The 57,671-nt window shown below is 35.2% G+C and carries 55 protein-coding genes and 1 pseudogene (2 of these 56 cut by a window edge); 14 read left to right on the forward strand and 42 right to left on the reverse strand.

What is annotated here, in order from left to right:
• Positions 1 to 132 carry the 3' end of a spore coat protein gene (locus QQZ16_RS13630; RefSeq protein WP_031536346.1) on the forward strand. It extends 207 nt beyond the left edge of the window, so only the last 132 of its 339 coding nucleotides appear in the window; its start codon lies beyond the left edge, outside the window; the stop codon is at positions 130 to 132.
• 77 nt (positions 133 to 209) lie between these two features.
• On the opposite strand, the gene QQZ16_RS13635 is transcribed toward QQZ16_RS13630, so the two are convergent.
• From QQZ16_RS13635 to QQZ16_RS23255, 4 genes and pseudogenes are all read right to left on the reverse strand, one after another.
• On the reverse strand, positions 210 to 458 hold the full coding sequence (locus QQZ16_RS13635; protein ID WP_284561410.1) for a DUF2573 family protein: 249 nt from the start codon (positions 456 to 458) through the stop codon (positions 210 to 212).
• A gap of 213 nt (positions 459 to 671) precedes the next feature.
• A complete protein-coding gene (gene rodA / locus QQZ16_RS13640; RefSeq protein WP_031536348.1) occupies positions 672 to 1,817 on the reverse strand; it encodes a rod shape-determining protein RodA in 1,146 nt (381 codons plus the stop codon).
• A 371-nt stretch (positions 1,818 to 2,188) separates the two neighbouring features.
• Positions 2,189 to 3,139, reverse strand: coding sequence for a methyl-accepting chemotaxis protein (locus QQZ16_RS13645; RefSeq protein ID WP_414630331.1), 951 nt, complete (start codon positions 3,137 to 3,139; stop codon positions 2,189 to 2,191).
• A gap of 9 nt (positions 3,140 to 3,148) precedes the next feature.
• Positions 3,149 to 3,472, reverse strand: a pseudogene (locus tag QQZ16_RS23255) (HAMP domain-containing protein); the annotation flags it as partial.
• A 578-nt stretch (positions 3,473 to 4,050) separates the two neighbouring features.
• On the opposite strand from QQZ16_RS23255, the gene QQZ16_RS13650 reads away from it, so the two are divergent.
• On the forward strand, positions 4,051 to 4,242 hold the full coding sequence (locus QQZ16_RS13650; protein ID WP_284561411.1) for a hypothetical protein: 192 nt from the start codon (positions 4,051 to 4,053) through the stop codon (positions 4,240 to 4,242).
• Between the two features lie 160 nt (positions 4,243 to 4,402).
• Here the strand turns inward: QQZ16_RS13650 and QQZ16_RS13655 are convergent, their stop codons facing one another.
• From QQZ16_RS13655 to QQZ16_RS13675, 5 genes are all read right to left on the reverse strand, one after another.
• Positions 4,403 to 5,137 (reverse strand): amino acid ABC transporter ATP-binding protein, encoded by a 735-nt coding sequence (locus tag QQZ16_RS13655; RefSeq protein WP_284561412.1) that lies wholly within the window; start codon positions 5,135 to 5,137, stop codon positions 4,403 to 4,405.
• 51 nt (positions 5,138 to 5,188) lie between these two features.
• The gene (locus tag QQZ16_RS13660) at positions 5,189 to 5,890 is read right to left on the reverse strand and encodes an amino acid ABC transporter permease (protein ID WP_031536351.1); all 702 of its coding nucleotides are present in this window, start codon (positions 5,888 to 5,890) and stop codon (positions 5,189 to 5,191) included.
• Complete coding sequence (locus QQZ16_RS13665) at positions 5,877 to 6,695, reverse strand: amino acid ABC transporter substrate-binding protein (protein WP_284561413.1); 819 nt, start codon at positions 6,693 to 6,695, stop codon at positions 5,877 to 5,879. The genes QQZ16_RS13660 and QQZ16_RS13665 overlap by 14 nt, the downstream gene beginning before the upstream one ends.
• 278 nt (positions 6,696 to 6,973) lie before the next feature.
• On the reverse strand, positions 6,974 to 7,519 hold the full coding sequence (locus QQZ16_RS13670) for a hypothetical protein (RefSeq protein WP_031536353.1): 546 nt from the start codon (positions 7,517 to 7,519) through the stop codon (positions 6,974 to 6,976).
• 439 nt (positions 7,520 to 7,958) lie between these two features.
• Entirely contained in the window at positions 7,959 to 8,891 is a 933-nt protein-coding gene (locus tag QQZ16_RS13675) for a carbohydrate kinase family protein (protein ID WP_031536354.1), read from the reverse strand.
• A gap of 258 nt (positions 8,892 to 9,149) precedes the next feature.
• On the opposite strand from QQZ16_RS13675, the gene QQZ16_RS13680 reads away from it, so the two are divergent.
• On the forward strand, positions 9,150 to 9,986 hold the full coding sequence (locus QQZ16_RS13680) for an undecaprenyl-diphosphate phosphatase (RefSeq protein ID WP_235248190.1): 837 nt from the start codon (positions 9,150 to 9,152) through the stop codon (positions 9,984 to 9,986).
• A gap of 38 nt (positions 9,987 to 10,024) precedes the next feature.
• Here QQZ16_RS13680 and QQZ16_RS13685 read toward each other — a convergent pair whose 3' ends face one another.
• Positions 10,025 to 11,071, reverse strand: a complete 1,047-nt coding sequence (locus QQZ16_RS13685; protein WP_235248191.1) for an AI-2E family transporter — start codon at positions 11,069 to 11,071, stop codon at positions 10,025 to 10,027.
• Positions 11,072 to 11,390: 319 nt separating this feature from the next.
• Here QQZ16_RS13685 and QQZ16_RS13690 point away from each other — a divergent pair, with 319 nt between their 5' ends.
• On the forward strand, positions 11,391 to 12,779 hold the full coding sequence (locus QQZ16_RS13690) for an amino acid permease (RefSeq protein WP_284561414.1): 1,389 nt from the start codon (positions 11,391 to 11,393) through the stop codon (positions 12,777 to 12,779).
• Between the two features lie 55 nt (positions 12,780 to 12,834).
• On the opposite strand, the gene QQZ16_RS13695 is transcribed toward QQZ16_RS13690, so the two are convergent.
• Both QQZ16_RS13695 and QQZ16_RS13700 read right to left on the reverse strand, forming a co-directional pair.
• Positions 12,835 to 15,960, reverse strand: coding sequence for an MMPL family transporter (locus QQZ16_RS13695; protein WP_284561415.1), 3,126 nt, complete (start codon positions 15,958 to 15,960; stop codon positions 12,835 to 12,837).
• A gap of 17 nt (positions 15,961 to 15,977) precedes the next feature.
• A complete protein-coding gene (locus tag QQZ16_RS13700; RefSeq protein WP_284561416.1) occupies positions 15,978 to 16,433 on the reverse strand; it encodes a MarR family winged helix-turn-helix transcriptional regulator in 456 nt (151 codons plus the stop codon).
• A 296-nt stretch (positions 16,434 to 16,729) separates the two neighbouring features.
• Between QQZ16_RS13700 and QQZ16_RS13705 the strand changes: the two genes are divergently transcribed.
• Positions 16,730 to 17,110 (forward strand): hotdog fold thioesterase, encoded by a 381-nt coding sequence (locus QQZ16_RS13705; RefSeq protein ID WP_284561417.1) that lies wholly within the window; start codon positions 16,730 to 16,732, stop codon positions 17,108 to 17,110.
• Positions 17,111 to 17,334: 224 nt separating this feature from the next.
• Here the strand turns inward: QQZ16_RS13705 and QQZ16_RS13710 are convergent, their stop codons facing one another.
• The 3 genes from QQZ16_RS13710 to QQZ16_RS13720 form a co-directional block, all read right to left on the reverse strand.
• On the reverse strand, positions 17,335 to 18,999 hold the full coding sequence (locus QQZ16_RS13710; protein ID WP_235248203.1) for a glycoside hydrolase family 13 protein: 1,665 nt from the start codon (positions 18,997 to 18,999) through the stop codon (positions 17,335 to 17,337).
• 57 nt (positions 19,000 to 19,056) lie between these two features.
• Complete coding sequence (locus tag QQZ16_RS13715) at positions 19,057 to 20,082, reverse strand: LacI family DNA-binding transcriptional regulator (RefSeq protein WP_235248218.1); 1,026 nt, start codon at positions 20,080 to 20,082, stop codon at positions 19,057 to 19,059.
• 299 nt (positions 20,083 to 20,381) lie between these two features.
• Complete coding sequence (locus QQZ16_RS13720; protein ID WP_235248221.1) at positions 20,382 to 20,756, reverse strand: winged helix-turn-helix transcriptional regulator; 375 nt, start codon at positions 20,754 to 20,756, stop codon at positions 20,382 to 20,384.
• 178 nt (positions 20,757 to 20,934) lie between these two features.
• On the opposite strand from QQZ16_RS13720, the gene hxlA reads away from it, so the two are divergent.
• Entirely contained in the window at positions 20,935 to 21,567 is a 633-nt protein-coding gene (gene hxlA / locus QQZ16_RS13725; protein ID WP_235248229.1) for a 3-hexulose-6-phosphate synthase, read from the forward strand.
• 4 nt (positions 21,568 to 21,571) lie between these two features.
• A complete protein-coding gene (gene hxlB, locus QQZ16_RS13730) occupies positions 21,572 to 22,129 on the forward strand; it encodes a 6-phospho-3-hexuloisomerase (protein WP_284561418.1) in 558 nt (185 codons plus the stop codon).
• Between the two features lie 72 nt (positions 22,130 to 22,201).
• Here hxlB and QQZ16_RS13735 read toward each other — a convergent pair whose 3' ends face one another.
• The 4 genes from QQZ16_RS13735 to QQZ16_RS13750 all read right to left on the reverse strand — a co-directional run bounded on the left by QQZ16_RS13735 (position 22,202) and on the right by QQZ16_RS13750 (position 31,107).
• Complete coding sequence (locus QQZ16_RS13735) at positions 22,202 to 23,116, reverse strand: hypothetical protein (RefSeq protein ID WP_235248237.1); 915 nt, start codon at positions 23,114 to 23,116, stop codon at positions 22,202 to 22,204.
• A gap of 227 nt (positions 23,117 to 23,343) precedes the next feature.
• Positions 23,344 to 23,922 (reverse strand): class D sortase, encoded by a 579-nt coding sequence (locus QQZ16_RS13740; protein WP_235248240.1) that lies wholly within the window; start codon positions 23,920 to 23,922, stop codon positions 23,344 to 23,346.
• Positions 23,923 to 23,928: 6 nt separating this feature from the next.
• The gene (locus QQZ16_RS13745) at positions 23,929 to 29,187 is read right to left on the reverse strand and encodes a 5'-nucleotidase C-terminal domain-containing protein (protein WP_235248242.1); all 5,259 of its coding nucleotides are present in this window, start codon (positions 29,185 to 29,187) and stop codon (positions 23,929 to 23,931) included.
• Positions 29,188 to 29,478: 291 nt separating this feature from the next.
• Positions 29,479 to 31,107, reverse strand: a complete 1,629-nt coding sequence (locus QQZ16_RS13750) for a Na/Pi cotransporter family protein (RefSeq protein ID WP_235248244.1) — start codon at positions 31,105 to 31,107, stop codon at positions 29,479 to 29,481.
• Positions 31,108 to 31,446: 339 nt separating this feature from the next.
• Between QQZ16_RS13750 and QQZ16_RS13755 the strand changes: the two genes are divergently transcribed.
• A complete protein-coding gene (locus QQZ16_RS13755; protein WP_031538907.1) occupies positions 31,447 to 32,154 on the forward strand; it encodes a YoaK family protein in 708 nt (235 codons plus the stop codon).
• A 40-nt stretch (positions 32,155 to 32,194) separates the two neighbouring features.
• Here the strand turns inward: QQZ16_RS13755 and abc-f are convergent, their stop codons facing one another.
• The gene (gene abc-f, locus QQZ16_RS13760) at positions 32,195 to 34,084 is read right to left on the reverse strand and encodes a ribosomal protection-like ABC-F family protein (protein ID WP_235248291.1); all 1,890 of its coding nucleotides are present in this window, start codon (positions 34,082 to 34,084) and stop codon (positions 32,195 to 32,197) included.
• Positions 34,085 to 34,406: 322 nt separating this feature from the next.
• Positions 34,407 to 34,544, reverse strand: coding sequence for an RAxF-45 family protein (locus QQZ16_RS13765; protein ID WP_192840959.1), 138 nt, complete (start codon positions 34,542 to 34,544; stop codon positions 34,407 to 34,409).
• A gap of 362 nt (positions 34,545 to 34,906) precedes the next feature.
• Between QQZ16_RS13765 and QQZ16_RS13770 the strand changes: the two genes are divergently transcribed.
• A complete protein-coding gene (locus QQZ16_RS13770) occupies positions 34,907 to 35,728 on the forward strand; it encodes an STAS domain-containing protein (protein WP_235248300.1) in 822 nt (273 codons plus the stop codon).
• A 103-nt stretch (positions 35,729 to 35,831) separates the two neighbouring features.
• Here QQZ16_RS13770 and cdaS read toward each other — a convergent pair whose 3' ends face one another.
• The gene (cdaS, locus tag QQZ16_RS13775; RefSeq protein ID WP_284561419.1) at positions 35,832 to 36,455 is read right to left on the reverse strand and encodes a sporulation-specific diadenylate cyclase CdaS; all 624 of its coding nucleotides are present in this window, start codon (positions 36,453 to 36,455) and stop codon (positions 35,832 to 35,834) included.
• 160 nt (positions 36,456 to 36,615) lie between these two features.
• Here cdaS and QQZ16_RS13780 point away from each other — a divergent pair, with 160 nt between their 5' ends.
• Positions 36,616 to 37,158 (forward strand): hypothetical protein, encoded by a 543-nt coding sequence (locus tag QQZ16_RS13780; protein WP_284561420.1) that lies wholly within the window; start codon positions 36,616 to 36,618, stop codon positions 37,156 to 37,158.
• Between the two features lie 19 nt (positions 37,159 to 37,177).
• Here QQZ16_RS13780 and QQZ16_RS13785 read toward each other — a convergent pair whose 3' ends face one another.
• From QQZ16_RS13785 to QQZ16_RS13800, 4 genes are all read right to left on the reverse strand, one after another.
• Positions 37,178 to 38,269, reverse strand: coding sequence for a nitric oxide synthase oxygenase (locus QQZ16_RS13785; protein ID WP_284561421.1), 1,092 nt, complete (start codon positions 38,267 to 38,269; stop codon positions 37,178 to 37,180).
• A gap of 22 nt (positions 38,270 to 38,291) precedes the next feature.
• Positions 38,292 to 39,665, reverse strand: a complete 1,374-nt coding sequence (locus QQZ16_RS13790; protein ID WP_031538915.1) for an aldehyde dehydrogenase — start codon at positions 39,663 to 39,665, stop codon at positions 38,292 to 38,294.
• 270 nt (positions 39,666 to 39,935) lie between these two features.
• Positions 39,936 to 40,709, reverse strand: a complete 774-nt coding sequence (gene aroD / locus QQZ16_RS13795) for a type I 3-dehydroquinate dehydratase (protein ID WP_284561422.1) — start codon at positions 40,707 to 40,709, stop codon at positions 39,936 to 39,938.
• 36 nt (positions 40,710 to 40,745) lie between these two features.
• On the reverse strand, positions 40,746 to 41,276 hold the full coding sequence (locus tag QQZ16_RS13800; RefSeq protein WP_031538917.1) for a shikimate kinase: 531 nt from the start codon (positions 41,274 to 41,276) through the stop codon (positions 40,746 to 40,748).
• 381 nt (positions 41,277 to 41,657) lie between these two features.
• Here QQZ16_RS13800 and katA point away from each other — a divergent pair, with 381 nt between their 5' ends.
• Positions 41,658 to 43,112 (forward strand): catalase KatA, encoded by a 1,455-nt coding sequence (gene katA, locus QQZ16_RS13805; RefSeq protein WP_031538918.1) that lies wholly within the window; start codon positions 41,658 to 41,660, stop codon positions 43,110 to 43,112.
• A 139-nt stretch (positions 43,113 to 43,251) separates the two neighbouring features.
• Here katA and QQZ16_RS13810 read toward each other — a convergent pair whose 3' ends face one another.
• From QQZ16_RS13810 to QQZ16_RS13830, 5 genes are all read right to left on the reverse strand, one after another.
• The gene (locus QQZ16_RS13810; protein ID WP_284561423.1) at positions 43,252 to 44,604 is read right to left on the reverse strand and encodes an IS1182 family transposase; all 1,353 of its coding nucleotides are present in this window, start codon (positions 44,602 to 44,604) and stop codon (positions 43,252 to 43,254) included.
• A gap of 323 nt (positions 44,605 to 44,927) precedes the next feature.
• Positions 44,928 to 45,059: a hypothetical protein gene (locus QQZ16_RS13815; RefSeq protein ID WP_284561424.1), complete on the reverse strand. Its 132-nt coding sequence runs from the start codon at positions 45,057 to 45,059 to the stop codon at positions 44,928 to 44,930.
• A complete protein-coding gene (locus QQZ16_RS13820; protein ID WP_251629482.1) occupies positions 45,031 to 45,225 on the reverse strand; it encodes a hypothetical protein in 195 nt (64 codons plus the stop codon). Before QQZ16_RS13820 ends, QQZ16_RS13815 begins: the two co-directional genes overlap by 29 nt.
• Complete coding sequence (locus tag QQZ16_RS13825; RefSeq protein ID WP_284561425.1) at positions 45,197 to 45,328, reverse strand: hypothetical protein; 132 nt, start codon at positions 45,326 to 45,328, stop codon at positions 45,197 to 45,199. Before QQZ16_RS13825 ends, QQZ16_RS13820 begins: the two co-directional genes overlap by 29 nt.
• Positions 45,300 to 45,482 (reverse strand): hypothetical protein, encoded by a 183-nt coding sequence (locus tag QQZ16_RS13830; protein WP_284561426.1) that lies wholly within the window; start codon positions 45,480 to 45,482, stop codon positions 45,300 to 45,302. The genes QQZ16_RS13825 and QQZ16_RS13830 overlap by 29 nt, the downstream gene beginning before the upstream one ends.
• A 122-nt stretch (positions 45,483 to 45,604) precedes the next feature.
• Between QQZ16_RS13830 and QQZ16_RS13835 the strand changes: the two genes are divergently transcribed.
• Positions 45,605 to 46,465 (forward strand): aldo/keto reductase, encoded by an 861-nt coding sequence (locus QQZ16_RS13835; RefSeq protein WP_031538920.1) that lies wholly within the window; start codon positions 45,605 to 45,607, stop codon positions 46,463 to 46,465.
• 65 nt (positions 46,466 to 46,530) lie between these two features.
• Here QQZ16_RS13835 and QQZ16_RS13840 read toward each other — a convergent pair whose 3' ends face one another.
• From QQZ16_RS13840 to QQZ16_RS13855, 4 genes are all read right to left on the reverse strand, one after another.
• Complete coding sequence (locus QQZ16_RS13840) at positions 46,531 to 46,656, reverse strand: hypothetical protein (RefSeq protein ID WP_268817797.1); 126 nt, start codon at positions 46,654 to 46,656, stop codon at positions 46,531 to 46,533.
• A gap of 222 nt (positions 46,657 to 46,878) precedes the next feature.
• Positions 46,879 to 49,311 carry a heavy metal translocating P-type ATPase gene (locus tag QQZ16_RS13845; RefSeq protein ID WP_235248321.1) on the reverse strand — a complete coding sequence of 811 codons (2,433 nt, stop codon included), beginning with the start codon at positions 49,309 to 49,311 and terminating at the stop codon, positions 46,879 to 46,881.
• An 84-nt stretch (positions 49,312 to 49,395) separates the two neighbouring features.
• Positions 49,396 to 49,602, reverse strand: a complete 207-nt coding sequence (gene copZ / locus QQZ16_RS13850) for a copper chaperone CopZ (protein WP_235248330.1) — start codon at positions 49,600 to 49,602, stop codon at positions 49,396 to 49,398.
• Between the two features lie 13 nt (positions 49,603 to 49,615).
• Positions 49,616 to 49,942: a metal-sensitive transcriptional regulator gene (locus tag QQZ16_RS13855; RefSeq protein ID WP_031538923.1), complete on the reverse strand. Its 327-nt coding sequence runs from the start codon at positions 49,940 to 49,942 to the stop codon at positions 49,616 to 49,618.
• 148 nt (positions 49,943 to 50,090) lie between these two features.
• Between QQZ16_RS13855 and QQZ16_RS13860 the strand changes: the two genes are divergently transcribed.
• The gene (locus QQZ16_RS13860; RefSeq protein ID WP_031538924.1) at positions 50,091 to 50,738 is read left to right on the forward strand and encodes a GntR family transcriptional regulator; all 648 of its coding nucleotides are present in this window, start codon (positions 50,091 to 50,093) and stop codon (positions 50,736 to 50,738) included.
• Between the two features lie 189 nt (positions 50,739 to 50,927).
• On the opposite strand, the gene QQZ16_RS13865 is transcribed toward QQZ16_RS13860, so the two are convergent.
• Positions 50,928 to 51,353: a MarR family winged helix-turn-helix transcriptional regulator gene (locus QQZ16_RS13865; protein ID WP_284561427.1), complete on the reverse strand. Its 426-nt coding sequence runs from the start codon at positions 51,351 to 51,353 to the stop codon at positions 50,928 to 50,930.
• A 123-nt stretch (positions 51,354 to 51,476) separates the two neighbouring features.
• On the opposite strand from QQZ16_RS13865, the gene QQZ16_RS13870 reads away from it, so the two are divergent.
• Positions 51,477 to 52,964, forward strand: a complete 1,488-nt coding sequence (locus tag QQZ16_RS13870; RefSeq protein WP_048717116.1) for an MFS transporter — start codon at positions 51,477 to 51,479, stop codon at positions 52,962 to 52,964.
• A gap of 59 nt (positions 52,965 to 53,023) precedes the next feature.
• Here QQZ16_RS13870 and QQZ16_RS13875 read toward each other — a convergent pair whose 3' ends face one another.
• The 6 genes from QQZ16_RS13875 to QQZ16_RS13900 all read right to left on the reverse strand — a co-directional run.
• Positions 53,024 to 53,794 (reverse strand): MerR family transcriptional regulator, encoded by a 771-nt coding sequence (locus QQZ16_RS13875; RefSeq protein WP_235248340.1) that lies wholly within the window; start codon positions 53,792 to 53,794, stop codon positions 53,024 to 53,026.
• A gap of 176 nt (positions 53,795 to 53,970) precedes the next feature.
• On the reverse strand, positions 53,971 to 54,684 hold the full coding sequence (locus tag QQZ16_RS13880) for a GntR family transcriptional regulator (RefSeq protein WP_031538929.1): 714 nt from the start codon (positions 54,682 to 54,684) through the stop codon (positions 53,971 to 53,973).
• A gap of 291 nt (positions 54,685 to 54,975) precedes the next feature.
• On the reverse strand, positions 54,976 to 55,692 hold the full coding sequence (locus QQZ16_RS13885; protein WP_284561428.1) for a DsbA family oxidoreductase: 717 nt from the start codon (positions 55,690 to 55,692) through the stop codon (positions 54,976 to 54,978).
• Between the two features lie 133 nt (positions 55,693 to 55,825).
• The gene (locus QQZ16_RS13890) at positions 55,826 to 56,467 is read right to left on the reverse strand and encodes a nitroreductase family protein (protein WP_446715455.1); all 642 of its coding nucleotides are present in this window, start codon (positions 56,465 to 56,467) and stop codon (positions 55,826 to 55,828) included.
• 102 nt (positions 56,468 to 56,569) lie between these two features.
• Positions 56,570 to 57,103 carry an NADPH-dependent FMN reductase gene (locus QQZ16_RS13895; RefSeq protein WP_031538932.1) on the reverse strand — a complete coding sequence of 178 codons (534 nt, stop codon included), beginning with the start codon at positions 57,101 to 57,103 and terminating at the stop codon, positions 56,570 to 56,572.
• A 149-nt stretch (positions 57,104 to 57,252) separates the two neighbouring features.
• Positions 57,253 to 57,671: the 3' end of an aminotransferase-like domain-containing protein gene (locus tag QQZ16_RS13900; RefSeq protein WP_031538933.1), read on the reverse strand. It continues 769 nt past the right edge of the window; 419 of the gene's 1,188 nt are visible here — the last part of the coding sequence; its start codon lies off the right edge, out of view; it ends in the stop codon at positions 57,253 to 57,255.

Consider the following 57,671-nt stretch of genomic DNA (forward strand, 5'->3'; position numbering starts at 1 on the left):
CTATATGATTTAATGTTTCAAAAAGGCTGGTATAAGCTTGAAGCAGCTGATCAGCAAAAGCTTCAACAATCCTATCAGCAATTTAAAGGCTATAGTAACCAGTTCCCTTACGGCAATACTACTATTCAGTAATCTTATTGATTCATACCACCTACGTATTTGGTGGTATGTTTTTGTACTTTGTCCAGGCTTTCTATATAGCATATGTTTTATTTCTGATTTTGTTTTCTTATCTCATTCATTTTTTTTATTTCGGATATTATTTCTATCATCGTTTGTTTACCATCTGGAAATTTAGCATTCCAATGCTTTACCAATCCTGGCATCTTTTTCGACATAAATGAATAAAGCATCCATATTTGTACTTTTTCATTTAACTCCTTATTTTCATCTCCTAGTAGTAATTCTGTATAATTACTTAATAGTGCTTCAAATTCTTCTCGAAATTTTTCATTCATTATATTATTCCTCCTTATATATACATTGACAATAAAAATAAATTGTTTTATTATTAGATTACACCAAATGATAATGATTATCAATATCATTAACTTCCCAAAATGATGGCTATTCTTTCCTTTTCTTCCCCCTCATTAAAGAATGGAGAAAGAATAAACGAAAAGAGGCTGCACCCTGTCAGCCTCTTTTCGTTATGCTCAAATAAAAAATTGTTATTCATCGCTGGAAAACATATACTTTTTATAATGGTATCTAATCGAAAAAATTAATCCCATAGAAAGCATATTCCCCATTAAAGAACTACCACCATAACTAATAAAAGGAAGTGGAATACCAGTGATTGGAAGAATCCCTACTGTCATTCCAATATTCTGGAAAACATGAAAACAAAGCATACTAATAATTCCTACACTCATACAAGTATAAAAAGTATTTTTTGTTTCCAATGCTACTTTTGTAATGTGGTATATAAGTAAGAAAAACAAACTAATTATAATACTAGCGCCAATAAAGCCAAACTCCTCTCCAACCACACTAAAAATAAAATCAGTGTGATTTTCAGGAAGTACTACTTCACTAGTGCCAATGCCCTTCCCTGTCGTTTGACCCGATCCTATCGCAAGTAAGGATTGGGTTAAATGATATCCAGTTGTGCTCTGATACGTATATGGATCCAACCAAGAGTAGATTCTTCCCATTTGATATTCCTTTACTCCAAAATACGTTGTAATCCAATCCGAATGCCAAATAACCATATATAGGACTGCCGATGCAATAACGGCAAAACTGGAGAAAATAGGCGTTAATATCTTCCAAGAGATACCAGAGATAAATACCATACCTAACATAATAGCAAGGAACACTAAAGAAGTTCCTAAGTCAGGCTGTAACATTACTAAGAATAGTGGAAGTGCCGTTACTCCTCCAATTTTAAATAATAGTAAAAAGTCACTTTGTAAAGTTTTCACAATATATTTTTCTTGATGTTCTACAATTAATCGAGATAGCGCTAATACTAAAAACACTTTAACGAATTCAGAAGGCTGTAAAGAAAAGCCAGGAAGCGTAAACCAACTTTTCGCACCATTAATTTTTCGTGCAATACTTTCTGGCGCAATAATAAGTAAAACTAATAATAACAAACCAAAACCATATAAATACCAAGTTAATTTTTTTAACTGATCCGAATCTAGCCGAATCACTCCAATAATAATTCCGATACCAACCACATAATATAAAACCTGCTTTAACACATAAGCAGAATTCGCTCCATAGATAGCAGTAAGACTTGTTAAGCATAAAAGCATTAATATTAGAACAAGTGTATAATCTATTTTTGATGAATTTTTTGGGGACATATTGTCATTGCTCCTGTTCAGTAAAACTTTTAACAGTGGGGCTTGAATCCTCTCACACTAAAAACTATTATTTTTTATATTTATTTTCTCCCTAAATGAATAGAAGTAATTTGCATATTTACAATTCTCCATTATATTTGTATTTGCATGAAATAACAACTTTCGACAATCATTTTCGTAAAATTTATTATTTTGAATCCTAACTTTAATCAAATTGAATCAAAACTGTTTAAAATGTCATACAACGATTATTCCCTTTTATATTCCCCCAAAAAAAAGAGAATGATCAAAAGTGTTTAGCATCCAGTAGAATTTATCTGGAGATGTTAACTTATCTTTTGACCATTCTTATTTTTTGTTTTTCATTTAATTTAGTTTACACGGATTGTTTTTGTTAACTCCACTAAATCGTCGGCAATTTTCGCTAAAGATTTAGTAGAAGTAGCTATTTCTTCGATTGCTGCCAGTTGTTCTTGGGAGGCTTCCGATACGTTCATCGAATTTTGACTATTTTCCTTCGCGATACCTGTAACTTGATCCACAGATCCTGCAACCTCCACAATATTCGTAGAAATCTTAGTGGCAGCATCCAAAATGTCTTTCATTTGACTGCTCATTGATAACATAGAATTGGAAATAATACTAAACTTTTGCTTTGTATCATTTGTAATATTAATGCCATCCTTTACTTCCTCTGTCACTCTTTTCATTGTTTTAACCGACGACAGGGTATCTTTTTGTATTTCATTTACTAATACAGCAATTTGTTTAGCAGATTGATTAGATTGTTCAGCAAGCTTTCTAACTTCTTCAGCAACTACTGCAAAACCTTTTCCTGCCTCTCCAGCTCTAGCTGCCTCAATTGCTGCATTTAAAGCCAAAAGATTGGTCTGATCAGCAATTTCTGTGATTACATTTAAAAATTGCCCAATTTCTTGTGAACGCTCCTGTAATAATACGATAGAGTCATTAGATTCCTTCACTGAATTCTGGATTAAACTCATTTGAGTAACAGTACTCTCCACAACTTCTTGTCCTTCTTTTGCCTTCAATACTGTATCATTCGTGTTTTTCACCATTTCTTCTGTATTTTTGGCAATATCTTTAATTTCGTTATTAACAACTGCAACAGAATCTACAATGAACTCCATTCCTTTCGTTTGCTCTTCAGACCCTGCTGCAACACTCTGAATGGAGGAAGAAATTTGTTCTGATACATAGCTTGTTTCCACTGTATTCGCCGTTAATTTTTCAGCAGATGCATTAATATGTTCAGATGTCTCGTTTACTTTCAGCACTAAATTTCTTATAAATTCTTTCATTAAAATAAATTCATCTGTCAATTGGCCAATTTCATCATTCGAAGCCTTATTAATTTCAATATCTAAATCGCCTTCTGTAATTCTCTTTGTAGAATTTAATAATTTTTTAAGTGGAGATATGATGATTCGTCGTGTAAATAATGAAACAATAATCGTCACAAAAACTAGATTAATAATCGTATTTACGAAAATACCAAATGCTTCTGGAAAAATGCCTGCCTCACGAATAATTTCATGCAACTTAAACGAAATCATCGTACTAAAGAATGTAGCAAAAAGTATGATGATTATCATTTTTGTTCTTAAACTATGAAATAAATTTCTTCTTTTCATATAGCTATACCATCCTGACTTTTTATAGTTCTTTTCACCTGTTATTTCTAAAAAACCTCCAACTTATTTTGTTTATAATTCTTTTATCGACAGGACAAATGAATTATAAATAGGAAATTTGATGAAATTTTCACAAAACAAATAGTTGTTTATACCTATTTTACAAAATACTGTTGCTTAAAGCAATTAGGAGGAAAAAATAACCCTATTTTGGTTGAAAACACCCTTCATTAAAAGGGCGTCATGAATTTTGTCGCTATTAACCGTGTTTCGCGAACTATAACAATGATAAATACGCTTATGTATCGAGATATAAAAAAAGAGGTATAGCCAAACGAACGGCTATACCTTAAGTGAGAGGAGGTTATGGGGTTACGGTATAAGAAATATGACTGTGTATTCAGCTTCTAAGAAGGTGATACAAGCTATTCCTTATACTTATTAAATATGCTTTTTTGTAAAATCAGTGAGGGCTTATCCCCTTTATCCATAAAAAAGGGCAATCACCCTTTAAAAGTAGTATATTATTAATTCTCCACATATACTAAGATATATGAATAGCTGAAAGAAGGTTCGAAATGAAAAATCCCGTATATGTAAACACGATTATCTATTGCTGCATATTGACTCTTATCATAACGTTTCTGTTCTATGCTATATCTGGTTTATCGGTTTACACCATTGCTTCTTTGCTCTCTGGTATCATTGTTGCTTTCTTAAATTTATTAGAAGAGGAAGTCATTCATAAGAAAATTCATGATAAACAATAGCTTCCTTTTTCAAAAAGCATGTAGATTTTAAAAAAATTATCTTTGTATGTATAAAAAACGAAAAAGGGGGCCACAATGATACTACAAAGTGTAATTCCCCCTTTTGTTTTAGAGTTGTTAAGGAATCTCCTTATCCGAGTTTCCTTAACAACTCATTTTTTTATTGAATTAATTGTAGGAATTGCTGTGTTCTTTCTTCTTTAGGCGCAGTAAAGATATTCTGTGGATTTCCTTTTTCCATAATATAGCCACCATCCATGAAGATAACTTCATCTGCAACCTCACGCGCGAATTTCATTTCATGTGTAACTACAATCATTGTCATTCCCTCATTAGCAAGTGCTTTTATTACCTTTAATACTTCACCAACGAGCTCTGGATCTAACGCTGAAGTCGGTTCATCAAACAACATCACTTCTGGTTCCATTGCCAATGCTCTTGCAATGCCAACACGCTGTTGCTGCCCACCTGAAAGCTGGAATGGATAGTAATCGATTTTATCCCCAAGCCCAACTTTATTTAATAATTCAATAGCTTTATTTCTTGCTATTTCCTTTGATTGCTTTTTCACCGTAATAGGGCCTTCCATTACATTTTCCAAGGCCGTTTTATGTGGAAAAAGATTATAGCTTTGAAAAACCATTCCTGTCAATTTTCGAAAATCGGTTATAGCCTTTTTTGTAACCTTTTTAGAGAAGTCCAATTGTTTATTTTCAATCGTAATATGGCCATTCGTCGGTATCTCCAATATGTTTAAACAACGCAGCATCGTCGTTTTACCAGATCCAGACGGTCCAATAACGACAATGACTTTCCCTTTTTCTACTTCTAGATTTATGTCCTTTAATACTTGTAAATCACCAAAATTCTTTGACAACCCCTTGATGGAAATCATGCTAGTTCCTCCTTTCTCTATCGATTATTTATTTTCTAATTAGAAGCTTGATTATTTATTCAAGTGACGTCCGAAGCGATTTTCAAGACTCTGCTGAATAATAGATAGAGGGAAGCAAATAAGCCAATATAAAAGCGCAACCTCTGAGTATAGAAGCAAAAATTCATAGTTTGTGCTTGCTATTTCCTGTGCTTTTCGAAACATTTCTGTTACTAGGATTAAGGCAGCAAGGGATGAATCTTTAATTAAACTTATAAATGTATTCGACAATGGTGGAATGGACACGCGCGCAGCCTGTGGCAAAATAATTCTTTTTAAATTTTGGGCATAGCTCATTCCAATCGAATATCCAGCTTCCCATTGCCCTTTAGGAATACTCAATATGGAACCTCTAACTATTTCTGACCCATACGCTCCAACACTTAAGGAAAAACCAATGATTGCTGCTATAAATGGTTCAAGCGTAATGCCAATGTTCGGAAGCCCGTAAAAAATAATGAAAAGCTGTACGAGTAAAGGGGTTCCTCGAATTACGGAAACATAAATCCCTGCAATGATTTGCAAAATTTTAACACTTGATAATCTAGCTAAAGCGGTTAATACAGCTAAGATCAGTCCAATGATAAAGGAAATAATTGATAGTGGTATCGTATATAAAATAGCCCCCTTCACCAAAGGAAGAAGGGAACTAACGGCAATATCATAATATCGCTGGAATGCTTCTGGGTCTGTAAAGATATTATTTAAGTACATCTTCTCCGAACCATTTCTCAGATATTGATTTATACGTACCATCATCAATCATTTCTTGTAATGCTGTATTTACCGCTTCTACTAACGAATCATTTCCTTGTCTAAACATTAATCCACTTTGTGCTACATCATCTGCAGTATCAGCAATCACAACTTTTGCATCCGGCTTTTGTTTTTTAAAGTCTAAAAATGATAATTTATCATTAATTGTTACATCTACTCGTTTTGAATTTAACAATTCAACAGCTTGATTAAATCCATCTACCCCAACTAACTCAGCACCGTTAGATTTGGCGATTTCAGCGTAATTACTTGTTAATGATTGTGCTGACTTCAATCCTTTAATGTCTTCAAAGCTTTTTACATCTGAATCTTCTCTTGTGATAAGTACTGCAGAAGAAGAAATGTATGGATCAGAGAATGAATACTTCTCTGTTCTTTCATCATTAATTCCTACTTGGTTTGCAATCATGTCAAAACGCTTTGCATCAAGTCCAGCAAATATGGCATCCCATTGTGTTTCCATAAATTCAGCTTCTACACCTAATCGTTTTGCGACTTCTTGTGCGATTTCCACATCAAATCCCGTTAATTTCCCTGAATCATCATGAAAAGTAAAGGGAGGGTAAGTACCTTCCGTACCAATTACTAATTTTCCATCTTCTTTAATTTGCGCTAATAAATCTGTTTTGTCATCATTTTTATCTGCAGAATCATTTGATTCATTATCTGAATTACCACCACATGCAGCTAAAACAATGGTAAGACTTAGTAATAAACTAAACAATATACTTAATTTTTTCATATTAATCCTCCTAATTCCGATAAGACTTGTCAGCAATTGTTATCATATTATATGGGGATTACCTTTGTCAAAGCTTTCCTTCTAACTTTTATTTTCACCAAAAGTTCTGTCATTAACCATTTGCGCTATATCCATTTCATACCAAAAAAGCGACCCTTTAAAGGGTCACTTTTTTCATTTATATAAAAATCCCCTTACTAACGATATTAATTACCAAGAAGCTATCCTTAGTAGGGGTATAACATTTGTTGTCTAGGTATGATAAAAATATAATAGCTTCATGCTGCTTTTTTCGTAAAAACAAGTGGATATAATTGTAATTCCCCTTCATAAACCCTATGCATATTATATTCATCTAATAAATCATATGGGGTTATTAAACAAGGTGGCTTAGTAAAAAATAAAACACCACTTTCATGTAAGATAGATGCAACAAACTGTGAACAAAAATAAGCATTTTTCCGATTATAAGGTATTTTAAATAAAATAAATAATAGGCCAAGAAGATTGTAGCGGTAATTTCTTTGTTCTTTCTCCATTTCTTCAATCTTACACTTCATTTTTTCATATTGTGTCTCCGTCACAGAGATGGAATATATGATGCAACGGCTTTTTCGAAAAAAATCATGTTTTACATTTTCCTTAACAAAGCCGCCAACAAAGGGATTGCTAGGTTTCCTTCTGCCAAAACTATACACTTCATTTAGTTGTGGATCAAAGGAAATAGATGCATGATTATGGGGCTTTCTCGTAAATAACTTAATACAACGTGTGAATAATGTTCCTGTATCAGATAAAATAATATATACTTTTTTTTCCGTCACACAAACACCCCTCCCTTCTAAAATCCGTAATTTACACTCTTTTCACTTTACTTTCGTAAATAAATAGATCGTAAGGAAATAATTGTTCTGATGTATCTTTTAATTTTCAAAGACACCTATTACTTTTTCCATTCCTCTGTACTATCATATAAAGATTATCTAAGTCTTGAAACAAACTCTTGGATTATTTTTGTCTACGTCTTTAGACTTAAAAAGTGACAAAAAGCATCCTTACATAAGAATTCTGCCATCATGATGGTTGTTCCTTCTATGTAAGCATGCTTAAAGCAATTTTTTAATTAAGGATGTTTTCGTTACATGCACTTTCCTTTCCATGGGGTACGCCTAAGCCAAGTCGCAAGCTTAAACTGTGGAGCCGCCATTCTCGCTTATCACCTAGGAGTTTATGTATTCAGGATGCTCAATATGTCTAATTAATTCATTTTAGGACAAGTGATCGATAATTATCCAGGGGAGGTAAGGATCCCTTTTTAGTTGCGACCATTGCTCCTAGCTTATTGGCACACCTTATATAATTCACCATCTCTTCCTCTGAATTAGGGAATCCTTTTTCGTGTATATAAAATAGAATTGTTGCCATAAATGCATCGCCAGAGCCATTGGTATCTAAAACATTCACCGCCTCTGCAGGTACATGCATTTTTTTCTCAAGCAATCGTCCAATAGCTCCTTTTTCTCCGAGAGTAACAAGCTGAAATGGGATATTTAAATTTGCCAGCTCTTCCATCCCTTCTTCCACCGTATCTACCTCCATTAGAAAATAAAGCTCTTCTCTTGATAGCTTTAGAATATCAACAAAAGGCAAAAGTTCTCTAATCACCTCTCTACATTCCTCTTCCTTATTCCATCTTTTCAAGCGTATATTCGCATCAAAAGCAATTAGCAGCCCTTTTTCCTTTGCTAAGCTTATTGCTTTTTTCGTTGCTGCTCTTGCATGTGGATGAAAAAGTGTACCTGATCCAAAATAGAAAATAGCTTTATTTTCAAATGATTGTCCTTTAATATCTGATTCCAATACGACTTCATCGGGAGTTTCATTTTCGTAGTTATGAAAGTGTCTTTCCCCATCTTCATCGAGATGAACAAAAACTTTGGAAATTTTCTTTGTTGATGTCCGAACGCTTTCATCCAAATTTATTTTTTCCTTTTGCATCTCTTCTTCCACAAATATACTATCTTCATCTATTCCTAACTTTGTAATATAAAAGCTTGGAATAGCAAATCTACTTATATGTACAGCGACATTAACAGAAGCTCCTCCTAAATTTCTATCAAAACTGTTATTATCCCTTGTTTGTGAAACAAAATCGATAAACGCATCACCAAGAGATAGAATTCCTTTTCGAGCCATATTATTCTCTCCCCCTCTACTTTACTTCCTTAGTATATCTTCATTCCTCTTATTAAGCATTTTAACTCAAAGAATTTTTGATAAAATTAGTGAAACTTATAATTCTATTTCTACGTTTTACTCTATGTAAAAATTTAAATGGCAGAAATTTTACATCACATATCATTCAGCTTTTGCAAAATATTTGTTATGATAGTTGGGTGTATGTTTTTGAAAAAGTAATTTACATATTAATTGATAAATAGGAGTGAACAAGGCTTGGATAAATTATGGGAATTAATTGTTGCCTTTATTTTAGGCATAGTAGAAGGTTTAACTGAATTTGCACCTGTTTCATCAACAGGACATATGATACTTGTTGATGATTTATGGTTAAAATCAGGAGAACTTATTTCACCTGAAGTAGCAAATACCTTTAAAGTAGTGATCCAATTAGGATCGATTTTAGCAGTAGTCATTATCTTCAAAGATCGCTTTCTTAATATTCTTGGTTTGAAAAAAACGATTGATGGCGAAAAAGTAACAGGACATAAATTGAGCCTCGTACAAGTTATCATTGGGTTGATCCCAGCTGGTGTTTTAGGGCTCCTTTTTGATGATTACATAGATGAACATCTATTTAATTTTGAAACAGTGGTGTACGCTTTGATTGTTGGAGCTATTCTGATGATTATCGCAGACTATACACAAAAGAAAAAGAAACCAACTACAACTTCTTTGGATCAAATCACCAATAAACAAGCGTTTTTCATTGGTCTATTCCAATGTATTGCCTTATGGCCAGGCTTTTCAAGATCTGGATCAACGATATCTGGTGGCGTACTTATGGGACTAAGTCACCGTGTCGCAGCTGATTTTACCTTTATTATGGCTGTACCGATTATGGCCGGGGCAAGCTTTATTTCTTTATTAAACAATTGGGAATATATCACATCTGCGTCTCTTCCATTCTTTATTGTTGGATTTATCAGTGCATTTATTTTTGCATTAATTTCCATTCGATTCTTTTTAAAGTTAATTGATCGAATTAAATTAACACCATTTGCAATTTATCGTATCATTATTGCCATTATTATTATTGTAGTGTTCTTATAAACCTAGTGAATAATACTATCCTTAACAAAAAAGTCACCTCATTTTGAGATGACTTTTTTGTTTGAACTTTTTTTACTTCCCTCTTTTTTGTCGCTCTTCACTTCTAATATATCTAACAAGAATATGAAAATCGGGATACCGACGATTAATCCCCAGACTCCAAAGAAGTGTTCAGAGAAAATAAGGACAATAAATGTGAAAAATACTGGCAAATCTGTCTTAGAAGACATTAGTTTTGGGTTTAAAATATATGCCTCAATAGAGTGGATAACCATAATTAAGATAACAACCGAAATGACATGACTTATTCCTCCGACCGTATAGCCAATAATGCATAATGGAATGAAAGAAATAATCACACCTGCAACTGGTATAAGACCAAGCAAAAATATCATAATGCCTAAACCAAATAATTGAGGAAATCCAAGAAAATATAAAGAAGCTGTCGTTAAGATACAATTAATTATGGCAATTATAAATTGTGCTTCAATTACTTTTCCAAAAGTAGCAACAAATTTCTTTCCAAAATACATGCATTCAAAATAAATCGGTGCTATTTTGCTAGTATGGAAACGATTAGCAAACAATCGTAAGCGATCTTTTTCTAACAGAAAAAATAAGCTTAGCACGATCGCCATAAACACTTGAAGAAGATTTCCCCAAATATTAGTAAAATACTTAAATATAAAGGTGATTCCCTGATGCAAATAAGTTGTGATACTAAAATCATTGATTTTATTCACTATAAAATTTAACACAACATTATCATGTGGCTGCATATAAAAATCTGTAAGCTGAATAACTAATCCAGATATTTGCTGAATGACAACAGGTAAATAGGTGGAAATCCCATATATAAGCAAGAATATCACTGAAAAATAGAGTAAGATAACAGCTATTGTCCGTTTAATTGCAAACTTACTTGTAAATACCTGAACAAGTCTATCCATTAAGTAGGAAAAAATAAAAGTAAATAAAAGGAGATTTATCATACTTCGTACAAAATAAAGGCATAAACTAATTAAAATTAAAATTAAAACTCTTTTTACTCCTTTTTTTCGAAAAAATGAAAGCAATATTTCCATGTGAAAGACTCCTGACGCTGACGATTTATAATACCTAGCCAATAGAAATTTTTTTACTTTACAACTTATTATCAATCCAATAATGAAAAATAACAAGAAAAAACGATTGAATTTTTTTACACTTTCTTTTGAATATAGATCTTATTCGATGTCCTTATTATTTTCACCAAATTGTAACAAAAAGGAACAAGTTTCTTTATTTTTTAGAAAAAACTTTCTTTACAGTCTATATGAAAATTAGTAAAATAGGAAAGTCGTTTTTCAATTTGGTCGACATTTTTATGCAATTTTCGCAATTTTTTATCATCAGGAGGTTTACATGAGTATCTTCAGAAAAAAGGCAGTAACGTCAAGCACTAATACCTCGCTTAATCGTGTACTCGGTGCATTTGATTTAACGATGTTAGGGGTCGGTGCAATTGTTGGTACTGGCATTTTCGTATTGACAGGTGTTGCCGCTGCTAAATATGCAGGACCTGCTCTTATTCTTTCCTTTATAATTGCAGGCCTTGCCTGTACTTTTGCGGCTTTATGCTATTCGGAGTTTGCTTCTATGATTCCGCAGTCAGGCAGTGCCTATACTTATAGCTATGTAGCATTTGGAGAAGTAATCGCTTGGATTTTGGGCTGGGATTTAGTATTGGAATATGGACTTGCTTCGGCCGCTGTGGCAAGTGGCTGGTCAGGTTATTTTCAAAGCCTGTTATCAGGTTTTGGTATCCATTTGCCTACTTTTATGACAAGTGCCTTTAACCCTGCAAATGGTACATTTATCGATATCCCTGCTATTATAATCGTCTTTATTATTACGCTTTTATTAACGAGAGGGATTCAGGAGTCCTCAAAATGGAATATCATTATGGTATTCATTAAATTAGCAGTCGTTTTACTCTTTATATTTGTTGGTGTCTGGTATGTAAAACCTGATAATTGGGTACCCTTTACACCATTTGGTTTTTCTGGAATCACTACAGGGGCAGCTGTTGTGATATTTGCTTATTTCGGCTTTGATGCTGTTTCTACAGCAGCAGAAGAAGTAAAAAATCCACAAAGAAATCTGCCTATTGGGATTATTTCCGCCTTAGCCATTTGTACTATACTCTATATTATTGTATCGCTTATTCTAACTGGAATTGTTCCTTATCATCAATTAAATGTCAAAGATCCTGTTGCCTTTGCTCTTAGCTATATTAATCAAAATTGGGTAGCTGGCTTTGTTTCTCTTGGTGCTATTATCGGAATCACGACCGTCTTAATGGTAATGATGTTTGGGCAAACTCGCCTTTTTTACGCCATTAGTAAAGATGGTTTGCTTCCAAAATCTATGCAAAAGGTTAGTAAGAAAAACCAAGTACCTATTGTCAGCACATGGATAACATCCGCTTTAGTAGCAATTTTTGCTGGTTTAGTGCCATTAGATCGATTAGCAGAACTAACCAATATTGGGACATTATTTGCATTTACTATGGTTTCCCTTGGTGTCGTCGTCTTACGTTACACTCAGCCAAACCTTCAAAGAGGATTTAAAACTCCTTTCGTACCATATATTCCAGGACTAGCTGTCATTTTTTGCGTTTATTTAATGCTTCAGCTAAGCAGCTTCACATGGAAAGGCTTTGTCGTTTGGCTAGTAATCGGATTGATTATTTATTTTTCATACGGTTTTAAGCATAGTAAATTAAATAATACTAGCGAAAACTCTATTTAATAATAAAAAGAGGAAGACTTTAAGGTTACAGCCTAAAGGTCTTCCTCTTTCTTATTTAGTCATTAACTCGTTTAAACGGCCACCAGTTTGCTTCTCCAAAATTCTTAACAAGTACAGGAATAAGCAATGGCAAGATGATAAACGCGTATAAAAATAATCCAACTAATACTATACTAGCTATTTGCAATAAGGAAAGCATTCCTGATGGCATCATTGCTGCGAATGTACCACCTAAAATAATGGCTGCTGATATAATGACAGTTCCCATCCTCTTCATTGCTTCTAGCATCGCTTCTTTTATTGTTAAATCCTTATATTCATTGAAGCGATCCATAAGGAAGATACTATAATCCACACCTAAAGCCACTAAAATAACAAAGGCAAAAAATGGTACTGCCCAGCTGATTCCTGTATAGCCAAGCATATTGACAAAGATAGCTTCATTTATTCCAAGTGCTGTGTAGAATGTTAAAATCAATGATCCAATTATATAGGCTGGCATAATGATGGAACGGAATAAAAAGATTAATACAATTGAAATTCCAATCATCATCCAAATAACGGTATTCGTATAATCTGCATCTGACATCGTTCGAAGGTCTGCGTTTGTACTGGTAATTCCTGAAACAGCAACTTCAGCGTTTTCTAGCTTCGTCCCTTTTGTTATACTTTCCACACTATCCTTTATCACATCAATTTGATCGATGGCATCGTTAGAATAAGGGTTATCTGCGAAAATAACATCAAAAGTCATAATTTTGCGATCGGGAGATAAATACGTATCTAATGCGTCCTTGAATTCGTCACTCTTTAATACTTCTTCTGGAATATAGAAACTATTTGTTTCATTCTTGGATAAACCAGCTAAATAGTCTGTAGCAGAACCTATTCCATCGGAAACTTGATCTAATCCTTCCGCACTTTGTGTTAGTCCATCGGTTAATTGCCCAAGCTGTCCGCCAATTTCGCTAAAACCATCCAATAACTGCTTCTGTCCATCATTAATACTGCTTAAGCCATTCGTTAATTTAGGCATATTTTCAACAATTTGCCCTTGACCGTCTGCTAGTTGATCTAACCCTTTTTGCTGTTGGTCTATTCCCTCAATTAATTGCTGTAGCCCAATTGAAATATTGCTTTGATTTTTTAGAATCTCGGCATAGCCTTCATTTGCGGTACTGACTCCCGATTGTAATTCTGCAAGGCCATCATTTAATTGACTTATCCCATTGCTAATGACCGGTAATTGCTGTTGAGCTCCTAGAAATCCTTCTCTTATACCGAGGTAGCCTTCCTCATCAGCTAATCCAGCATATTTATTTTCTAAATAGCCAAATGTTTCTTTTGGAATTTTATTTAGACCTGTGGCTAATTGCTCTATACCAGAACCAATTTTTTGATATTCCAAAAGGGCAGTGGCTAAATTAGTTTCCACTTTTTTATAGCCGCTTTGTAAATCTTTATGTGCAGCCAATAATGCTTCTGCTCCTGATTTTGCTTCTACTAAACCAGCTTTTATTTGATCAGACCCAGCCGATCCTTGGCGAATGCCTTGCTCAATCTTTTCGAGATTATTTTGAATTTCGCCTAAGCCAGCTTTTACATCATCAGTTCCTTTAATAAGCCCATTAATCCCATCGGCTGCATCATTAAGCTGTGGTTCAGAATTTTGCAACTCATCTCCAGCACTGTACAGTCCTTCACTTATTTGATCAAGTCCTTCTTTTCCTTGATCCAATCCCTCTTCTAGCGTCTTAGCCTGATTAGAAATATAAAAATCCTCAATCGATTCTCCCATTGGTCTCGTTATGGAACGAACTTTATCAACTAAATCTACTTTAGCTAATTCAGTTGTAACCGAGTCTGCTAATGATAGGTATTCAATCGAGTCTAATTCATCATCATTTTTAATGATAACAGTTGTTGCCATCGATTCTCCTGGTCCAAAGCTGTCAGCAATGGCATTAAATGCTTTAATAGATGGATAATCATCACTAATTTCTTCTAAGGAATTAAAAGAAAGATCCCCATCATATGTGATCAAGAATGGAACACATATAGCTGCAACAATAAGTAAGGAAAGCAACGGTCTTTTTAAAGAGAAATCACCTGTCATTTCCCATAATTTACTATCCTTATGTTCTGATGACCCTTTTGATGGCCAAAATAATTTATTCCCTAGCAGTAACATGAAGATTGGCACCACCGTGAACAAGGCTACCAATAGAATTGCTACTCCAACTGCGACAGCAGAAGCAGATTGATAAAGTACAAATTTAGAGAATCCAATCGCAGCAAAACCAATCATTACAGCGACACCACTAAAAAATACGGTTCTGCCTGCATTCTTGTACGTTTCCACTATCGACTCCCAAATACTTTCCCTGTGCATCATTTCTTCTTTAAATCTACTTAATAGAAGAATGCAATAATCTGTTCCTATGCCAAAGAGTACTGCAACTAAGAAGATTTGCGTATAGGTGGAAATCGGAAAATCAAATTTATCTACTAAAATAGACACGATAGATTGAGATGCTAAATAGGTAACACCTACTGTGATTAATGGAATAAACGGTGCAATAACTGATCTAAATACAATTAATAGCACTGCAAGAATAAAGACAACTGTTATCCCTTCAGTCTTCTTTAACCCTTCTTGCGAACTATTAACTAAATCTTGGTCAATCATCCAATTGCTCGTATAAAAGTGATCTACATCATATTCTTCGATCGTTTTATATAATGCATCACTTACTTCCTCTGCTTCTCGGCCATTCCAGCTAATCGTTAATGAGGTGAGAATGGTTTTTCCATCTTCTGAAACCAATTGATCTTCTAAATCTTCATTGGTAAAAGAAGAAATAATATCTGTAATTCCAAGCTCTTCCTTGTTTGCTTCTAATGCTTCAACTGCCTTTTTCGCTTCCGTTATATCATTATCAGATAACTTTTTGTCATTATGGAAGACAAGTGCTACAGATGACTGCTCTCCCACATTTTTCTGATTTTGAATTTCATCCAGAATCTTTCCTGCTTGGGAAGAGGAATACTCATCAGGTATACTAATCTGTCCTTTTTCCTCCACTAGATCTCCCATATTTGGAGCGATGATAAATAATCCTACTATAGCGATAATCCAAGCTCCAAGAATAAACCATTTTCCTTTTAAAATAGCATTCACTTTCTTACCTCCAACCTTTATTCCTTATTTCCCTCAATCAGTCCATCTAATTTCGCATAAGTATCTAAGAAATTTTGAATTTCAGTATGTTCAAATTTCGAGATGACAGATTCAATCACACTTTGAATTTTTTTCTCCATTTCGCCAAAAATCACTTTGCCGTCAATGGTCAAGGTTAAATAAATGACACGCCTATCCTTTTCGTCCCTTGTTCTTTCCACCCATCCTTTTTCAACAAGACGATTGATAATGGGTGTAATGGCACTTTTCTTAACACCAAAGACAACCGCAAGCTCAGTCGATGTACATACATGGACATTATTTATATGGCGCATCGTAAAATGCTGCTCTGTAGTAAGAACATCACCGATTTCCTGTCTAATTAGCTGATCAAATTTACGATTTACTGAAAAATTTATACTGACATATCGGTCAATAATTTGATCTATTTCTTTTCGATTAATAACAGTCACCTCTCCTTCTTTTAGTTAAATAGCTTAACTATTAAATATTTTAACTTTATTGTTATTTTTATGTCAACAAAAAATTTTCATTCCTAAAAGATACAGGAAGACTATTCAATCGAACCTTTACCATCAGTTTTTCTCCCTTTCCTCCATAAATAGTGAGCGTTTTATTAAAACTTAAGAGGAAGATAAAAGCGATGACATTCCTATTAAAGGAAGGGGCAAACGAACTTAAAAGATACCTATGTTATAATAAGGAAAAAAAACAAACGGAGAATAAGATTATGTTTCCAAACATTTCAATGAAAAATACGCTTATGGAAAGCTTAGGAATCAAAATAGTGAATGTGAAAAATGGAGAATGTATTGCGACAATGCCAGTTGATGAAAGAACAAAACAACCCTTTGGCTACCTTCATGGCGGGGCTTCCGTTGCCTTAGCAGAAACGGCTGCCAGTGTTGGAGCAGCAAGTCTAGTTGATTCGAAAAGACAGGCTGTTTTTGGACAAGAAATAAATGCAAATCACATTCGCTCCGTAAAAGAGGGGATAGTAACTGCAACTGCTACAGTTATTCATCAAGGAAAATCTAGCATGGTTTATGAAATCAAAATAGTGAATGATAATAAGGAATTAATCTGCATCTCTCGGTGTACGATGGCGGTAATTTGTTTAAAAAAGTGATTCTTTCGTTTGGCTGATTTATTTGGCTTTTGGCTGATATCCTGTTTGCTTTGGCTGATTTATTTGGCTTTTGGCTGATATCCTGTTTGCTTTGGCTGATATCTCCACTATTAGGCTATAATCCCACGTAATTTACGGATAAATTTCACTTAACACACAAAAAAGTGCATCCAAAATGCCAGTTAATCTGACTTTTAGATGCACTTTTGCCTTTAAACTACATGTTACTTACACGTATATAATCTTGCTTCATATGGCTGCAATGAAATCGAAGTAGTTGGCTCATGCTCTTCCACTGCATAGTTCGCTAACAATAGATTTTCATGCTCTAACTCTACAACACGATTTTCAAATACTGCCTCTTCTGCTGATAAATTAGTTATAATAACCATTTTTTTATCATCTAGTGTTCGCGTATAAGCAAATACCTGATTATTTTCCTCATCTACTAAATCAAAGGTTCCATAGGTTAAAATAGGACCTGATTTTTTCAACTCAATCATTTTCTTGTAAAAATGATAAATAGAATCTGGATCTTTCTTTTGATTTTCTACATTAATATCTAAATAGTTAGGATTAATCCCCATCCAAGGAGTATGTCGGGAGAATCCTGCGTAAGCCTCGCTTGACCATTGCATTGGAGTTCTAGAATTATCACGGCTAGAAGACCAAATAATTTCCATTATCTCCTTATGGCTAACTCCTTCTTCTCGTTTCAATTTATATAGATTTTTTGTTGCCACATCATCATATTCCTCAATTGTCGGAAACTGAACATTTGTCATGCCTATTTCTTGACCTTGATAGATAAATGGCGTTCCTTGCATAAAGAAATACATCATGCCAAAAGCCTTCGCACTTTCTTTCCAGTATTCTTTATCATTTCCCCATGTAGAGACAGATCTCGCTTTATCATGGTTTTCGATAAATAGCGCATTCCAGCCTTTATTCTCTAAACCTTTTTGCCATTTATTTAGTACTTGCTTCAATTCCATAACATCTACGCCGTAATTTTTTTCATTATCCCATAGATCGAGATGCTCAAATTGAAAGACCATATTAAATTTACCTTTTGTTTCTCCAACCCAAAGCTCTGCTTCTTCCACTTTAACTCCATTTGCTTCTCCAACTGTCATAATGTCATATTTAGCAAATGTCTCGTTTTTTAATTCTTCTAAATAGGTTTGAATTCCCTCCACATTCATATGTTTTTCAAAGGATGGAACAAAGTCTAAATTTAAAGGATTATCCAAATCCTTTAATCCTTTTTCTTTTTTGATATGGCTGATTGCATCAATTCGGAAACCGTCAATTCCTTTATCAAGCCACCAATTAATCATATCGTATATAGCTTTTCTTACATCTTCATTTTCCCAGTTTAAATCCGGTTGTTTTGTTGAGAAAATATGCATAAAGTACTGTCCCGTTGTCTCATCAAGCTTCCATGCAGACCCGCCAAATATACTTTCCCAGTTATTAGGCTCCTTCCCATCTATGCCATCTCTCCAAATATACCAGTCTCTCTTTGGGTTATTTATAGACGAGCGAGATTCCAGAAACCATTTATGCTCATCACTCGTATGATTTATAACTAAATCAATGATTAACTTCATTCCGCGTTGATGAACTTCATAGAGAAGTAAATCAAAGTCAGCCATTGTTCCAAACTCATCCATAATATCTTGGTAGTCGCTAATATCATAGCCATTATCATCATTTGGAGATTTATACATTGGACAAATCCAAATGCAATCAATACCAAGATCTTTTAAATAATCTAATTTTGTTATAATCCCCTTTAGATCCCCTATCCCGTCTCCATTTGAATCCATGAAACTTCTAGGATAAATTTGATATGCTACTGCTTCTTTCCACCACTTTTGCGTCACTGTTTTAACTCCCTTTCTACATCTAGTTTCTGTCTTATTACCACTATTAAGCTTGTATTACTCTGCTACTTTACAACATGAGTTTCTTTCCACCATTTTCGCTGGCACTGTTATTCGCTTCATTACTGAATTAGGATACGTTATATCATCAAGTAAACATTTCGTTGCTTCGACGCCAAGTTTAAAAATATTGATATCAACACTTGTCAACGAAGGCTTCATGTACTTACCGGTTGAAATATTATTAAAGGCAACAATCGATAAATCTTCTGGAATAGATATAGAAAGTTCCTCTGCGTAGCTGATTAATTCAATCGCAATAAAGTCATCGGAAACAACTAATGCTGTCGGGCGACTCTCCATATTCAATATTTCAGCAAGCTTTTCTTTCGTTCTCCCAGCTATTTCCTTATCATATACAATTAATTCCTTTTGATAAGCAATTCCATTTTCCTTTAATGCTTGTTTAAATCCTTTTAAACGATCAATCGTAAAAACCATTTCTATATTTGCACCAATAAACGCAATTCTTTTATGTCCTAATCGTATTAAATGCTCCGTAATTTGTTTCGTAATAAACACATTATCATTATCCACAAATGTAATTCTTTCAGCATTCTGATACGGTCTACCAATGACAGTAAACGGAAATTTTTTCTGCAATAGATAATCCATAATCTGGTCATTTGTTTTACTATATAAAAGAATGATTCCATCCACTCTTTTGCCCTGAACCATCTCTATAACTTCTTGTAATATTTCCTCTTCTGTTGCTCCAGTCGTCAAATAAATACCAAACTGGCTTTTTCTTGCCTCTAAACATATTCCTCTTAATACTTCTGGAAAAAATGGGTTTTCCAGTACCCTTTCTGTTGAGTTCGGCATAACAATCCCAATCGTTTTTGTGCTCTTTACTACCAAACTTCTTGCTTGAAGATTCGGATGATATCCTAATTCCTCCATGGCTTCTCGAACTTTACGCTTCGTTTCCTCACTTATTTTAGGATGATTTGCAAGTACTCTTGAGACTGTGGAGGGAGAAACATTTGCTAATTTACCAACATCTTTAATAGTTACTGCCATGCTTGCATGCACCTCCATCCTTTTAAGCACTATTATGGTAAACGTTATCATTTTGTTTCAAAAAAATTTGTAGCTTCATTCACCTTTTCGTGCAAACGATTGCATTAACATATGTAGAATATACCATAGGAAATGTTTTATATCAATAAAAAATTATATTGGGAGGAATTGATGCTTTTAAAAAAAGATGTTTTGCTTTTCGGGCTCAGAGAGGGCATTACACTCTTTCCAAAGCAGCTTTAATATCCAATCTACCAAAAAAAACCTCACAAGGAGGATTTTTCTCGTACATATAAAATTTATTTATCCAATGACTCTAGTTCCTTTATCACTGGAGGATTTTCTAGCACAGTGTCCATATAATTTCGTCCCCAACTATACATAGCATCTAAAATCGGCATAAGAGATTCGCCTTCCTTTGTTAAGGAGTACTCCACTTTTGGTGGCACAACAGGGTAGACAACTCTTTTTACAATATAGTCATTTTCTAATTCACGTAATTGATTTACAAGCATACGTTGCGTTATTCCAGGTATCAAAGCCTTTAATTCTCCAAATCGCTTTGTTCCTTCCTTTCCCAGATGCCAGAGAATGAGCATTTTCCATTTTCCGCCTATTATGCTTAAAGTTAGCTCTTTCTCACAATTGAATTCTTTGCCTGCCATTCGTTCCATCAAAAAACCTCCTTCATCTAAAATATACTTAGTATACTTTTAGGCACTATGTAAAAATAAAGTGCGTACTTACTTACATGGATTATAAAACGTATAATAACGATTGTACAGAAATTAAACATATTTCAACACAGCTTAGCACAATATATAACGAAAAAAAGAAAAGGAGCAAATCAAAATGAAATTACAATTAGCATTAGATTTAGTAAATATCCCACAAGCAATCGAGGTAGTATCACAGGTTGAGCAACATGTAGATATCGTGGAAATTGGAACACCTGTTGTAATTAACGAAGGACTTCATGCAGTTAAACAACTAAAAGAAGCATTCCCGAACGTATCTTTTTTAGCTGACTTAAAAATTATGGATGCAGCTGGATATGAAGTAAGCCAAGCAGTTAATGCAGGTGCTGATATTGTTACTATTTTAGCAGTAGCAGAAGATGAATCTATTAAAGGCGCTGTAGCAGAAGCAAAAAAACATGGCAAAGAAATTCTTGTGGACATGATTGCTGTTAAAGATATTAAAGCTCGTGCACAAGAATTAGATGCATTTGGTGTTGATTACATTTGTGTTCATACTGGTTATGATTTACAAGCAGTTGGGAAAAACTCTTTTGAAGATTTAAAAGCTATTAAAAGTGTTGTAAAGAATGCAAAAACTGCTGTTGCAGGTGGAATTAAATTCGATACATTACCTGAAGTTATTGCAGCACAACCAGATTTAGTAATCGTTGGTGGAGGAATCACTAGCCAAGAAAACTTAAGCGAAGCTGCTTCTAAATTTAAAGAACTAATTGCTCAAGGATAAATCAATGAAAATAACTGACTACCTTGATCGTGTTATCCAAGAGCTATCTCAGGCTGGGACACTCATTGCTAATGATGACTTAGAAAAACTCGTTGAACGTATTCTTAATTCCAATAAAGTATTTGTTTATGGCGCTGGTCGTTCTGGATTTATGCTTAAATCATTTGCGATGCGAATGATGCATATGGGAATTGATGCTTATGTTGTAGGAGAAACGGTTACAGCTACCTATGAAAAAGATGACCTTCTTATCGTAGGGACTGGATCTGGTGAAACGAAAAGCATCATTACTATAGTGGAAAAAGCAAAAAGTATTGGTGGAAACATTGCAGCTCTTACAATCTCTCCTGATTCTACTGTTGGTAAACTAGCTAATCAAGTTATAAAAATGCCTGGTTCTCCAAAAGATAGAGGAAATGAAGAAGCAAAAAGCTTACAGCCAATGGGCTCCCTGTTCGAACAATTACTCCTAATTGTCTTGGATAGCGTCATTTTAAAATACATGGAAATAAAAGAATTAGATTCCAATAAAATGTATGGAAAGCATGCTAATTTGGAATAGAATTTTTTAAACATCAAGAGGATAGATAAAAGTATGTTCCATATAATTTTTATCTATCCTTTTGAAACATTTTTAATCTGAACTACCACCACAACTGGAACAGGAGCTACCTGACGAGCAGGAGTTATCAGACGAACAAGAATTACAGGAGAAAAACGATCCGGATCCGCAACTTGTGCAACTTGACGAGCTACTACTACTTATTTTCATATAACTTGAAAAATCTTCATAATGAAAATAAGAAACAGATAAAAAAGGAACAAGCATAATGTTAAATTTTTGTTCTCTTTTCCCTTTCTCCATTTTGTCATATATGACGCTTTTTTGATAATCCCTTACCTTCCTTACTGTTTTTTTCATAGATGCAATAAGTGCAAATACCGTTGGAAGATATTTCGTGTCACTTTTAAAATATCTTTCAAGCAGCTCAGCTTCTGATAAATCCTTAAAGTCCTCAATGATTGCGGGATGAACAGGATACCTGAAAAAGCCATTGTATAAATAGATATTCTCCTTTCTTATAAGAAAAAGCTCCGCATATACCCAATCAAAAAATCCTCGCAGATCAGGGTCAGACTTTGCCTTCACATTAGGACTGTGATGAAGAGTAGTACCTAAATATTTTCTAGAAAAATCGTCGTATTCACGGGTGAACATAAGCATTTGATGCCATAATTCATCGACTTTCTTACTAAACATTGGAGACTCTTTTAAAAGAGAAGTTAAAACAAAGTAACGTTTTAAATCAAGTAGGCGCCATTCATACTCATTTTCTTTTAATTTATTTTCTTCCTTCACTCTATTTTCTACATTTTCCATATAACTTCTAGTAAGGGAGCGATCTAAATCGTCATTCAATTTTTTTAATCCTTTAATTGGCTTTATCTCTAATACTTTAGGAGACAAACCAAATTTAAACGTTAGTTTTTTACGTAAAAATAGACTCAACCAAATAATAAAAACTGCACATAGAAGCAACCATGCCATCTAACTTCTCCCCTTCCTATTAGTAACATATAAAGGCTATTTACCTTGGTTATTATTACTCTTACGAAATTTTTTATATAAAGTTCCATTTTTACCTTTTTTTAATATTTAGATTAGGAATTATTTTAGAAGCTACTAAAAAAGGTACATCACTACGTAAAGTGATGTACCAAAGGATATGATATATGCCATTTTAATAATTTTGAAAAATTAGCAATATCTTGCTTTTACATTCTTTCTGCATAAATAATATAGCGCTGTGGAGCGTTTCCTACAAATCTAAAAGGATAACATGTTGTTAGAATTAGCTCCTCTTTTGAATCATCTAACGTAATAATCGAACGATCATCTGCCTCAACTATTTTTGTCGAAGTGATTTGATAAGAGAATTCTCCATATGGCAACACAATTTTTAACTCGTCCCCGATTTCTAGTTCTCCCGCTCTCCTAAATACTGTATCTCGATGACCTGACAAGACAATTTGTCCATTTTCATTCGGGTAAAAACTGCCTTTATAATGGCCGACTCCTTTATCAAGATCATCTGGATCGGTACCTTCTACAATCGGTAATATGCCATCAATCTTATCAATCTCCAATAGCCCCACTGCATCACCAATGGATGGAATAAAACGGTCGCTGTCTTTATCTACCCATTTTTCATTCCCCTTGTTAATGGCTGTTTTTGCTTCCGATAAGGAATTCTCTGTTTGCGCTTTTGTGTCCATAATATTGAAGACGCCATAACCAATAAAAAGTACTCCTCCTACTATAAGCAGGAGGGATAACCATTTTGTCCATCTCATGATATCCTATGCCTTTCTTCTATTATTTGCATAGAAAACAACAACTCCTATGAAGAATAATAATAATCCTACTATGATAAAATTGTAAGTCATTGTCGCTGTATTTGGCAATAGATTTCCTTTTTCTTTCTCTGGCTGATTAACTGTATCATTGTTTTCATCTAATGAAGTTTCTGTACCTTCATCAGATCCATCACTTTCGTTATCTTGCGTACCATTTTCATCTTCTCCATCATCTGGAGCATCTGGATTTTCTCCCTGCTCTTCTTCTCCATCACCTGGGGTTTCTGGATCGTCTCCTTGATCTTCATCCCCATCACCTGGAGTTTCTGGGTCTACTTCAGGTTCTTCAGCACCACTGGAAACTTCTGAAATACGTCCTTCAGCAGTATAGGCAATTGGTTCATCGAAAGATTTAATAAAATCGACCGTTGCCTGTAAATCCTCTGGTCCTTGAATTGGATTTTCCCCATACGTATTTAGTAAGTATGAATCGGTACTATGTGGATACATATAGCTATTAACCGTTACTGTATATGTTTTTTCTAAATCTAGCTTCGTTCCATCTGGCATAAGTAGATCCACGACTTGTCCAAATTGTCCTAAAGATGCATCCCATGTATATTTAAAGCCAGCAATACTGACGTCTGGACCATAGGAACTAAATTGTGTATTCAATACTTCTTTTAACTCTTGACCGGTAATTTCCAATTTAACAAGGGTATTATTAAATGGCTGAATATTAAAGAGTTCCTGCCAAGTAATTTCTCCTTCCAGTAAATCATCTCTAATTCCGCCACCATTCATTAAGGCAAAATCACTGTCCATCGCGGCTTTCATTCCGTCGGCAATTAAATTGCCAAGACCATTATCGCCAACTTCTCCTTTTTGTGCATAGCCACCTGTTATGTCAGTAGCAGCTATTCCAATTACTTCATTTAACTTCGGACCAACTTGATCGAGATACTTATCCAATATGGCTTTTACTTCAGAATCTGGTGTAACATCTTCTTGAACAACATCCACTATCTCCGCTGTTTTTTCAGAGAAATCCTTTGTTAGTGGGTCAATGGTAAAATCAATATCCGAATAAGCCTTGCCATATTCCCATGCTTGAACAATTAGCTTATTATCCACAACCCCATTTAGCTTCACATGGTTATGTGCGGCAAAAATAATATCAACTGCATCATCTACATTTCGGGCAATATCTGCAATTTCTCCTGTAATTTCATTTGTTCCTTCTTCTTGGCTTCCAGGAACATGCGCTAAAACAACGATTGCTTCAATTCCTTGCTTTTGTAATTCAGGAACGTACTTATTAATCGCCTCTGTCTCATCTGTGAAGCGAATATGCTCATTTCCTGTAGCTACAATCATGCTTGGAGTTTCTACTGTCGCCACCCCAATAAAGCCAACCTTTACCCCATCTATTTCTTTTATTGTATATGGATCTAATACTAATTCACCAGATTCCTTATATTCTACATTTGCTGCAAGGACTGGAAAATTCATACCATCATATTCACTTGTTCCCTTAGGGTGATCGCCTCCATTAATCATGCGGAGCATCTCGTCTACCCCTTCGTCAAATTCATGGTTTCCTACTACACCAACATCAAAGCCTAGTGATTCCATTATTTCAACAGTTGGTTCGTCCTGTAAAAGGGCTGATACTGGTGAACTGCCACCAATCATGTCCCCTGCATGTACCAATAATGTGTTCGGGTTCGTTGCTTCTGCTTTTCTTAAATAGGTAGCTAAATAATCCATTCTTCCATAATTAACACCATCAACTGTTCCTGTTACATCAATTTTCCCGTGCAAATCATTCACACCAAGGAACTGGCCAGAAATGGATGGAAGTGGTTCTGCATTTATTTCCTTAATTCTTCCTGTATTATAAGAGATTGGACCACTAAAGCTTCTTACAAATTCTACCGTTGCTTCTAAATCTTCTCCACCTTGAATTGGATTCTCCCCAAGCTTTTGAAGAAGATATTGGTCTGATGTGTGATCAGCCATATAATTATTTACTGTTACCGTATAGTTTCCATTCGGATCTATTTTTTCCCCATTAGGCAAGAATATATCTACTACTTGTCCATATTTTCCTGCTTTACTATCCCAAGTATATGAAAATCCACCAATACTAACATCTGGTCCATAGCTACTAAATTGACTATTTAAAATTTCTTCTAAATCACTACCACTTATCTCTAACTTTACTAATGTATTATTAAAAGGCTGTACGTTAAATAAATCGTTCCACGTTATTTCCCCGGAAACTATATCATCTCGAATTCCGCCGCCATTCATTAAAGCGAAATCACTATCCATTGCAGCTTTCATACCGTCAGCAATTAGATTTCCTACAGGGTTATCTCCTTCTGCTTCTTTTGTCGCATACCCACCTACCATATCAGTCGCAGCTTCGCCAATGACTTCATTTAGCTTTTCGCCAACTAATTCTTGGTATTTTGCTAAAATAGTAGACACTTCAGGATCTGGAGTAACTCCAGTTTGAACTACATCCACGATTTCAGCTGATTTTTTCACAATGTCGCCTGTCTCCGGGTCAATTTCTAAATCAACATCTGCAAAAGCTTTTCCATATTCTCCAGCTTGAATAATTAATTTATTATCCACAACAGCATTAACTTTTACATGATTATGAGCCGCAAATATGACGTCTACAGCATCATCTACTTCTGTTGCAATTTTGGCAATATCACCAGTTGCGCTTTCACCAGCTTGATTTCCGGGAACATGTGCTAGAATAATAATCGCTTCTACACCTTGGGCTTGCAATTCTGGCACATACTTATTAATAGCATCTGCCTCATCAGTAAAGCGAATATTTTCATTTCCTTTTGCAATAATCATATCTGGCGTTTCTGTTGTGGCGACACCAATAAATCCAACCTTGACTCCCTCTACTTCTTTAATAGCATATGGATCAAGTACTAGATTGCCAGTATCCTTGTATTCAACATTTGCTGCTACCATTGGAAAATCAATTCCATCATACCCTTTTGTTCCATTTGCATGATCCCCACCGTTGATTAAGCGGAGCATCTCGACTACTCCTTCATCGAACTCATGGTTACCAACTGTTCCTACGTCAAAGCCGATTGATTCCATCATCTCCACAGTAGGCTCATCTTGAAGCAATGCAGAAAGCGGGGAGCTCCCTCCTACCATATCACCAGCGTGTACAATTAGTGTATTAGGATTTGTAGCTTCCCTTTCTTTTAAGTACTGTGCTAAATAATCCATTCTACCAATTATATTTTCTTTCTTTTCATCTTCATATTCTTCTGTCACTTTTCCATGAAGGTCATTTACACTTAGAAGCTGAAGTTTAATTGTATCCTTCTCTTCACCACCATTGAATGCTGTATACCCATTGTTCTCTGCTTCCTTGGCACTAGCAAAGAAAATGCGATTTTCCACTGGTACTTCCTGAAAATCTTCTGGTAACACATATTTCTTTGTTTCAGAATTTCCTACATATCGCAATAACCCTTTTCCTTGTTCTCTAGCTCTAAATTCAAAAGGCTGTTCCATTAAAGGATTGTCTTTATCCCAAATCCCTTTATGATTATCCATTGCATCTTTCACTGCGGACTGGAACATATCATAATCTGCTTCATCAGCAACTGGCCAAATAAAATATGTCGATGCATATCCTTGTTTCACCATTTCAAGATTGGTATTTAATTGATCGCTCTTACGAATAATTTGTGCCAGTAGACGGCCATAATCATCTGTTGCTTCTTCCCCTACTTTTACAATTACTTCATCACCAGGCTCTAAAAGCGTATTTAAATACTCTTTTGCTTTATTTCCATGTTCTAATTGGTTTTCATCTGCTTCATTCTGAGGAGTATGATAGGTTTCTGGTGTATCGATATTCACATAGCGAACTTTCGTTGTCCCTAATACTGGAGTTTGTAAATGGATTGTATCTCCGTCTACTACACTGCTAACAGTGCTTTCATATTCTCCTTTAGCAGAAGGAGAAGGTGGTTGTTCTGCCAATAACTGAACATCACTGGCTTTTCTAGGCAAAATTTGATAGGTATTATATTGACTAAGAATTCCTGTGAATTCATACCATTTTCCTGTTTGTATAGACGAAATCGCCTCAGTTTCTTCCATTACTCGAATTGTCGTTCCATTAAAGCTTTCATCTAACACCGTCACATTATATCCGCCACCTGCAGCAGTTTCAGGAACTGTTTGCACATAGCCTTTTACTTTTACTAACTGTCCTTCTTTTAATTCTGCTACACTATCATTATTTAAATCTGCTAGATTCATAGTAACTGGTACAGGTAATTCATTGTTTTCAGAAATCACCTCAATTCCATCTTCTGCTGGGACAATTTCCAATAACTTATTATATTCTGTTATTTTCCCGGTTACTTTTACTTTCTGACCTTCTGTTAATGCAGGAAAAGAACTTGCATCCTGAGAAAAAATATTAATGCCGGCTTCCTCATCTTGAATATAAGTGGATAGCTTTCCTCCGCCGATGCTCGAATTATCAGCAGTGACAATCCCTTCAATTGTTACATTTTGTCCAACCATTGCTCGTGCTTCTTTGATAGATTGGGGCTCAGTTGGATCGGTTGTTGACTCTTCATTTCCATATAACTCTTCTCCAAACAGATGATTACCTAAATGAGAGAAATCATCTTGGTTATACGTATCCCATTCTTCTGATGGATCGAATGGATTCTTTCCTTTATTTCCAGATGAGATATTATTTTTTCTTACAAGGGTATGATCCTTTGTTTGGCCATCGCCCCATTCTTGTTGTTCGCCAACTATCCCAAATACATCAATGATTTCTTCATTATGTTTTAAAACTATCGCGTCATCCCCATTAAAGTTTGCAACCCCACTCACCATATTCGCTTTTTCCTTAATGGCTTCATTAGCAGATGAATGAGCAATAATAAATAATTCACCATGTTTTAGATTACCTTCTAAACGAAGCGTAGACGTAGTAGTTGTTTTACCATTTGAATACAGTTCAACTGAATAAGACGATAAATCTACATCCTTTCCAGTTCCATTAAACAATTCTATCGCCTTGTTATTGGAACTGCCTTCTATGTACTCAGAAATAAATAAGTCTGTTGCCGTTAAGTTTTCTGATGCTGCTCTTACCGTAAATGTACTAAATAAATTCGAAAAAACTAATAAGAAAATTAAAAATATTGAAAATAATCTTTTGCTACTATTTCCCTTCAATCTTTTTCCTCCTCCACCTATTAATCGTAATCTCTTCTACTCCATTTATTGCGAAAAACTCTTTAATAGAATTAATTACTATATAAAGATAACTTAATATTGTAAAAACTACACTAGCAATTTGTAAATTTATTAATAGAAATGGAATATTTCGTTATTTGTACCTATTTTCTCAATAAATTCACCTATGAAGTTTTACCTATTTTTGTTAATTTTCAATTTAACTTAACCTATAGCTTTTTTCGAAAAAATAGACCACATGAGAATTCACCCATGTGGTCATAAACTTTCTTATTTAACGATTGCTATCGCCTCTGCAATATTGGCAGCATGATCGCCTACTCGTTCTAGATTACTGATAATATCGACAAAAACAATGCCGGCATCGCCACTACATTTTCGTTCATTTAAACGGCTTATATGCTTTTTACGATATTGTTTTTCCATTTTATCAATTTCTTCTTCGTTTGTAATAGCTTTTTTAGCAAGCTCCACATCTTTTGCAAAAAAGCTATTATAGGAAGTTTTTAATGTTTCCACTGTAAAGCGATACATATTTTCTAATTCATTTTTCGCATCTATTGAAAATTCTACTTTTTTATTGATTTTATAATCCACAAGTTCGACGATGTTTTCCATATGATCCCCAATTCTTTCAATATCTCTGATTGAGTCAACCAAAATAGAAAACTCTTCACTTTCATGTGGTGTTAAGGCTTTGGATGAAAGCTCGACTAAATAGCTTGTAATTTCCTTATCTAAATTATTAATCCCTTGCTCGTATTGCAACGCTTTTTCTTTATACTTCTTTTCTCCTGTTTGTAAATACTTGAATGCTTCTTCTAAGCCTTTAATAGAGAAATCCTTCATTCGTTCTAATTCTTCCTTTGCTTGCCCTAAAGCGATAGAAGGAGAATGTTCAATAAAGGTTGTGTTTAAATGCTGCGGTTTTGTAATAATACCTCCATCTTCTCCTGGAATTAACTTTGTCACAATCCATGCCAAGGCAAAGATGAACGGGAATTGAATAATTGTATTCGATACATTGAATATCCCATGTGCAAATGCAATGGTCATCGGTTCATTTAAACCTAAAACTCCTTGCAAATACGTAATAAAATGAGTAAATGGCGCTAAAATAATTACAAAAATCACTGTTCCAATAATGTTAAAGAGTACGTGAACCATTGCCGCTCTTCTTGCAGCTATCGACGCACCAATGGAAGCTAGAATCGCAGTAATCGTTGTTCCTATATTGTCACCAAATAAAACTGGCAAAGAAGCCTTCAAAGAAATAGCATCTGTAGCAAATAACTCTTGTAAAATTCCAATTGTAGCACTTGAACTTTGAACGATTAATGTCAAGACTGTTCCGACTACAACTCCAAGAATCGGATTATTACTCATATTAACAGTTAACTCATGAAAAGCTTCTAATGAACGTAGCGGCTTCATACCAGAACTCATTAGTTCTAGTCCATAAAACAATGCTCCAAATCCAAATACAACTTGACCGAATGAAGTGATTTTTGGATTTTTAAAGAAGAATAATAGGACAGCACCAGCTGCAATAATCGGTAAAGCATATGCTCCAATATCAATCCCAATGATAAAGGCAGTAACCGTTGTTCCTATATTTGCCCCCATAATAACGCCAATCGCTTGGCGCAAGGTCATAAATCCAGCACTTACTAACCCTACTGTTATGGCAGTAGTTCCTGAACTGGATTGGATTAACACTGTTACAAAAATTCCGGCTAATACGCCCATAAATGGATTTGTCGTAAACCGATCCAAGATTTCCTGAAGACGGTCTCCTGCAGCATTCTGCAAACCATCTCCCATATATTTAATACCAAAAAGAAATACCCCTAATCCTCCAAGAAACTGGAAGATCATTTCTTGATAATTAATTTCCAAAAGTTTGTCCCCCTAAATCATAATTCTATTAAGACACATACCAAGTTATCATAACAACATCCGACAAGAATTTACACTATTCCAGAATATTATTTACACGAAATTAATATTTATTTACGAAAAATTTACATTCGAAATTTAATAGAGTAATTGACATTTTTCATTTTGTATATTACGACAAATTGCAAGTATCCACTCCTTTTGTTTAAGAAAAGAACTTATCGCTAAAAAAATTTGGATTTTGTTCAAATACACTTATGATAATTTATGATAAGATAGATATGTTTTTCCTAAGTATTTTTACTGGAAAGAATTATCCTGCAAGGAGCGTAATTATTCATGATTGATAAAATCAAACCAATACCTTCCTTATCCTCTAATTCCGTATTCCTAGCTTCTTTATTAGGAATAGTTGGTGGTTTTTTAGATGCTTATACATTTATTAGTAGAGACGGTGTATTTGCCAATGCACAAACAGGGAATATCGTTTTATTCGCAGTAAACGCTGCAACAGGTGAATGGGTGGAATCCCTTCATTATATCCCGCCATTAATAGCCTTTGTCTTAGGAGTCTTAGTTTCTGAAATTGTCAAAATACCATCTCTAAGGGAAATCCTATACAGCTATAGACGATCAATCCTTATTTTAGAATGTATCGTCTTAATTATAGTCGGATTCTTGCCAACATCTGTTCCGAACATCATTGTTACAACCAGCATCTCATTTGTATCTTCTTTACAAATATCAACATTTAACAAGTTAGATAAATGGGCATATAATTCAACAATGACTACTGGGAATCTAAGAACTGCAACTCAAGCCGCTTATGCTGCTTTTACAAAACAAAGTCAAGAAGCGAAGATCCAATTTAAAGAGTTTTCCATTATTATCGGCTCCTTTTTATTTGGGGCATTACTTGGTACCTTTACAACCACTCAATTTGGCAATAAAGCCATATGGGTATCGGCAATTATTCTAATCGTCGCATTAGTCCTTTACCATAAAGATAAAGGGTATATTCGTAAACGTTGTGCAGATAGTTTATAAAAAAGGAGAAAGGCTGAATGATTGACAGCCTTTCTCCTTTTTACTTATTATTCATAAGTCCATATAGTTCCTCCCACTGTCTTTCAAGCTCCTCCTTTTTAGAAAACAACTGCTCCAATTTACCCCAATCCGTTTCTATTTCCATTATTTTCTCTACTTCTGAAATCTTTTTTTCCAATCCTTCTACTTCCTTTTCCAATTGAATTTGATTAAAAGAAGCTTCCCTCTCCTGTTTTTCCTTAATTGTGGCCTTCTTCTCTTTTTTTGATTTTACTGGATTAGTTTGTAGATTCTTGGACGTTTGTCTTTCCGTCGACTTTTCGCGTGCATACGTGTAGTTCCCTTCAAAATAGTGAACTTCCTTTGTTTGAATCCAATAAATCTTTTGAAATAGCTTATTTAGAAAATAGCGATCATGGGAAACCGCAAGAATCGTGCCATCAAAATCTTCTAAAGCCTCTTCTAATACTTCACGGGACTCTATATCTAAATGATTGGTTGGCTCATCTAGAATTAATAGATTGATTTCTTGATACATAAGCTGGGCTAAGCGAAGCCTCATTCTTTCTCCTCCACTTAAATTGCTGACCTTTCGAAAAACGGAATAACCGTAAAAGAGAAATTGAGCTAAAATATGCCGTGCCTCCCCCTCTGTCACATGCACTTCATTTCGAAAAGCTTCGATCACTGTTTCCCCTTCCATTTCCATTAATACATGCTGAGAAAGATAGCCAATTTTCACGTTACTTCCCATTTTAACTTCTCCTATATCTGGCTCCATTTGTTGAAGAATCATCTTCAACAAAGTTGATTTCCCCGATCCATTCTCTCCAATAATTGCTGCTCTGTCTTTATAGCTTATTTGCATTTGAACTTGTTGAAACAATAGTTGATCGCCAAAGCTTTTTGATACATTCTTCAGCTGAATAACATCCTTCCCACTTCGGTCACTTGCTTCCATGTCAAAATTCATTTTCTTTCTATTTATAATGGGGCGAGCTAGTTTTTCCATTCTTTCGATAGCCCTTTCCATATTTCTCGCTCGCTTATGCAATCCTTCATTAGGCGGATTCGCCCGATTCGCCCATTCACGAAGTCGTTTGATTGCTTCTCTCATTTTCTTGATTTTCTTTTGCTGTTCCTCATATGACTGAAACTCTCTTAAAAGCCTTTCTTCTTTTTCCTTTGTAAAATTTGTAAAATTAGTATAGTAGGTTGTTACTTCCCCATCTTCTAAATCTACCACCTTTTGAATCACTTCATCTAAAAAGTAGCGATCATGGGAAACCACTAAAATAGTACCATTATAATCCTGAAGAAATTTCCCAAGCCACTCGACTGCCATTAAATCCAAATGGTTCGTCGGTTCATCCAATAAAAGAAAATCAGGTTCTTGGAGGAGTAGCATCGCTAAACCAACCTTTGTTTTTTCACCTCCACTTAAAGCTCCATATTCTTTCATGACCAACTGCTCGATTTTTAGCCCATTAACCATTTTCTCTATTTTTGCTTCCATTTCATATCCACCAGCATTCGTAAAATACTCCTGCAATTTCCCATACTCCTCCATTAATAGCAATAGCTGCTCTGGATTGATATCCTGCGCCATTTCCTGTTCCATCTGTTTTATCTTCCCTTCTATTGTTTCAAGGTCAGAAAATGCCTTTTTTAATACTTCCTTCACCTTCATAGATTGTTCATATTCCGGAATTTGTTCTAAATATCCAATCTTTAATCCTTTTTTCCAATGGATTTGTCCAGCATCAGGTGTTTCCTGCCCTGCAAGTAGTCGAAATAAAGTGGTCTTCCCACTCCCATTTCTACCAACTAGACCAACTCTTTCTTTTTCCTTTAACTCTAATGATATGTCTTCAAATAATGTATTTCCTCCGTACATCTTCGCTATATGATTGACACTGCAAATAATCATAATTCTGCTCGCTCCTTTTTTTATGATTATCTCTTTTCCCTGACTCTTTCATGGACGGTTTAGTCCACTTTTAGCAACGCAAAAAAGCCATGGAAAACAAAGGTCTCCATGGCTTTATTTAAGGAAAAAGATAGGTACACTTTTTCCTTAAATATAAATACCTCTAAATATACTTTTAGAAAGAGCCATATATAGTTGCATACTGGCTCCTTTCTATTAATAAATGACATTCCATTCTGCTTTGGTAAAGCCATTTAATAAAGGAGTGCATGAAAATGCACTCCTTTAACCGTCCAAATAGAGATGTGGGTAAGAGATGTTTTCACTGTTTTAGTTTGCTATTTAGTTGTTTAAAAAAGGGCATACTTATCCCGTTAACAACTACCATCGCAAATTTTGCACGGTTAATATATAGACTTTCCATCATATAACCTTGCACTAAAACAGTTGAACTTAACATCCTTCCCACCTCTTTTCTTTTATAAGTTAGTTTTATTATATCTTTAATGGAAATCACACACAAGAGAAAATAATAAGAAAAATCAATTATGTCTGAATAATGTTCCTAAGGCACCATCTTTAAATACTTTATTTTTTTCATTGATGAGTAATATGTTACTTGATACAAACTACCATCTATTATCATTTGATTCTAGTAATGTCCTTTATCATTTCAGCAAGAAATTTTATCGATATTCTCCGAATACTTTTAAAATAAAATATATGTTTAATCACCTTAACAATAGGGTATACACTTCTTGTTATTATTTTTAGTGTAAATTAGTGCTTTACTACCTTAAATTAATCCAGGGGAGTAGTTGTATGAATACAATAGCTTACATAAAGGAAGAATTAAAAACTTTCATTAATGAAAATGAAATTACATTCAATCAAAAACTTCTTACAGAAGCAATAAATGTATCAACAAAGATTACAGAAATATTAAAAAAAGGAAACATTGATTTATTAAAAAATGCCAAAAAATTAATTTTTTATACAGTAGATCAGCAAGAAGCAGACTTAATCTCTTTTGCGAAAGTTGAAGGAATTGCATGGGCAAAACACTCTTTAACACTTGAATTAAAGCTTGAATGGGTGCAAGCCATAAGAAGAACGTTATGGCACTTTATAAGGATAATAGATGAGGAAAAAGATATATTGAAAAATCGTGATGATTATTACGGGATGGAAAAATTATTTAATGAAAAAATAGATCAATTTTTAAATACCTTTTTTCTTAGCTATTCTCATTACAAGGATGAAATGCTACATAAACAAAGAGAAGTAGTGGAACATTTATCTGTCCCAATTATTCCAATTAAACAATCTATTTCTGTTTTACCGTTAATCGGTTTTATTGATTCATACAGAATTAAAATAATTGAGGAAAAGGTTCTAAATGATATAGGAGAATCCAAAATCCAAATATTAGTTATAGACCTTTCTGGTATTGCCATAATGGAAATGGATGTAATAGATTACTTCGAAAAAATATTAGCAGGAATTTCAATGATGGGTTGCAAAGCAATTCTGACTGGATTAAGGCCAGAATTAGTGAAAAAAATGGTGCATGCTGGCATTCATTTCGAACAAAATGCAGAAACAAGAGGGACACTGCAAGAAACTTTGAAGAATATCCTATAGCTTAAAGGAAAAAAGACAAGTATTAGTTCATAGCCAAAAGGGGATACATTTAAGTCCCTTTTTTGGCAATTTTTTTATTCCTCTAGTTTAAGATAGCACTATCCTAGCCTGTTATTCCGCCAGGCTGTATAGGATATAAAACGCCCCCCAAGGCGAACGATATTCTGCCTGTTTCCTCGGAAACGACCATAACTAATGCATCAGTTATCTCACTTAAACCAATGGCTGCTCGGTGTCTTGTCCCCAATTTTTCCTTCCCATTGTAATGAAGAGAAGAAGGGAAAATATTTCCGGCTGAAACAATTGCGTTCTCCTCAATTAGTACCCCACCATCGTGCAAAGGATTACCCGGATAGAATATTGCTTCTAATAGAGACGGAGATAATTTTGCATGCAAAGGAATTCCTGAATGAACACGTGTTTCTAATTCATCATTACGTTTAATGGCAATTAGTGCACCATGACGTTTCTCTGATAAAACTTGGGCACTTGCTGTAAGAATTTCTAAATCCTCTGTATATGGCTCTAAATATAATTGTAAATAGAAGGTAGCAGCACTATGATGAATACTTTTAAATTGTTTATTTACTTCTTCAAAGTCATTCAAGATGCAGCAATTTTTTTCATCCATCGTACGCTGGAGTTCGCCAATTTTATCTTGTAAATGGGCCAACGCATGGTGCATATGATTACTAAACTCTATAGGTAAATCTCTTTCTCCTTCCATACGAACACCCCTTTTTTTTACCTTATCCAAGCTCTGTTAATTTATGCATGCTGAAAGAGAAATTCGTTATTTACGGTAACTTTTTTCGAAACATTGAATTCATATTTTACAAATGATAGACTAATAGTTGAGTATTTCAAAAGGAGGGAATATTTTACAGATGAAATTTTGGACTTGGACTATTGCTATCCTACTAACAGTTACTGCTATTGGCGTTTCTTCCTTTTTTGTCATACAAACACTATTTGACAGTGATTCGCCCTTACAAACAAATAATGAGCGGTCCGTCGTGAAGGAAGCATCTACCGAAGTAGAAGAATCTTTTGATACGGAAAAAGTTAATACTCCTGTCAATGAGGAAGTTGTCACTTTAGCAGATGGAACGAGCGGACACACGTTTATTTCTATTTGGCATGATTTTTATAATGAAACATTAGGTTGGGGAAGATTGGAAACGACAAGCTATGAAGAACAGAAAGAAGCAGCACTTTCCATTCTTGATGAGATAAAGGACATTAAAGTCTCCGATGAAGAAATAGAACTAGACATGAAAGATATCGCTGCAAATGCTCAGATTGTAGCAGAAAAAGATGATCGTAGTGCTATGCGAAATCTGCATCGATATTTTCATGACTTAGATATTTATTTTAATGGCTATAACTATGATCAAACATTTGGTATTACTGAATTTAGAGGGAACTAAGCCACATCTTCGTTCCACTCTAATTTTTTTCGTTAAAAGGATATTTCTGATTAAAATAATTTGGTTTTTTGCCTTCATTATTGTAGCGTTTATGAAAAATATGGGTAGTTGCAGGAGATAGCGGTGGAATTAGCCATGCCCAATTGCCTGTAATATCTCTCCCTTTTTCTGCCTCTTTATTTTCAAATATCTTAAATTGCTGTGTTGCTGTATGGTGATCAACAATTGTTACACCTGCTTTTTGAAAAGAGTCCAATACAGCAATATTTAATTCCACTAAAGCCTTATCTTTCCACAGAGTAGCGTTCCTTTTCAGGTTTAGACCAAGCCATTCCCCAATCGTTGGTAGCATATTATAGCGATTCTCATCCGCTAAGTTTCTTGCACCAATCTCTGTACCCATGTACCAGCCGTTAAATGGTGCTGCTGTATAAGAAATACCACCAATTTCAAGGCGCATACTAGAAATAATTGGAACAGCATACCACTGTAAGCCTAATTCTTCAAACCATCGATAATCTGGATGTTGAATCGGGACTTCTAAAACAATGTCGTTTGGGATTTCATATAGTTTCGGCTTTTGCTCATTTACTTGAATGACAAGTGGAAGGATATCATAATTTGTTTGCTCTCCCGTCCAGCCTAGCTTTATACACTCTTTTGTAAAAGCTATAGAGTCCGAATCTCCAATAACTCCATGCTCTGTTTCATAACCAGCATAACGTATAAGCTGATGATTCCATATTCGGATAGAGGAATTTCTTGTCTCTTGCTGAAAAATAGTAATCGTTGGCTTTATTTTCCCTCCATTTGTTGCATAGGCAATATGATGGAACAATGCCTCTTTTATTGCTTCTTCCGTGTTAAGATGTCGTTTGTATAGCACATGTAGATTTTCCCAAAATAATCGACCGATACAGCGATTACTGTTTCGCCAAGCCATTTTAGCTCCATATATTAGTTCTTCCTCTGTATGCTCATAATATCCCTTTTCATTGATGGCTTGTTCCACTTGTATAAGTCTTTCTTCTATCTCTTCTCCAGACTTATTCAGTTCGTTATATGCCGTCTCAATAAACATTTTTGCTTCTGCTAGTAGTGTATTAATCAATAAATCAGCCTCCTAACGCTTATTATTTGAGCACTTTACGAATCAATTTATCCTTTTTTTCGGTATACGGAGGGAAAAGAATCGGGATATCTACTCTAACACTTTTTCTAAGCACACTTCTTTGATGCGAAAAAGTAGTAAAGCTATATTCGCCATGATAAGCTCCCATTCCTGATGCCCCAACTCCTCCGAAAGGCAAGTTAGGAGGAACAATATGTGTCAGTACATCATTTATCGAAACTCCGCCAGATGATATGGCATGGATTACCTTTTCTTCTGTATCTTTGCTATTTGTAAAAAGATAAAGGGCCAGCGGTTTATCTAGCTTTTTTATCGCTTCCACTGCTTTGTCTAATTTTGAATAGGATAATATAGGTAAAATTGGACCGAAGATTTCTTCTTGCATAGAAGCGGATGCCCATGTAGCATCCAGAATAGTTGGTTCAATAAAGCTTGTTTCGATATTACTATTTCCTCCAAATAAAATCCCTTCCCGGTCCGCTTCTAGCATTTCTCGTAAGCGAAGAAAATGCCGCTCGCTCACAATTCTGCCGAAATCTTCCTTCTCTTCAATCCTTTCTCCGAAATAATTCAATAATGTATTTTTCAACTCAGCGATTAATGGATCTTTGACCGATTCATGTACCATAATATAATCTGGTGCCACACAAGTTTGACCAGCATTTAATGTCTTTCCCCATATTATGCGCTTGGCCGCAATCTTCAAATTAGCTGTTTCATCAATAATAACGGGACTTTTTCCTCCTAGCTCTAGTGTAACAGGCGTTAATTGCTTGGCAGCTGCTTCCATTACAATTTTTCCAACCTTTGTGCTACCGGTAAAGAAAATATAATCAAAGTTAGCATGTAGTAGCGCTTGATTTGTCTCCACTCCACCTTCCACAGAACAAATATAGGAAGGTTCAAAAATAGTATTAATTATATCTGTTACTACAGCTGAAACTGTTGGTACAAGCTCGGAAGGCTTTAATATCGCGCAATTCCCTGCAGCAATTGCTCCAATTAATGGTTCAATCAATAATTGAAAGGGATAATTAAAGGGACCAATAATAAGAACCGTCCCATATGGCTCAAAAAGTATCTGTCCATTAGAAGGAAATAGACTCCATGTACTCTTTACTTTTTTAGGCTTCATCCATCTTTTAAGACATTTCATTGTGTGACGTATGCTATTAAGCACAAAACCTATTTCCGAAGTATAGGACTCAAAAGGGTGCTTTCCTAAATCTATCTGAAGAGCTTCTATTAATCTTTGTTCATTTTCTAAAATAGCATTTCTCAATTTGTCCATCTGCTGCAGCCGGAATGTATAAGGCAATGTTTTTTGGGTTGCAAAAAATGTTTTTGTTTGTGCTAATCTTTCGTCTACATTCAATTTCAACAGCTCCGTTAATGTTTATCTTTTAAGTTTGAGTGTACCAACTTTTTCTTTCTTTAAGCAAGTTTTATAGACGATTCTCTTTCATTTGGGACAATCTTTAACTTGCTATTCCATTTAATCTATAAAAAAAGAATTTCGCCTAGAAACGAAATCCTTTTTCATAAAGGGAAAGTTCCAACAAGGTGGTAATTCCTCCCCACTGATGGATAATGGAACCTATCGTTTTCGAATGCTCCTATGCTTGTAGTTGAACCCTACTGTCCGTTAAGAGTACGATAAACTTTTATGTAAAGTAGTTAAGATATTTCTTAATTCTTCAATTGGAATTTGCCCTGGTGCTGATGCTTTTTTTGCTGATGCAAACGTAATAGCTGAACCAAATATTTCTCCTGCCATTCTACTTACAGCCCCTTTTCCTCCCATTGACATTGTTACAATTGGTATGTCTGCAGCAATTTCCTTCATCGTTGCCGTTGCATCTAATAATGTTAAAACATCTTTAACAGATTGAGGCATGACTGCAATTTTTGGAATATCAGCACCTAATTGTTGTGCTTTCTGTAATCGAGAAATAATTTCCTCTTTCGATGGTGTTTTTTCAAAATCATGGTTAGATAGTATAACAGCGATTTGATGGGAATGCGCCAGCTTGATAACTTCCTTCATTGCATCTTCTTCCGTAAATAATTCGATATCCAGTAAATCAATCAGCCCTGTTTCTACCATATTTTTATTTAAATGAAAATATGCTTCCTTCTCTATCGACCTTTCTCCACCCTCTTTAGCTGTGCGAAAAGTAAATAGTAAAGGAATATTTCCTATCGTATTTCTTATTAGATGCAGAGCCTCTGTCACACTGCCTATCTCATCTACTTCTGCAAAATAATCACTTCGCCATTCTATTATATCGATTGGAAGCTCCTTAAGTAAGGCGGCCTCTTCCCTTAGCTCTTGGACTGTTCTACCAATCAGGGAAACACATATTTTCGGTAATCCCTCACCAATGAAAACATCTCTTACTTTAACGCTTTTACTCACCTTTTTCCCTCCAATAACCAATTTCTCTATCATTATTTAAGCAAGATCCAAGGAATCTATTACGGATTCTACTATTTCCTCCAGCTCTTTCCCATCCATTTTCACCTTCAAATGATGGTTTACATAGATTGCCTTTCTCTCATTAAATAAATTCTTTATCTCTTCCTCTGATTTCCCTTGTAATACTGGCCTGCTATCGATAATAAATGGAATTCTTTGCTTCCACGCTTTAAAGGACATGTCTAAATATAAGACGATACCATTTTCAAGACAGCTTTTCCGAATGTCTTCTTGTAAAAAAGCTCCTCCCCCAAGGGATATAACTTTTTGTGTCTGTTTGGATAAAGCAATAATCATCTCCTTCTCCTTTTTTCGGAAGAACGCCTCTCCATGATATTGAAAAATTTCGGTAACTGTCATGTTATATTCTCTTTCTAATTGATGATCAACATCTATAAAGTCTCGTTTGAGTTTATTTGCTAAAGCCTTTCCAATCGTTGTTTTTCCTACACCCATAAACCCAATTAGTATAATACTTTTCTGTTTTCCTGATTCCTTTTGCAACATGAAGTAAAGCCCCCTATAATCTATTCCGACGAAAATCTTTCTTTCATTATAAGGGAAATACAGTCTTTATCCTAGCAGATTATAAGGAATAAATCGGATACACCATTCATAAAATTTATGGATATAACTATTTTCTATTCATATATATAAGCTTCTTGCATATTTCCTAATTCTCATTCATGTATTTCTTTTCTCTATTAGCCTTTTCTATAAAATCTATTCATTGTCAAGTATTACTTGTTTCTTAGCAGATAAAACCCTATCATATTATTCCCTCTGAAAACTTATTTATAATAATTATAAAATTATATTGATTTTTTATTTGTAGATGATATTATAATATACATATGCTAAAGAACTAAATTATGAGGTGATTTTTATATGTCAAATAATCGATTAACTACTAGCTGGGGAGCACCAGTTGGGGACAACCAAAATTCCATAACTGCTGGACATCGTGGACCGACTTTAATACAAGATGTCCATTTACTTGAAAAATTAGCTCATTTTAATAGAGAACGTGTGCCTGAGCGTGTGGTTCATGCTAAAGGGGCTGGAGCTCATGGATATTTCGAAGTGACAAATGACTTAACAAAATACACAAAAGCTAACTTCCTATCTGAAGTAGGTAAAAGAACACCAATGTTCATTCGTTTTTCAACAGTTGCTGGGGAATTAGGTTCTGCTGATACTGTTCGTGATCCACGTGGATTTGCAGTGAAATTTTATACAGAAGACGGAAATTACGACATCGTTGGTAACAATACGCCTGTATTCTTTATTCGCGATGCAATTAAATTCCCTGATTTCATTCACACACAAAAAAGAGATCCAAAAACACACTTAAAAAATCCAACAGCTGTATGGGATTTCTGGTCGCATTCACCTGAATCTTTACACCAAGTATCCATTCTTATGTCAGATCGCGGTATTCCTGCAACCCTTCGTCATATGCATGGTTTCGGGAGCCATACCTTTAAATGGGTGAACGAAGAAGGAGAAGGCGTGTGGGTAAAATATCATTTCAAAACAGAACAAGGGGTTAAAAACCTTGATGTGAATTTAGCAGCTAAACTTGCTGGGGAAAATCCTGATTATCATACAGAAGATTTATTTAATGCGATTGAAAAAGGAGACTTTCCTGCTTGGACACTTTATGTTCAAATCATGCCATTAGAAGATGCAGATACGTATCGTTTTGATCCATTCGATGTAACAAAAGTATGGTCACAAAAAGATTATCCTTTAATCGAGGTTGGACGTATGGTGCTTAATCGTAATCCAGAGAACTACTTTGCGGAAGTAGAGCAAGCTACTTTCTCTCCTGGAACATTAGTACCTGGTGTAGAAGTTTCACCAGACAAAATGCTACAAGGTCGTTTATTTGCTTATAGTGATGCACATCGTTACCGTGTTGGCGCAAACCATAATGCACTACCAATTAACCGCCCTCGCAATGAAGTAAATAACTATCAACGCGATGGTCAAATGCGCTTTGATGGCAATGGTGGGGGTTCAGTTTATTACGAACCAAATAGCTTTAGCGGTCCAAAAGAAACTCCTGAAAACAAAACAACTCCATTCGCAGTATCTGGAGTAGCAGAAAGTGTTGCATATGACCATAACGATCATTACACACAAGCTGGAGACCTATACCGCTTAATGTCTACAGAAGAACGCGAAAGATTAGTTGCAAACATTGTTGGCGCAATGAAACCTGTAGAATTAGAAGAAATCAAACTTCGTCAAATTGGTCACTTCTACAAAGCAGATCCTGAATACGGCACAAAAGTTGCTGAAGGATTAGGCTTGAGTGTACCAGAGACAGTAAAATAATTACGTTTTGTTGAAAAGCCCTCTATCATAGAGGGTCAGATTGTAGAGAAAGTATAATTTTCTCTACAATTTTTTTATTTAAGTAGACATAATCACATCTTTTATTTTTCCATTTCATTGAAAAAAGACTCTCATGCATCTATCCAATCTTGGATAGATGCATGGCAATCTTCTTTATATTTTGACAGGCAGCTGTCATTAATACTTGTTCGGCTGCCTTTTGTTTTCCACGTAACCGGCAGTAGCGAAGCCCATGCAGTTCTTTTGAATCTGCGAAGCTTCGCTCTACTTTTTCTTTTCTAAATTTATAAAGGGCCTTCCCTGATTTAGAAAGACGATTTAACCGAATTTTTTCCTTGTTTTCTTCCCAAACATGACGAGTGACTACTTTTGTATGATTTTTAGAACGAGTACATTGGGAAAGCAATGGGCAATCTTTACATCGTTTGGGATTTGATTTATATTCTCGATATCCTTCGCGAGTTGTTGTACGATAAGGCAGTATTTCTCCGTTTGGACAAGTGTAACAATCGGCTTCTTTATCGTAAGTGAATTTCCATTTGGGAAAGAGTCCTTTTACTGGACTATATCTTCTATGTGCGATTACTCCAAAAATATTTCGTTCTTCTATCCCTTTACAAATAGGGTTTGTTAAATAACCAGAATCTAAAGCAACAGCTTCCACTTGAAATTGGAAACGATCGATTTGACGATCAAGTCGGTCTAAATAAGGAACAGAATCATGGACATTACCTGGGGTAACAAAGGCATCGGTAATGATGTTAAACTTCATATCCGTCGTACGGTGATCTAAATAACAGAACATCTCCTGCTTATTATCTCGGGACATAAAGCCACAATCAGGATCCGTTGTACTAACCCGAATTTCCTTTGTTTCCTCCACTGCCTCCTTTTTCTTTAGAGGCTTTTTTCCGTGGGCAGTCCGATCCTCCTCAATCGCTTTATCTAACTCTTCCACGTATTCGCGTGTTTCCACTTTCACCGTTTCTCTGGTGAATTTATGTTTATTGGCATTCGCTTTCAAATGAGTAGAATCAGTAAATAAAACTCTCCCTCCAACCATTTTATGATTCATCGCTAAAAGAACAATTTCATCGAAAATGTCCTGAAAGACAGTGGTATCTTTAAATCGATTACACCGATTCCAACTAATCGTAGAATGATGAGGAACAGGATCTGTAATTTTTAAACCAAGGAACCAACGATAAGCAAGATTCACTTGAATTTCCCGCTCTAATTGTCTTTCGGAACGGATGCCATATAAATAACCGATAAACATCATTTTAAATAAAATCAAGGGATCTAAAGATGGACGACCATTGTCTTCGGAGTAATAAGGACGGACTTTATCGAGGATAAAAGAAAAATCAATGTGTTTATCAATTTTTCGTAAGAGATGATTAGCTGGAACAAGCTCATCTAAAAGAACAAATTCTACTTCGTTTTGAGTATGAGAACGGGTATGTAACATCGAAATCACCAACCTATATTTGATAATTATATTATATCAAATTACCGCGGTGAATAGATGAAGTAAATATAAAAAATGAAAGGCTGTCGGGACTTTCTCGACAGCCTGGCCCTCTATCATAGAGGGTTTTTCTTTATTTAATTGAATGGTTTAATCACTTAAGTACCAATACCTTGTTTAATTAGTTGATTCCCCTTTTTGATAGGCTTTAAACTAGTTTTGGCGATTTTGGGCGGATGGTTGCTATATTTAGAGGGGGGATTTTTGCGACTTTGGTGTTCTTATTTGCGATTTTGGCTCTCTTACTTGCGACTTTGGCTCTTTTACTTGCGACTTCGACTTTTATTTGCAACTTTCACCCTCTTACTTGCGACTTCCACACTCTTTCTTGCGACTTCCACCCTTTTACTTGCAACTTTGGCTCTTTTACTTGCGACTTCGACTTTTACTTGCAACTTTCATACTCTTTCTTGCAACTTCCACCCTTTTACTTGCGACTTCCACACTTTTACTTGCAACTTTCATACTCTTACTTGCGACTTCCACACTCCTTCTTGCGACTTTCTCTCTCTTACTTGCGACTTTGGCTCTTTTACTTGCGACTTCGACTTTTACTTGCAACTTTCATACTCTTACTTGCGACTTTCACCCTCTTACTTGCGACTTTCTCTCTCTTACTTGCGACTTTGGCTCTTTTACTTGCGACTTCGACTTTTACTTGCAACTTTCATACTCTTACTTGCGACTTTCACACTCTTACTTGCGACTTTCACACTCTTACTTGCGACTTTCTCTCTCTTACTTGCGACTTTGGCACTTTTACTTGCAACTTCCACCCTCTTACTTGCAATACCCATCCTCTTTCTTGCAACTTCCATCCTCTTACTTGCAACTCTCCTATTCTAAACCTCACTCCCCCAACCCATCTCAATTATTTGAAAAATCAACCAGAAACCGATACGCTTAGGATAGAAAAAATCTATTCTAACGGGGTGAAATAATGGAGTTAACAATTAATTCGACAAAAAAACTAAGTAATGGAGTAGAAATACCTTATTTGGGCTTTGGTGTTTTTTTAGTCAACGATCCAACAGAATGTGAGCAAAGTGTCCTTTCTGCAATAAAAAATGGATATCAGTCCATTGATACAGCTACAAGGTATGAAAATGAAGAATTTGTAGGCAATGCTATTAAATTCGCTGGTGTGCCTCGTGAGGAATTATTTATTACAACAAAGGTTTGGGTAACCGACTTCGGTTATGAAGAAACAAAAAAAGCTTTTCACGAATCCTTAAAAAAATTACAGCTTGATTATTTAGATCTTTATCTTATTCATTGGGCAGCGCCTGGCTTTGAAGAAACATGGAGAGCATTAGAGGATCTTTATGAAGAAGGATTAGTCCGTGCTATCGGCGTGTGTAATTTCCAAATTCATCATTTTGAGAAATTAGCCGAAACAGCAAGAATAACGCCAATGTTAAACCAAGTAGAAACACATCCCCTTTTCCAACAGGTTGAATTACGAAATTATATGGCACAGCATAATATCGCACATGAAGCATGGGCTCCCCTCGGTCAAGGAAAAAATGGATTATTCGATTTGCCAGCTTTAGTGGCCATTGCCAAAAAGCATAATAAAACAGTTGCACAAATTATTTTACGCTGGCATTTAGAACGAGATACCATTATTATTCCTAAATCCGTACATGAGCATCGTATTATGGAAAACGCTGATTTATTCGACTTTACACTTGATGCAGACGATATAAAAACAATTGCTTCCTTAGATACAAACCAACGAAGCTTCGGAAATCCTGATGATATCGAACGTTTTAAAGCAATGCAGGAAGCTGCAAAATAATTTAATAATCAACTCAAAAAGGCATACCAATTCATCTATATTGGTATGCCTTTTTATTCTAAAATTTACTGCTTCTTATTAGTAGAAGCCCATTGATTATCTGTAGCTGTCTTATTCTGTTTTTTGCTTGTAACTTCTGTATTTGCCGTTGCCCATTGGTTATTTACTTCTGATTTTTTCTGTTTCGCCATTATTCGTTACCTCCTGCTAGTAGTTATCGACGTACAATTCTAGTATGAGATAAAGTTGCAAAGATTATGAACCCAACCGAAAATCTTTTCATAAAGTGAACCTTTAAAAAGGCAAAGCTTTATCCTTCAAATGATGTATTCGCACATCTACAAAACAATGATTTCCGAGCTATGTCCCTCGATTCCTCATTTACGGGAGATGTGAGTCTAACTAACCAGCATTTAAAGCTTCAATCGCTGTAAACGAAGCGCATTTAATACGACAGATACAGAGCTAAATGCCATCGCTGCACCAGCTAGCCAAGGTGCTAGTAAACCAATTGCTGCAATCGGTATACCAAGTGTATTATAACCGAATGCCCAGAATAAATTTTGCTTAATGTTGGCAATCGTCTTTCTGCTTATTAAAATACTGTCGGCAATTGCTTGTAGATCCCCACGAATAAGCGTAATATCGGCTGCCTCCATTGCAATATCTGTTCCTGTTCCAATAGCCATGCCTATATCTGCTAAGGCTAAGGCTGGAGCATCATTTATGCCATCCCCCACCATGGCCACTTTTTTCCCTTTCTGCTGCAGCTTTTTAACAGCGTCAGCCTTTCCATCTGGTAATACCTCTGCAATGATATGGTCAATGCCTGCTTGTCTCCCTATCGCTTCTGCTGTTTGCTGATTGTCCCCAGTGATCATAACGACATCCAAGTTCATCTGTTTCAATCGCTTAATTGCCGCCTTTGACGTGTCTTTAATCGTATCTGCGACTGCAAGAAGCCCTGCATATTTACCATTAATGCTTATAAGCATTGCTGTTTTCCCTTGGGATTCGAGCTCCTTCATTTTAGGTAGAATTTTCCCGACATTGATGCGATATCGATCCATTAAACGCCGTGTTCCGACTAATATTTCATTTCCATCAACATGTGCACGAATTCCATAGCCTGGAACTGCTTCAAATTGGGCTGTATCCTGAAGGACAATCCCCCTATCTGTTATGCCTTTGACAATCGCCTCAGCAAGCGGATGCTCTGATTTGCTTTCTGCTGCTCCAACTAGGGAAAGTAACGTTTCTTCCTCCCAATCTGTTATGACATCCGTTAATACAGGTTTTCCATTTGTGACTGTTCCCGTTTTGTCTAATAAAATGGTGTCAATTTTATGCGTCATTTCAAGATGTTCTCCACCTTTAAATAATATCCCATATTCGGCTGCTCTACCTGATCCGGCCATAATAGAAGTCGGAGTAGCTAGCCCAAGTGCACATGGACATGCGATAACCAGTACGGCGATTAACTTCTCTAGACTTTCTGCAAAATCTCCAGGTGTAATAATGAAATACCAGAAAAGGAATGTTACAATTGCAAGCGTCACTACAATAGGAACAAAAATGCCTGAAATATAATCTGCTAATCGTTGAATTGGTGCCTTTGATCCTTGGGCTTCTTCCACTACTTTAATAATTTGCGCAAGGGCTGTCTCTTTCCCAACCTTTGTCGCTTTCATTTTTAAGAATCCATTTTTATTAATGGTAGCACCAATTACGGTGTCTCCCCCTTGTTTATCAACTGGAATACTTTCACCTGTAAGCATAGATTCATCAATTGCTGACTGTCCTTCAATAATTTCGCCATCAACGGGAATTTTTTCTCCCGGTTTTACAAGAAGTATATCTTCTGCTAAAACTTCCTCAAGAGGAATTTCCGTTTGCTCCCCATCTCGAATGACGACAGCAGTCTTTGCCTGAAGCCCCATCAGTTTTTTTATCGCTTCGGAAGATCTTCCCTTTGCCTTCGTTTCAAATAATTTGCCCAGAATAATTAAAGTAATTAGAATGGCACTTGTTTCGAAATATAATCCAACAGGATGACCGAAATGCCCTAATGTCTCAAAAGATAGATAGACACTATAAAAATAAGCAGCTGAGGTTCCTAATGCAACAAGGACATCCATATTAGCGCTCTTATTTTTTAATGCTTTATATGCTCCTATATAAAACTGTTTTCCTACAAAAAATTGAATGGGAGTTGCCAGCGCCATTTGTACCCAAGGATTCATTAATATATCTGGTACGTAGAGAAAGGAAGTAAAGGTAAAGTGACCAACCATTGTCCATAATAAAGGAAGTGATAAAACGATCGAAAAAAGAAATTTCCGTTTTTGTCTTTGGTATTCTGCTTCCTTTTTATTTATGGTCGCTTGCTTTGATTCCTTTTTTGTTGCTCCATAGCCAAGCTTATTAATTTTTCCAATTATCTCATCTGCTGCAATACTTGCCGGATTGTACTCAATTGTTGCATTCTCCAATGCCAGATTCACGGTTGAAGTGTTAACACCAGCCATCTTATTTAAGCCTTTTTCAATTCTTGTTGCACAGGCAGCACAAGTCATTCCTGAAATATCTAGTTCCAGTTTTTCAGTTATTATTCCATAGCCCAATCCTTCTACTTTTTCTTTAATTTCATTTGTTGATAGTTCCTCTTCTCTATACGTAACCGTTGCCTTTTCAAGCGCCAAATTGACTGTAGCTTGTTCAACACCTTGCATTTTGTTAAGACCTTTTTCAATACGATTTGCACAAGCTGCACAGGTCATTCCCGTAATCTCAAATGTCTGTTCATTTATTTTACCTTTACTTTTCACTACACTTTGTTCAGCCATATCGCAAAAACTCCTTATACCTATATAGGGTATATTTGATTGAAAATAAAAATGTGCAGACGATCGCACATTTTTTAAATTGAATTACTTTACATCATAGCCTTGCTCGTCAATTGCTTCTTTAATTTTTTCAAGAGCAACTTCATTAGCATTAAATGCTACATCAACTAATCCTTCTTTAAGATTAACTTTAACAGCTGAAACGCCTGCAAGCTCTCCTACACTTCCTTCTACCGCTTTTACACAATGATTACAAGACATTCCTTCCACTTTTAACGTTACATTTTCCATCTGAAAACACTCCTTATTTTTTCATTAATTTTTGAATGGTTGTTAAAACCTCGTCAACTACTTCCATGTCTCCTTCTTGAATACGCTCTACGACACAGTTTTTCAAGTGGCCTTCTAATAAAATCTTTGCAACACTATTTAAAGCAGATTGTGTTGCAGAAATTTGCGTAATAACATCGTCACAATACGTATCTTTTTCTATTAGACCTTTTATCCCTCTAATTTGACCTTCAATACGATTTAATCTGGTCACTAAATTCTGTTTTACTTTATCTGAATGATGACTTCTTCTGTCACTCGTAAGATGGCAACTTTCTAATTCATGCTCATTATTGTCCAATAAAAATCCCCCTTAACGATATATCGCATATTTATATTATACCCCTGTATGGTATAAAAGTAAACTAAATAGATTTGACGATTTTGTGAATGATTTTATGAACCTACTCTTTTCCACTAATATAACCGAAATATGATATATTATTGCTATGAAAAACATTACGCAAATTCCACGTCAATCATTAAGAGCACAAGTATACGACCGATTAAGATCAGCAATTATCCATCTTGAACTAAAGCCTGGTGAGAGAATTAACGATAAAGCATTGGCTGAACAATTTGGTGTTAGCAGAACCCCAGTACGAGAAGCTCTCAAAAAATTGGAGGATGAAGGATTAATTGTAACTTCTCCAGGTTCCGAAACAGTTGTAAGCCTAGTTGAAGTAGAACAAGCGATGCACGCCTTTACCGTTGTAGCCTCGCTCCATGGATTGGCTGCTAGATTAGCTCTCACCACTTTAACTCTTACACATGCCGACCAAATGACAGCAATAAATAATGAATTTGCTGAAGCTTTAAAAGTGGAGGATAAGTATAGAGCAATCCAAATGGATGATCAATTCCATGCAGTAATTATTGAGGCATCACATAATCCCGAAATAATGCTAGCTTTAGATCGCCTTCTTCCAAAAATTCGTCGACTTGAATTACAAAAGTTCAATACTTTCGATGGGAAAAAATCAATTAAACAGCATCAAGAAATTATTTCCTGTATATCAAATGATAGCAAGGAGCAGCTCCCAGCATTGATTGAAAATAATTGGCTAAGCCTGGCTGAATATTTAACTGAAAAATAGTTGCTATTTATCTTTCATTTTTTTTCATAATTGGTGGGGATATTGGATATTCCACCGCTCATAATGCAGAATAAAATGAACTAACCATTAGTGGGGTTTTCCTTTATCCTTCACTGATGGTTAGTTGAACCAATCGAACCTTCACGGACGTCTATCTTCTTTCCATTCTCCCAAACCTAAAGTTGATTCTTACTGAAGTTTAAGAGTGGGATAAATCTTTTTCAATAATTGAAGCAATTGACGTTCTTCTTCAGCAGTCAAATTGCTAGTAATTTCTTCATTTAGCCGTTCTAACACTTCTTGTATCTGTGGAAAAATAGTTCGTGCTTTAGTTGTTGGATATAAATTATTTGAACGCCGATCTTTGTTATCTGTTTGTCTATCAACATACCCGACGTTTTCAAGATGCTTGATTGCTCTAGCGGTTGTTGCTTTATCAAACTTTAACTGAGAGGAAAGTTCATCTTGGTTAATCCCCGGCTTGGCAATAATCATTTTTAAAAAGGCGTGTTGCCCACCATTTCCTAACTCAAATGGCTTCAATTCCCTCGAAAGAAATTTCTGATTCTGCCTATGGATCATCGAAACAATCCTTCCTATTGGCATTTCATTCATATTTTATCCCCCTCGGATAGTTTCATATAAGAAAGTGAAGACTAATTTTACTGATTGTAGCATACAAAATTTTAGTTGCGTGCGCAACTAAATTATTTTAAAATGAAGCAATAATAGTTACATATGCAACTAAATAAACGAGGTGATTATTTGCAACCTTCCGTAAAAGAAGTCAACCAAGAAGTTCATCAACGTCGCTGGCTCATTTTTACTGTTTTAAATATATTCACATTTATGGCAACCCTTGATGCGAGTATTGTTAATATTGCACTACCGACAATTTCTAAACAGCTAGGTCTAGCATTCGCCAGTTCTCAATGGATTGTTATTAGTTATTTACTCACAATCTGTACCGTTATCCTTTTCTTTGGAAAATTAGGGGATATGTTTGGAAAAATTAACGTCTTTAAGTGGGGCTCGATACTATTTATCATTGGTTCATTCCTTTGTGGATTAAGTACTTCTCTATCCTTATTAGTCATTTCACGGATTATCCAAGCATTTGGCGCAGCAATGACAATGGCAAATAGCCAAGGTATTGTAACGGAAATTTTTCCTGTAAAAGAGAGAGGAAAAGCATTAGGTTTAATTGGAACGTTTGTCTCTTTAGGAAGTATTACAGGACCAAGCTTAGGTGGGATCATTATTTCAAGCTTAGGCTGGGAATATATCTTTTGGATAAACATCCCAATCGGTTTTATTGCCATTGCTTTAGCGTGGAAGATATTGCCTAAGGATGTCACCATAACAAAGACAAAGATAGATGTAGCAGGAAGCTTATTATTTAGCTTTGCCATTATTCTTTCTATCGGTGGCTTATTACTTGGGCAACAATATGGCTATTCAAACTGGTATATCATTACTTCCATTATTATAGGAATCCTTACATTTATCAGTTTTATCATCGTAGAATATCGAAAAGAAAGCCCAATGCTAGAGCTTTCTATCTTTAAGAATCCACTTTTTTCTATCAGCATCTTTTGTGCATTTATTGTATTTATCGCAAATTTTTGTTTTAATATCCTGTCTCCTTTTTACACACAGGATATTCTTGGAATGTCAGCATTGCATTCAGGTTATATCCTTATGCTCTTTCCAATTACCATGGCAATTGTCGCGCCTTTAAGTGGTGCATTATCCGATAGAATAAGTGGTCAGGCTATTACCTTTGCAGGACTTTTAGTAATGATTGTTGCCCAAATCGGTTTAACTTTCCTTCATGAAGGAAGTACGCTCACAAGTCTTGCACTATGGATTATTATGCTTGGCGCCAGCACTGGTCTTTTCCAGTCTCCTAATAATTCACTAATTATGTCGACAGTAGAGCGGAAACAGCTAGGAATCGCAGGTAGCATTAATTCACTTGTTCGTAATTTAGGAATGGTCGTCGGAATTTCTGTTGCAACAAGCATATTATTCTCTGTTATGAGCATGAAAGCAGGCTACCGAGTAACTGCCCTTATCCCTGGGAGACCTGATATTTTTCTTAGTGGGATGCATGTCGTATTTCTTGTTTCAAGCAGTCTTTGTTTTGTTGGTTTGCTTCTTACAGGATGGAGATATATGACTTCTCGTAAAGTAGTGGCAAAAAAAGTTAGAAATGCTTCTTGATTTAGTGATTACTTATAAAAACTCCTTGATGGAAGACAATCAAGGAGTTTTTTCTTTAGTTAACTTTTAGAAGCCATCCCGGTATAAATCAAAATAGCATCCCGCAAAAAAGCTGTAGCTCCTACTTGCACTTTGTCATAATAGGAGGTAAATCTTTCATCAGCAACATACATTTCTGCAAGTCCCGCATGTGCCTCCTTCGTGTATTCTGGCCATGTGAAGGAAAGCCATTGCTTGTGCAACCCTGCTGTTTTTTGCCCAGCCTCTCCAGCAGGATTGCCTTCTTTTAAGGCTTCTTGTAAGGTAGAAAATAATGTCTTCTCCACTTCAACCATGCTTCGATAATCATTTTCTGACATATTCATTAATTTAGCATTAGATTGGTCTATCATCTCTTCCCCATACTTTTCTCTTATTTCTTTGCCATACTTCGCCTCGTTATCTTCTATCATTTTCTTTTTAAAGCCCACAAATTTTTCTTGATTAGACATCGTCCTACTCCCTTCTATTGTTTCCATCGTTTTTTCTACATTTGCAATTAACAGATGTAGCTGTTCTTTTTTAGCCAGGAGTTTTTCGTGATGTTCCTTTAATGCTTGTTTGACATCAAAAGTAGGAGAAGCCATCATATTCTTTATAGTCTCTAATGGAACATCTAGCTCACGGTAAAACAGAATTTGCTGTAATTTATCTACCTCATTTTGTCCATAGATACGATATCCTGATGAATTGATTCTCGCCGGCTTGAGAATGCCTATTTCATCATAATATCGCAATGTTCTTGTACTTACTCCTGCTAACTTACCTAATGCATGTACGGTGTATTCCATCTGTTCCCCTCCTGACTCTTTCATCGTAAACGTTGACGCAACGTAAATGTAAATAGTTTTTCTTTATATTTTTTAATTTTCAATAATCTACACTAAGAAAAAAGCAGCTATCGAAAGAACTTCACCTTCCTGATAGCTGCTCTATTTTTCATTTCTTTGAATAGAAATCCTTTCACCTAACGTTTTAAATTTACGGTTGTTACCTCAAATTTATCATAGCGGTGACGGGAAAATGAATATTCAAATGGAATGCCATTATTTAAATAGCCAACATGTTCTACTTCAAGGATAGGGTCATCTAATTCACATGCAAGATGTTCATGATCTAGCTCTGTGGATTTACATGCTCTAATTTTCCGATGCGATCCAGCAATCGTTAGTCCTAATGTTTTCGTAATATGCTCATAAATGGATCCATATAAAACCTCGTCATTTAAACCTGATATAATGGTTGTTGGCATATAAGTAATTTCTAAGACATATGGTTCGTCTTTCACTGATCTCAATCTAATGATATGATACACTGGTGTTTTTATATCAATTGCCAAATGTGCCGCAACCTCTTCTGAGGGAAAATGAACTTCAAATGTAATGATTTTACTCGCTATTTTCTCTCCATCTAATAGCTTGGATAATCCAGTGATTTCATTTGACAAAACATTTACTCTACTGGCATGTAGAGCAGATTGAACGATAAAGGTACCATGTCCTCTTTTACGATAAAGAAGTCCTTCCATCACAAGTTTATCCAATGCCCTTTTCATTGTCATTCTGCTGCAGGAAAACTCTTTAGATAATGTAATCTCATCAGGTATAGGATGATCCAATGGATAAAAGTTTTCTTTAATTCGACGTTTAACTTCAATTGCTATCGCTTCATACTTATTCATAAACGAGCCACCTTAATTAGAAAAAATAATTCTATATATTTTATTTGCAATATCTTTTAATCTTATAATGAATAGATAATGATATTTTAATTATAAGCATTTGAACTTAAAAGTCTATACTTTAAAAACTTACGCTTGTTATATCTATTTATAGTATAGTACATTTTTTTATAAAGCGCATACTTTTTTAAAAACGCTTTCAATTAAATTCATTCCGAATGATTGAAAAGAAAAAGAGATAGCCATTGTTTTGACTATCTCTTTTCCTTATTCACTTAAATACTCTATCCATTATTTCTTAGGAACTTCGCATCCTTCGTCTGTACAAACAGCACCTACTCCGGTAATGTCTTGAAATTTAGGGGCTGGATGGTCTTCCTGCCATACTTGTTCTAGGACACGCTTAAAAGTTTCAGTTGGTTGGGCTCCAGAAACTGAATATTTTTGATTGATGACAAAGAATGGAACACCTGTCACACCAATTTGTCCAGCTAGTGCTTCATCAATTCTGACATCATTTGCAAAGCTAGTGGCATCTGCTAATACTTTTTGTTGCTCTGCTTCTTCTAAGCCGACTGATTTACCAATTTCCACTAATACCTGATGATCACTTATTAGTTTTCCTTCTGTAAAGTAAGCATGCAATAATTTCTCTGTTAACTCTTTTTCTTTTCCAACCGTTTTCGCATATTTTGTTAAACGATGGGCGTCAAATGTGTTCGTTGGTTTCATGTTATCAAAATCATAGCTTAAACCTGTGCTTTCAGCTTGATTGCCAACATTTTCATTCGCATTCTTTGCTTCCTCGATACTCATTCTATATTTACCAGCAAGCGCCTCATGGATACTTTTTCCAGAGTAAACTTCTGCATTCGGATCTAGTTCAAAGCTCTTAAATTCAACCTCAACTTGGTCTTTGAAAGGAAATTGCTCTAACGCAATCTCTAAACGACGTTTGCCAATATAGCAAAAAGGGCAAACAAAGTCTGACCATACATCAATTTTCATTTTTCCACCTTCTTTATAATGATGCTATCATCCTAACACAATAGCAGGGATTTTACTTTGATTTTGCTTACGTCAGCGTCCATTTAAGCCAAATAGAAAAACTCCTATACTAGGAGCTTCTCTTAAAACAGCCTTATTTAAAAAGCTTTACGCGATCCTCTAGTGGCTTAAATTCTTTTTCACCTGGTTCTGCTGTTGGTTTACCAAATGGCATTTGTGCAACAAGCTTCCATGTAGAAGGAATTTTCCATTCTGCTTGTACGGTCTCATCAATAAGTGGGTTATAATGCTGCAAAGAAGCTCCATATCCTACTTCTTCCAAAGCAGTCCAAATGACCAATTGATGCATGGCGTTCGTTTGGTTTGCCCAAACTGGAAAATTCTCTGCGTATAACGCAAACTGCTTTTGTAATCCTTCTACTACTTCTTGATCTTCAAAAAATAAAATCGTTCCATATCCTGCTTTAAAGGAATTTAATTTTTCTTTTGTGGAAGAAAAGTTCTCCGCTGGAACAATTTTTTGTAACTCCCTTGCAGTGAGATCCCAAAGTTTATCATGTTGTTCGTTTAATAAAACCACTACTCTTGTACTTTGGGAATTGAAAGAAGATGGTGTATGCAACACAGCTTCATTCACAATATCTTGGATTTTTTCATCAGATGCTACTTGTTCTTTACTAATGCCATAATAAGAACGACGGTTTTTTATTGCTTCTAAAAATGCAGTCACTTTTCTCCTCCAGTCGAAAATTTTTTTCTTATTTATATTACCCATTTGTCTTATTATTAAAATATTTTTTCTAAAATTCTTCGACCAGATTTTCCCCTATAAGAAAAAAAGAGTAAGGCTTCAAAAGCCCTACTCTATGTATACAAATTATCCACGAATTGTTTTTAATGCTGTGCTCCAAGCTACTACTTGATCAAGCATTGCATTCATGTTCTCTAAATGAAGAGAAGATGGTTTAAATGTTGTGAAGTTTTCAAAATCAGTAAATAAAGAAAGCGTTGGATGAACTCGAACGTCAGCAATTTGCAATTCGCCTAAAATTCCTCGTAAATGCTCTGCTGCTCGTGCTCCACCTGTTGAACCATAGCTTACAATTCCAGCTGCTTTATTGTTCCAAGCTTCTCTTGCAGAATCTAAAGCATTTTTTAAAGCACCAGTTATACTGTGATTATATTCTGCAGCAACAAATACGAAGCCATCAAGGCTAGCTAACTTTTCATTCCAAGCTGCAACATTTTCTTGGCCTTCTGCTGAACCTAAAAATGGTAAATTAAAATCTGCAATATCAACGATTTCGTATTCAGCATCTCCACGCTTGTCAGCAATTTCTTTCACCCATGCTCCAACTTGTGGACTCACTCTTCCTTGACGTGTACTACCTAAGATAATTCCAATTTTCATCCTTTTAACCTCCGTATTTTTTGAAAATTTGTATTACTTTTTTATCCTAATACTGAGATTATTTAATTGCAAATAATATGACTTACTTATCATTAAAAAGTTATCAAAAGTAACTAACTTACGTTTTTCGTTATTTAAATAGTTGCTTCCTAACACATTTCCTTCACTATTTCCCCTAAACTTGTAATGCCTTTAATGATATTCTCTTCTGACATATACGAATAATTAATTCGGCAATGGTTTTTTTCTTGCATGTTAGGGAAAAAGCTTTCACCTGGCACGTAAGCTACTTTTGCGATTGGCAAACTACGTTCCTGCATAAGAATTTTTGTATCAATATGTTGTGGAAAAGTGAGCCATGTAAACAAACCGCCTTGCGGATATGTATAGGTAACACTTTTCGGAAAAGCTTCCTGTAGCGTTTGAAACATCAATTCTTTCTTATGTTTATACGTTTCTTTGATATGTGCGATATGCTCATCCAAATCATACATATCCATAAATCGATTCACTGCATACATATTTAAAGTAGAATTTTGCGTATCGGAAGCCATCTTTAATAAGCTTA

The sequence above is a fragment of the Bacillus sp. T2.9-1 genome, from assembly GCF_950097965.1.
GTDB classification, from domain to species: Bacteria; Bacillota; Bacilli; order Bacillales; family Cytobacillaceae; genus Niallia; species Niallia hominis.

What these genes read in the sequence shown, in the direction of transcription:
- QQZ16_RS13780 (WP_284561420.1), top strand. Translation starts at nt 36,616, where the DNA reads ATGAAATTTTGGACTTGGACTATTGCTATCCTACTAACAGTTACTGCT.
- hxlB (WP_284561418.1), top strand. Translation starts at nt 21,572, where the DNA reads ATGAAAATAACTGACTACCTTGATCGTGTTATCCAAGAGCTATCTCAG.
- hxlA (WP_235248229.1), top strand. Translation starts at nt 20,935, where the DNA reads ATGAAATTACAATTAGCATTAGATTTAGTAAATATCCCACAAGCAATC.
- cdaS (WP_284561419.1), bottom strand. Translation starts at nt 36,455, where the DNA reads ATGGAAGGAGAAAGAGATTTACCTATAGAGTTTAGTAATCATATGCAC.
- QQZ16_RS13635 (WP_284561410.1), bottom strand. Translation starts at nt 458, where the DNA reads ATGAATGAAAAATTTCGAGAAGAATTTGAAGCACTATTAAGTAATTAT.
- QQZ16_RS13665 (WP_284561413.1), bottom strand. Translation starts at nt 6,695, where the DNA reads ATGAAAAAATTAAGTATATTGTTTAGTTTATTACTAAGTCTTACCATT.
- QQZ16_RS13870 (WP_048717116.1), top strand. Translation starts at nt 51,477, where the DNA reads ATGCAACTAAATAAACGAGGTGATTATTTGCAACCTTCCGTAAAAGAA.
- QQZ16_RS13645 (WP_414630331.1), bottom strand. Translation starts at nt 3,139, where the DNA reads ATGAAAGAATTTATAAGAAATTTAGTGCTGAAAGTAAACGAGACATCT.
- QQZ16_RS13890 (WP_446715455.1), bottom strand. Translation starts at nt 56,467, where the DNA reads ATGGGTAATATAAATAAGAAAAAAATTTTCGACTGGAGGAGAAAAGTG.
- QQZ16_RS13765 (WP_192840959.1), bottom strand. Translation starts at nt 34,544, where the DNA reads ATGTTAAGTTCAACTGTTTTAGTGCAAGGTTATATGATGGAAAGTCTA.
- QQZ16_RS13830 (WP_284561426.1), bottom strand. Translation starts at nt 45,482, where the DNA reads ATGGAAGTTGCAAGAAAGAGGATGGGTATTGCAAGTAAGAGGGTGGAA.
- QQZ16_RS13705 (WP_284561417.1), top strand. Translation starts at nt 16,730, where the DNA reads ATGAAAAATACGCTTATGGAAAGCTTAGGAATCAAAATAGTGAATGTG.
- QQZ16_RS13685 (WP_235248191.1), bottom strand. Translation starts at nt 11,071, where the DNA reads ATGGAAATATTGCTTTCATTTTTTCGAAAAAAAGGAGTAAAAAGAGTT.
- QQZ16_RS13675 (WP_031536354.1), bottom strand. Translation starts at nt 8,891, where the DNA reads ATGGCTCGAAAAGGAATTCTATCTCTTGGTGATGCGTTTATCGATTTT.
- katA (WP_031538918.1), top strand. Translation starts at nt 41,658, where the DNA reads ATGTCAAATAATCGATTAACTACTAGCTGGGGAGCACCAGTTGGGGAC.
- QQZ16_RS13720 (WP_235248221.1), bottom strand. Translation starts at nt 20,756, where the DNA reads ATGGAACGAATGGCAGGCAAAGAATTCAATTGTGAGAAAGAGCTAACT.
- QQZ16_RS13860 (WP_031538924.1), top strand. Translation starts at nt 50,091, where the DNA reads ATGAAAAACATTACGCAAATTCCACGTCAATCATTAAGAGCACAAGTA.
- QQZ16_RS13800 (WP_031538917.1), bottom strand. Translation starts at nt 41,276, where the DNA reads ATGTTGCAAAAGGAATCAGGAAAACAGAAAAGTATTATACTAATTGGG.
- QQZ16_RS13740 (WP_235248240.1), bottom strand. Translation starts at nt 23,922, where the DNA reads ATGAGATGGACAAAATGGTTATCCCTCCTGCTTATAGTAGGAGGAGTA.
- QQZ16_RS13865 (WP_284561427.1), bottom strand. Translation starts at nt 51,353, where the DNA reads ATGAATGAAATGCCAATAGGAAGGATTGTTTCGATGATCCATAGGCAG.
- rodA (WP_031536348.1), bottom strand. Translation starts at nt 1,817, where the DNA reads ATGTCCCCAAAAAATTCATCAAAAATAGATTATACACTTGTTCTAATA.
- QQZ16_RS13690 (WP_284561414.1), top strand. Translation starts at nt 11,391, where the DNA reads ATGAGTATCTTCAGAAAAAAGGCAGTAACGTCAAGCACTAATACCTCG.
- QQZ16_RS13880 (WP_031538929.1), bottom strand. Translation starts at nt 54,684, where the DNA reads ATGAATAAGTATGAAGCGATAGCAATTGAAGTTAAACGTCGAATTAAA.
- QQZ16_RS13895 (WP_031538932.1), bottom strand. Translation starts at nt 57,103, where the DNA reads ATGAAAATTGGAATTATCTTAGGTAGTACACGTCAAGGAAGAGTGAGT.
- QQZ16_RS13755 (WP_031538907.1), top strand. Translation starts at nt 31,447, where the DNA reads ATGATTGATAAAATCAAACCAATACCTTCCTTATCCTCTAATTCCGTA.
- QQZ16_RS13715 (WP_235248218.1), bottom strand. Translation starts at nt 20,082, where the DNA reads ATGGCAGTAACTATTAAAGATGTTGGTAAATTAGCAAATGTTTCTCCC.
- QQZ16_RS13810 (WP_284561423.1), bottom strand. Translation starts at nt 44,604, where the DNA reads ATGTTACATACCCGTTCTCATACTCAAAACGAAGTAGAATTTGTTCTT.
- QQZ16_RS13735 (WP_235248237.1), bottom strand. Translation starts at nt 23,116, where the DNA reads ATGGCATGGTTGCTTCTATGTGCAGTTTTTATTATTTGGTTGAGTCTA.
- QQZ16_RS13885 (WP_284561428.1), bottom strand. Translation starts at nt 55,692, where the DNA reads ATGAAAATTGATGTATGGTCAGACTTTGTTTGCCCTTTTTGCTATATT.
- QQZ16_RS13660 (WP_031536351.1), bottom strand. Translation starts at nt 5,890, where the DNA reads ATGTACTTAAATAATATCTTTACAGACCCAGAAGCATTCCAGCGATAT.
- QQZ16_RS13650 (WP_284561411.1), top strand. Translation starts at nt 4,051, where the DNA reads ATGAAAAATCCCGTATATGTAAACACGATTATCTATTGCTGCATATTG.
- copZ (WP_235248330.1), bottom strand. Translation starts at nt 49,602, where the DNA reads ATGGAAAATGTAACGTTAAAAGTGGAAGGAATGTCTTGTAATCATTGT.
- QQZ16_RS13770 (WP_235248300.1), top strand. Translation starts at nt 34,907, where the DNA reads ATGAATACAATAGCTTACATAAAGGAAGAATTAAAAACTTTCATTAAT.
- QQZ16_RS13835 (WP_031538920.1), top strand. Translation starts at nt 45,605, where the DNA reads ATGGAGTTAACAATTAATTCGACAAAAAAACTAAGTAATGGAGTAGAA.
- QQZ16_RS13875 (WP_235248340.1), bottom strand. Translation starts at nt 53,794, where the DNA reads ATGGAATACACCGTACATGCATTAGGTAAGTTAGCAGGAGTAAGTACA.
- QQZ16_RS13845 (WP_235248321.1), bottom strand. Translation starts at nt 49,311, where the DNA reads ATGGCTGAACAAAGTGTAGTGAAAAGTAAAGGTAAAATAAATGAACAG.
- QQZ16_RS13840 (WP_268817797.1), bottom strand. Translation starts at nt 46,656, where the DNA reads ATGGCGAAACAGAAAAAATCAGAAGTAAATAACCAATGGGCAACGGCA.
- QQZ16_RS13655 (WP_284561412.1), bottom strand. Translation starts at nt 5,137, where the DNA reads ATGATTTCCATCAAGGGGTTGTCAAAGAATTTTGGTGATTTACAAGTA.
- abc-f (WP_235248291.1), bottom strand. Translation starts at nt 34,084, where the DNA reads ATGATTATTTGCAGTGTCAATCATATAGCGAAGATGTACGGAGGAAAT.